This window comes from Burkholderia sp. Ax-1719, assembly GCF_011753055.1.
Taxonomy (GTDB): Bacteria; Pseudomonadota; Gammaproteobacteria; order Burkholderiales; family Burkholderiaceae; genus Paraburkholderia.
In genome coordinates this window covers 1,034,079-1,091,749 of record NZ_VWWJ01000001.1, presented here as the reverse complement: position 1 = coordinate 1,091,749, position 57,671 = coordinate 1,034,079, and the positions used below count along the sequence as shown (strand labels likewise).

General features: G+C 54.2%; 43 protein-coding genes. 20 read left to right on the top strand and 23 right to left on the bottom strand.

Features of this window, described 5'->3' with window-relative positions:
* Positions 1-357: 357 nt before the first annotated feature.
* Complete coding sequence (locus tag F3J17_RS36165; RefSeq protein ID WP_240160760.1) at positions 358-504, top strand: AsnC family transcriptional regulator; 147 nt, start codon at positions 358-360, stop codon at positions 502-504.
* Between the two features lie 429 nt (positions 505-933).
* Here the strand turns inward: F3J17_RS36165 and F3J17_RS04660 are convergent, their stop codons facing one another.
* Entirely contained in the window at positions 934-1,896 is a 963-nt protein-coding gene (locus F3J17_RS04660; protein ID WP_167054194.1) for a DMT family transporter, read from the bottom strand.
* Between the two features lie 114 nt (positions 1,897-2,010).
* On the opposite strand from F3J17_RS04660, the gene F3J17_RS04655 reads away from it, so the two are divergent.
* Positions 2,011-2,919, top strand: coding sequence for a LysR family transcriptional regulator (locus F3J17_RS04655; RefSeq protein ID WP_167054192.1), 909 nt, complete (start codon positions 2,011-2,013; stop codon positions 2,917-2,919).
* Between the two features lie 484 nt (positions 2,920-3,403).
* On the opposite strand, the gene F3J17_RS04650 is transcribed toward F3J17_RS04655, so the two are convergent.
* The gene (locus F3J17_RS04650; RefSeq protein WP_167054190.1) at positions 3,404-3,940 is read right to left on the bottom strand and encodes a hypothetical protein; all 537 of its coding nucleotides are present in this window, start codon (positions 3,938-3,940) and stop codon (positions 3,404-3,406) included.
* A 382-nt stretch (positions 3,941-4,322) separates the two neighbouring features.
* Here F3J17_RS04650 and F3J17_RS04645 point away from each other — a divergent pair, with 382 nt between their 5' ends.
* Entirely contained in the window at positions 4,323-5,102 is a 780-nt protein-coding gene (locus tag F3J17_RS04645; protein ID WP_167054188.1) for a hypothetical protein, read from the top strand.
* A gap of 11 nt (positions 5,103-5,113) precedes the next feature.
* Positions 5,114-5,779: a hypothetical protein gene (locus tag F3J17_RS04640; protein ID WP_167054187.1), complete on the top strand. Its 666-nt coding sequence runs from the start codon at positions 5,114-5,116 to the stop codon at positions 5,777-5,779.
* A 579-nt stretch (positions 5,780-6,358) separates the two neighbouring features.
* On the opposite strand, the gene F3J17_RS04635 is transcribed toward F3J17_RS04640, so the two are convergent.
* From F3J17_RS04635 to F3J17_RS04625, 3 genes are all read right to left on the bottom strand, one after another.
* Positions 6,359-6,994 carry a glycoside hydrolase family 75 protein gene (locus F3J17_RS04635; RefSeq protein ID WP_167054185.1) on the bottom strand — a complete coding sequence of 212 codons (636 nt, stop codon included), beginning with the start codon at positions 6,992-6,994 and terminating at the stop codon, positions 6,359-6,361.
* A gap of 194 nt (positions 6,995-7,188) precedes the next feature.
* Positions 7,189-7,461 carry a hypothetical protein gene (locus F3J17_RS04630; protein ID WP_167054183.1) on the bottom strand — a complete coding sequence of 91 codons (273 nt, stop codon included), beginning with the start codon at positions 7,459-7,461 and terminating at the stop codon, positions 7,189-7,191.
* 732 nt (positions 7,462-8,193) lie between these two features.
* Positions 8,194-9,105 (bottom strand): WYL domain-containing protein, encoded by a 912-nt coding sequence (locus F3J17_RS04625; RefSeq protein WP_167054181.1) that lies wholly within the window; start codon positions 9,103-9,105, stop codon positions 8,194-8,196.
* 125 nt (positions 9,106-9,230) lie between these two features.
* On the opposite strand from F3J17_RS04625, the gene F3J17_RS36545 reads away from it, so the two are divergent.
* The 8 genes from F3J17_RS36545 to F3J17_RS04585 all read left to right on the top strand — a co-directional run bounded on the left by F3J17_RS36545 (position 9,231) and on the right by F3J17_RS04585 (position 16,817).
* The gene (locus F3J17_RS36545; protein ID WP_205194609.1) at positions 9,231-9,341 is read left to right on the top strand and encodes a DUF2188 domain-containing protein; all 111 of its coding nucleotides are present in this window, start codon (positions 9,231-9,233) and stop codon (positions 9,339-9,341) included.
* Between the two features lie 84 nt (positions 9,342-9,425).
* Positions 9,426-10,391, top strand: a complete 966-nt coding sequence (locus tag F3J17_RS04615; RefSeq protein ID WP_167054179.1) for a CBASS oligonucleotide cyclase — start codon at positions 9,426-9,428, stop codon at positions 10,389-10,391.
* 5 nt (positions 10,392-10,396) lie between these two features.
* The gene (locus tag F3J17_RS04610) at positions 10,397-10,912 is read left to right on the top strand and encodes a hypothetical protein (RefSeq protein ID WP_167054177.1); all 516 of its coding nucleotides are present in this window, start codon (positions 10,397-10,399) and stop codon (positions 10,910-10,912) included.
* Positions 10,909-11,841: an AAA family ATPase gene (locus tag F3J17_RS04605; RefSeq protein ID WP_167054175.1), complete on the top strand. Its 933-nt coding sequence runs from the start codon at positions 10,909-10,911 to the stop codon at positions 11,839-11,841. The genes F3J17_RS04610 and F3J17_RS04605 overlap by 4 nt, the downstream gene beginning before the upstream one ends.
* A 53-nt stretch (positions 11,842-11,894) precedes the next feature.
* On the top strand, positions 11,895-13,409 hold the full coding sequence (locus F3J17_RS04600) for an SAVED domain-containing protein (protein ID WP_167054172.1): 1,515 nt from the start codon (positions 11,895-11,897) through the stop codon (positions 13,407-13,409).
* 113 nt (positions 13,410-13,522) lie between these two features.
* A complete protein-coding gene (locus F3J17_RS04595) occupies positions 13,523-14,200 on the top strand; it encodes a hypothetical protein (protein WP_167054170.1) in 678 nt (225 codons plus the stop codon).
* A gap of 168 nt (positions 14,201-14,368) precedes the next feature.
* Complete coding sequence (locus F3J17_RS04590; RefSeq protein ID WP_167054168.1) at positions 14,369-15,226, top strand: hypothetical protein; 858 nt, start codon at positions 14,369-14,371, stop codon at positions 15,224-15,226.
* A 583-nt stretch (positions 15,227-15,809) separates the two neighbouring features.
* Positions 15,810-16,817 carry a type II toxin-antitoxin system PemK/MazF family toxin gene (locus tag F3J17_RS04585; protein WP_167054166.1) on the top strand — a complete coding sequence of 336 codons (1,008 nt, stop codon included), beginning with the start codon at positions 15,810-15,812 and terminating at the stop codon, positions 16,815-16,817.
* Between the two features lie 1,043 nt (positions 16,818-17,860).
* Here the strand turns inward: F3J17_RS04585 and F3J17_RS04580 are convergent.
* Positions 17,861-18,655 carry a hypothetical protein gene (locus F3J17_RS04580; RefSeq protein WP_167054165.1) on the bottom strand — a complete coding sequence of 265 codons (795 nt, stop codon included), beginning with the start codon at positions 18,653-18,655 and terminating at the stop codon, positions 17,861-17,863.
* A gap of 232 nt (positions 18,656-18,887) precedes the next feature.
* On the opposite strand from F3J17_RS04580, the gene F3J17_RS04575 reads away from it, so the two are divergent.
* The 3 genes from F3J17_RS04575 (at position 18,888) to F3J17_RS04565 (ending at position 21,145) form a co-directional block, all read left to right on the top strand.
* Positions 18,888-19,904: a hypothetical protein gene (locus F3J17_RS04575; protein ID WP_167054163.1), complete on the top strand. Its 1,017-nt coding sequence runs from the start codon at positions 18,888-18,890 to the stop codon at positions 19,902-19,904.
* An 88-nt stretch (positions 19,905-19,992) separates the two neighbouring features.
* Positions 19,993-20,679, top strand: a complete 687-nt coding sequence (locus F3J17_RS04570) for a hypothetical protein (RefSeq protein ID WP_167054161.1) — start codon at positions 19,993-19,995, stop codon at positions 20,677-20,679.
* Between the two features lie 52 nt (positions 20,680-20,731).
* A complete protein-coding gene (locus tag F3J17_RS04565) occupies positions 20,732-21,145 on the top strand; it encodes a hypothetical protein (RefSeq protein ID WP_240160759.1) in 414 nt (137 codons plus the stop codon).
* 113 nt (positions 21,146-21,258) lie between these two features.
* Here F3J17_RS04565 and mcrC read toward each other — a convergent pair whose 3' ends face one another.
* From mcrC to F3J17_RS04535, 6 genes are all read right to left on the bottom strand, one after another.
* Positions 21,259-22,317, bottom strand: a complete 1,059-nt coding sequence (mcrC, locus tag F3J17_RS04560; RefSeq protein WP_167054159.1) for a 5-methylcytosine-specific restriction endonuclease system specificity protein McrC — start codon at positions 22,315-22,317, stop codon at positions 21,259-21,261.
* Between the two features lie 19 nt (positions 22,318-22,336).
* Positions 22,337-24,559 carry an AAA family ATPase gene (locus F3J17_RS04555; protein ID WP_167054156.1) on the bottom strand — a complete coding sequence of 741 codons (2,223 nt, stop codon included), beginning with the start codon at positions 24,557-24,559 and terminating at the stop codon, positions 22,337-22,339.
* A 205-nt stretch (positions 24,560-24,764) separates the two neighbouring features.
* Positions 24,765-27,119 carry a hypothetical protein gene (locus F3J17_RS04550; protein ID WP_240160758.1) on the bottom strand — a complete coding sequence of 785 codons (2,355 nt, stop codon included), beginning with the start codon at positions 27,117-27,119 and terminating at the stop codon, positions 24,765-24,767.
* A 1,216-nt stretch (positions 27,120-28,335) separates the two neighbouring features.
* A complete protein-coding gene (locus F3J17_RS04545; RefSeq protein WP_167054154.1) occupies positions 28,336-31,578 on the bottom strand; it encodes an AAA domain-containing protein in 3,243 nt (1,080 codons plus the stop codon).
* A gap of 299 nt (positions 31,579-31,877) precedes the next feature.
* Positions 31,878-32,069: a hypothetical protein gene (locus tag F3J17_RS36160; RefSeq protein ID WP_167054152.1), complete on the bottom strand. Its 192-nt coding sequence runs from the start codon at positions 32,067-32,069 to the stop codon at positions 31,878-31,880.
* 188 nt (positions 32,070-32,257) lie between these two features.
* Positions 32,258-33,457 (bottom strand): tyrosine-type recombinase/integrase, encoded by a 1,200-nt coding sequence (locus F3J17_RS04535; protein WP_167054150.1) that lies wholly within the window; start codon positions 33,455-33,457, stop codon positions 32,258-32,260.
* Positions 33,458-33,775: 318 nt separating this feature from the next.
* Here F3J17_RS04535 and F3J17_RS04530 point away from each other — a divergent pair, with 318 nt between their 5' ends.
* Positions 33,776-37,810 carry a hypothetical protein gene (locus F3J17_RS04530; RefSeq protein ID WP_167054149.1) on the top strand — a complete coding sequence of 1,345 codons (4,035 nt, stop codon included), beginning with the start codon at positions 33,776-33,778 and terminating at the stop codon, positions 37,808-37,810.
* Between the two features lie 728 nt (positions 37,811-38,538).
* Here the strand turns inward: F3J17_RS04530 and F3J17_RS04525 are convergent.
* The 4 genes from F3J17_RS04525 to F3J17_RS04510 all read right to left on the bottom strand — a co-directional run bounded on the left by F3J17_RS04525 (position 38,539) and on the right by F3J17_RS04510 (position 44,007).
* The gene (locus F3J17_RS04525) at positions 38,539-40,872 is read right to left on the bottom strand and encodes an AAA family ATPase (protein WP_167054147.1); all 2,334 of its coding nucleotides are present in this window, start codon (positions 40,870-40,872) and stop codon (positions 38,539-38,541) included.
* Positions 40,829-41,509 carry a hypothetical protein gene (locus F3J17_RS04520; RefSeq protein ID WP_167054145.1) on the bottom strand — a complete coding sequence of 227 codons (681 nt, stop codon included), beginning with the start codon at positions 41,507-41,509 and terminating at the stop codon, positions 40,829-40,831. Before F3J17_RS04520 ends, F3J17_RS04525 begins: the two co-directional genes overlap by 44 nt.
* Entirely contained in the window at positions 41,506-42,726 is a 1,221-nt protein-coding gene (locus F3J17_RS04515) for an ABC-three component system protein (RefSeq protein ID WP_167054143.1), read from the bottom strand. The genes F3J17_RS04520 and F3J17_RS04515 overlap by 4 nt, the downstream gene beginning before the upstream one ends.
* Positions 42,727-43,545: 819 nt before the next feature.
* Positions 43,546-44,007 carry a hypothetical protein gene (locus F3J17_RS04510; RefSeq protein WP_167054141.1) on the bottom strand — a complete coding sequence of 154 codons (462 nt, stop codon included), beginning with the start codon at positions 44,005-44,007 and terminating at the stop codon, positions 43,546-43,548.
* A 145-nt stretch (positions 44,008-44,152) separates the two neighbouring features.
* Between F3J17_RS04510 and F3J17_RS04505 the strand changes: the two genes are divergently transcribed.
* On the top strand, positions 44,153-44,488 hold the full coding sequence (locus F3J17_RS04505; protein ID WP_167054139.1) for a hypothetical protein: 336 nt from the start codon (positions 44,153-44,155) through the stop codon (positions 44,486-44,488).
* A gap of 260 nt (positions 44,489-44,748) precedes the next feature.
* Here F3J17_RS04505 and F3J17_RS04500 read toward each other — a convergent pair whose 3' ends face one another.
* The 4 genes from F3J17_RS04500 to F3J17_RS04485 form a co-directional block, all read right to left on the bottom strand.
* A complete protein-coding gene (locus F3J17_RS04500; RefSeq protein WP_167054137.1) occupies positions 44,749-45,525 on the bottom strand; it encodes a serine protease in 777 nt (258 codons plus the stop codon).
* 1,341 nt (positions 45,526-46,866) lie between these two features.
* Entirely contained in the window at positions 46,867-48,174 is a 1,308-nt protein-coding gene (locus F3J17_RS04495) for a cytochrome c (protein WP_240160757.1), read from the bottom strand.
* Positions 48,171-49,940 carry a GMC family oxidoreductase gene (locus F3J17_RS04490; protein ID WP_167054135.1) on the bottom strand — a complete coding sequence of 590 codons (1,770 nt, stop codon included), beginning with the start codon at positions 49,938-49,940 and terminating at the stop codon, positions 48,171-48,173. Before F3J17_RS04490 ends, F3J17_RS04495 begins: the two co-directional genes overlap by 4 nt.
* A 64-nt stretch (positions 49,941-50,004) precedes the next feature.
* Complete coding sequence (locus F3J17_RS04485) at positions 50,005-50,613, bottom strand: gluconate 2-dehydrogenase subunit 3 family protein (RefSeq protein ID WP_240160756.1); 609 nt, start codon at positions 50,611-50,613, stop codon at positions 50,005-50,007.
* A 757-nt stretch (positions 50,614-51,370) separates the two neighbouring features.
* On the opposite strand from F3J17_RS04485, the gene F3J17_RS04480 reads away from it, so the two are divergent.
* The 3 genes from F3J17_RS04480 to F3J17_RS04470 all read left to right on the top strand — a co-directional run bounded on the left by F3J17_RS04480 (position 51,371) and on the right by F3J17_RS04470 (position 54,918).
* The gene (locus F3J17_RS04480; RefSeq protein WP_167054131.1) at positions 51,371-51,967 is read left to right on the top strand and encodes an IS607 family transposase; all 597 of its coding nucleotides are present in this window, start codon (positions 51,371-51,373) and stop codon (positions 51,965-51,967) included.
* On the top strand, positions 51,967-53,580 hold the full coding sequence (locus F3J17_RS04475; protein ID WP_167054129.1) for a transposase: 1,614 nt from the start codon (positions 51,967-51,969) through the stop codon (positions 53,578-53,580). Before F3J17_RS04480 ends, F3J17_RS04475 begins: the two co-directional genes overlap by 1 nt.
* Before the next feature lie 249 nt (positions 53,581-53,829).
* Positions 53,830-54,918, top strand: a complete 1,089-nt coding sequence (locus tag F3J17_RS04470; protein WP_167054127.1) for a hypothetical protein — start codon at positions 53,830-53,832, stop codon at positions 54,916-54,918.
* Positions 54,919-55,014: 96 nt separating this feature from the next.
* Here the strand turns inward: F3J17_RS04470 and F3J17_RS04465 are convergent, their stop codons facing one another.
* The 3 genes from F3J17_RS04465 to F3J17_RS04455 form a co-directional block, all read right to left on the bottom strand.
* A complete protein-coding gene (locus tag F3J17_RS04465; protein ID WP_167054125.1) occupies positions 55,015-55,407 on the bottom strand; it encodes a zinc ribbon domain-containing protein in 393 nt (130 codons plus the stop codon).
* 748 nt (positions 55,408-56,155) lie between these two features.
* Complete coding sequence (locus F3J17_RS36155) at positions 56,156-56,437, bottom strand: hypothetical protein (protein ID WP_240160755.1); 282 nt, start codon at positions 56,435-56,437, stop codon at positions 56,156-56,158.
* A gap of 97 nt (positions 56,438-56,534) precedes the next feature.
* Positions 56,535-57,008, bottom strand: a complete 474-nt coding sequence (locus F3J17_RS04455) for a hypothetical protein (RefSeq protein WP_167054124.1) — start codon at positions 57,006-57,008, stop codon at positions 56,535-56,537.
* Positions 57,009-57,671 lie beyond the last annotated feature (663 nt).

Genomic DNA, 57,671 nt, shown 5'->3' with positions numbered 1-57,671 from the left:
CTAATACTGATGGGCAGTAGCGGTAGCATTTTCGTGATGCCGAGCGTAATGGCCGCGCTTCGTGACGCTGCGCTCGCTGTGGATGTTGCAATGACACGTACGTTGCAGCCTGCCCTTATCGAACTGCACAGTGCGTTGTTTGCCGAAGCGAATCCAACTCCGGTGAAGTAGCCGCTCGCGTGGATGAGCAAGGTGCACCTTGGCACCGGGCTTCCGCTGGCGCCGCACGACGCGCGCTTTTGCATAGCGTTGGCCGATGCTTATGACCGTGCAAAGCTGAATGTGCTGCGGTCTTGAAGCCGCGTGATAACGCTGAAGATAGAGGGTGCGGGGAATGAGGGGATACTCGATCTTTGGATGGCCTACGAACAAGCGACGATCGGTGCAATGAAAATCGATAGCATCGACCGGAGGATTATTGACGCTTTATGTGGCGATGCACAAATTCCGCTTGCAGAGCTGGCTGACCGGATTGGCTCGTCGCGGCAAGCCGTTCGCCACTGAGCTGATAGATTGGGGGCGCGGAAGATAGTTACAGGCTACACGATACGGCTTGCGTTGCCCGAAGTGGCAGCACCGGTGCGAGCCGTGATGCTGGTCCACCGCAAAGACCGGATGAGCGGTGCGGTTGTACTCTCTGCGCTTGAGCGATTCGCCGAGATACGCGACTGTGCGGTGCTGAGCGGGGAGGTCGACCTGCTAGTGCACATATAGGCCGCATCGCACGAGCGCATTAGCGAGATATGGGCGGCGCTCAGTGCAATGGATGTGGTGCAGAACATCACGACCTGCTTTGTCCTCGATTCGATGAGGTACAAACGGTGATCACTCGGACGCTAGTTCGAGGGATAGAGTACGCCCCCGAAGACATAAGGGACGCGCCGTATCGGTCCCTCAGTTTCAAAGCATCGTCTTTTTCAAGAAAACTTCCAGTTAGAGGCGTTTTCGGACTTTATTGGCAAGCGCAACGCCTATGCCGGTGATTGCGCCGCCAACGAGCATCGAAGCGAGAATAGGCTCGCGCAGGATCAGTGCCGCGAGCAGGACGCCGAATACCGCATTGAGATTTGTGAAAACGGCGGTACGAGAAGGTCCAATTACTTTGACACCCTCGTAATACCAAACCAACGGCACCACCGTACCGAAGGTTCCGAGATAGATGATGGCGGCCCACGCGGACATTGAGATCGCCGTCCAACGGATTGCGAGCACTTCAGCAAGCGTGCCCGGCAAGAGAAATACCAGGCCCCAAAGTGAAGCGCACATCGTCGCAGTCATAGGTGTAAGCGTCCGCACGGCTTTTCGGGAGATGAGCGTATAAGCAGCCCACGCGACGACGGCCAAACACATCATCAGTTCGCCAACGCCAAACGAGGTGGCGCCGTCGTGAGTGAGATTGAAGAGGCCGCCTCGGGTAATGACGACCATTGTTCCGATCAACGCAATCGCGATGCCAGTCCATCGAAGCAGGCCGAGTCGCTCCCTGAAGAAGACGCAGGCGAGAAGCGCTGTCACGATTGGACACAGCGATACAAAAAGGGCGGTACGACCGGCCGCCATGGTTGTGAGCGCGGCGAGGAAGAACATGTTGTACAGGTAGATTCCAGTGAAGCCCAACGCTGCAGTGATCGCCAGCTCGGACCGGCTCAACCTGGGTAGTGCTCCCTCCTTTTTTCTGACGTAGACGAGGAGGAGGATCGCGGCAATGAAAAACCGGACAAAGGCCGCTGTGGTATGGGGCATGGCAGTGGCAACAACCCGTCCCGCAATGAAAGTCCCTCCCCACAGAACCGCCGCAAAAACCAATTTCAGCGTCAGGCTGACATTCATCTCGGACGCGGACGCGCTATAACGGGGACTCGTGCCAAGTGGACTGCTCGGCGTGAGATCTGACATATATGAACTCCGTGAGGCATCGTGAAGCGGGCAGTTGTGCCCTGGAAGGGAATATGGTATTTGTAATTTGCCATCATAGACAAATGAGTGATTACTCATGCCAGGGCGGACCCAATGACTTTTACGCAACTACAGATTTTTGCATTGGTTGCAGAGGTGGGTAGTTTCACGGCAGCCTCGCAGAAACTTGGCATCACGCAGTCAGCGGTCTCCCACGCGATTAAGCAACTGGAAAGCGAGTGGGGACTCTCGTTATTGAATCGAGGGGCGCCGTTCGTTGAAGTCACCGCAGCAGGCAGGCATCTCCTTCTTAGAGTGCGCGAGCTTCTGGGTGTCGAGGAAGCAATAAAGCAGGAGCTATCGGCTATCAAAGGGCTAAACGAAGGTGCGCTGCGCATTGGCTCCTTTGGCGTGACGTCATCTCTAGTGCTTTTGCCAAAAGTCTTGGAACGATTTTCTGCCGCTTATCCGCGAATCGATCTGGTGATTGAGGAGGGGACGGACGACGAAGTTGCACAGTGGATACTTGAACGTCGGGTGGACATCGGCTTTTTGAACGTTCCTGACGAGCGCTTCGACACCACACTTCTCGCGGAGGACCAGTTTTATGCCCTGGTCCCAGCCAGTCATCCCATAGCGAAACAAAACACTGTTTCGTTAGCGGACCTCTGTACGATTCCATTCGTTATGTCCCTTGCAGGGAACAGGAATCTCTTTGAAGGTTTCTTCCGTGCGGCTGGACTTACGCCGCAAGTTAAGCATCGCTGTGGCCAGATGGTCACGATGATTCAGATGGTGGAGTATGGAGCATGTGCACTTGCCGCCGAGCTATCCGTACCTGATCAACTGATGGAGTTGTGTCCCGGTGCGGTCAAGCGGCCGCTTTCTCCCGCCATTCACCGATCGGTCGGTTTAGCTGTCCCCACCAACAAACACGTCAGCCCAGCGGTGCAGGCATTTATCGAAACGGCAATAGAAACACTCCGACCAACGCGCAAAGCACGCTCCCGACACTTTCCTTGAGCGCTCTGCCAGCGGGAGCCTGTGCTCCACTCAATCCATATTGTGCGGTCTTCGAACCAGCAGATGTTCTCCACAGTTCGGCGAGAGCAAGACTGCCTTTACGATGTAGCGCCGAAGCCGCGCTCGACGAACAACCGCTGCGCCGCCGCGAGGAGGTGCGCTCGAGTCTGCACTGGCACAAAACAGTTAATGGGATTTCCATTCGACGGATGCTGGTGAGCAGCCCGATAGCTGCCGCTCGCGAACGGGTATCTGCGGCTGATGTCGTGTAAAAGCGCGCAGGGCAGCGAGCTTGTGATGTCAAAATGTGCAAATGAATGGCACGCGACACTGGCTTACCTTTCTCTTTGGCGCATCAGCACGAGGAACTGGTCACAATCGCACATCGGGAGGCTTGAGCGCAGTGCATCTGCTCGGCATCCATCGACGATTGAGGCAGCAGCGCCATCTAGGAACTGCTGTGCGGGAGAAAGATTTTTAGATTTTAACCAAGTTGCTGCCTGGAACACGTCTTTCGAGCTTCAGGAGAAATTTTCCACTCGGTGCCATTTTTGGAAATAAACCAATGGCTAGCGACATCAGAAGGAATCGGTCGATTACTACGGTCGAACAGTGCGACTTGATGGGCCTGGATAGCCCACGCGACCTCCTTGAGAGTGTGGATTGTCTGTCTGCCTTCCAGGAAACCGTCGGCGTGAGAGCCGTTCGCGTCGTAGAGCGCGTACGCAAATGTGCAGGCAATCGGTCCTGTCGTCTGCGTGCCTACTTGTGATCGTGAATCCCGGATCGCGTCTTTAAACGCTTGCAGTTCGACTCTGCTTGGGTCGTGTGAATTGCCAATGCAGTACGTCGTCATTCCATTCGCGCCGTCCTTTGCATCAACGTCGTGATGCGCGATTGCATCCGACGCGCATTGATATGCACCGTGATATTCCGCAGAAGTTTTAACGTTGCTGGATGCGTAGCTGGATGCCGAAATTGTTGAGATAGCAGCTGCGAGCAAAACATATAGTTTTTTCATGATTGGAGTTAGGAGCGTGTTATGGATAACAGGAGGGTGTCAATTTAGCGTCTTTGAAATATGTGGCCACCATGCAAATAAATCGCACGGTGCCGACGCGTCGGCATCCTTTTAGATTGCGAGCGGGAAGTTCTCGTTGCGTAAATTCATGCGTTTTGAATTAAATGTGGGGCAAAAGAGTCAAGCGATGGTACATGTTTTCTCTAAAATCTATGCCGAATATGGCGTTGTGCGTTTCCTTCTATTTTGACTGTACGGAACTTCGGATTGGCAAACGTTTGTCATTGATTTTAGAGTTCTGCATACTCGCAACGAGTGTAAAGTGTTGTGCATTAAATGCCGTTAACCGCGTATCACCACTAACCTAGGGTAGGTGCTGGATATGCTGCTTCGTGCATTTAAGTTTGTCTTCTACGTCTGCATCTTCGCCTCGTTGCTCTTAGTCCGCGTTTGGGTGTGTCCCCACCCAGACAGCAATCCGCTCGGGTTCTTCTTCGTTGTTGGCGGAGTGGCAGCGTTGTATATGGCTTACTACATCATCTCGGAAGGTCATTGGGCGGAGGTTGTGGCATCTATCATCATTTCGCTACTGCTAGATACGATCGCTGCAATATTCCCAATCCTTGCTATATTGGTAATAATCTGGTTCGTATTCAACATTGCTGTTGCTATTAGTTCGATTCGCCAGCTTATACCTATGGCACTCGCAAGCGTGGTCCTGTACGTCCTCTTGTTCCCGGACGACGTTTTCAGGGCACTGGGGCTTCAAGGACTGATCGGCTTGCCGATTCTCGTTGCTTATGCGGTGGTTGGCCTCGTATGCGCGATGCGATTCAGTGGGGATCCGTTGAAATTCGGACTTTTCAGACTGTCCACGATGCTGATTTCGATTCCGTTGATTGCTCTTCTAGTTGCATCGATTCAATCTGGTTTGCGAAATCTCTTTGAGAGAACGTTCACGTCGACGGCGCGCACTGTGAAGGTGCCTCAATCCGTACGTGCTCATATAAGAGCTGGGAGTGAAGTTTCTGCATACACGCGGAACGTCTCCAAGACGATCTCAGAGATTTCTGTATCGACCAAGATAACTAGTGGTGGAGCAGGACTTGCCGGGGGTGTTTCGACTGGGAGAGTGATCTTAGGGGCCAATTCTGAGGAGTAGAGCGGAGGCTTTTGAGTAGTTCATTAAGACGGGAAAAATTGCTTCGTGAGGATGCAGATCCGCCTGATCTGGGCGCGGATCTGGCAGCTTCGAACAAGAACCTGCGTCACTCACAACTTCAAAAAAGGAGATGCGTTTTGCATTCGAGCAAAGAGGAAAAGATCGCGAAAAAGGCGAATAGGGGAGTCGTACCGAACCGCGCACATTTCAGTGTGATGGTGGCAGTATCCTTGTGTGCGGCATTCGCAAGCCTTGGCACGGTATCAGCGGCTCCAAAACTTAAAGTATTGCCTGCGGCTGTTGAATCTAGCTGGATCAAGACAGTCAAGCTTCACCGCACAAAAGATGGTTCTACGGTAGCAGATGTGCTTGCATATGCACAAAAAATGCGACCAACCAAGTTCAAGGCTGCTAGCTTCGATGTCGGCTACAACGGGGACACCGGCGTGGCGGATTCAGTCTCAATCGGTTACTGGATCGGCGCAAAGAGAGCACCAGACGACGTCTTTGTCGACTTGGGATATCACATGAGTCCGAGTGGTGCCGTTTTGCCTGTACCTCGTGATGAGGAAAGTGCCAGAGCTCTCGAGGGCGGCAGGGAAGCGTTTGTTCGTATGATCGACGAGACTTATCGAAACGCTTGCCACCCGGATCCGGACGAGGATCCGACCTGTTAAGGTCTGAAGTCAATCGCATAATGGTGCCGCTGTTACGTGTCGGTGCGACTAATCTGTGGCGAAGTACCCCGCCCCGAAGACCGGCGTGACATGGATCGGTCGTGGCTAGCGGGGGCCTGTAGCGATTTCTCCAAACCTCCCTCTGAGCACCGCCTTTCAATACCGCACGCGAGTTCGTTGCTTTATGTACGTTCAATCGGAGGCAGCAACTATCTTTGTTCGCCGGATGGCACGGAGAAGCTGACCGTGCGGGATCGTCAAGAGATGCCGTTTGCTCTGTGGCCGACAATCCAGCCTTCGCATTCGTGCGCAAGCGAGGGCACTGGCGCCTCGACGTTCGAGATCCGCAAACCCAGGCACAGCACTGATGCTGGCTTCTTAACTTTAGATTCTGAAACTCGCCACGGCTTGTCGCTCTCGACACGATGAGCAACGGAACTCCACATTGTGCTGCTTATCTTGATCACGACTTCAATGCGTAAGTCCATGTTTCCATTGCAGGATCTCGCCGTCTTGCAATGGAAACCCCGGCCTTCTCACGTCTCATTCCACAGCCTTAACGTGAGCTAAGAAAGGGCCTCAAGCTGGCTGCAATTCGTAGCCAGGCGCGGCGACTCCCGGCCATAGCTCATATAGGACATCCGGCTGGTTTCTGCCGCCATTTCTGGGGCTGCTCGGAATTCCGAGGGCGTCTGCAGCAGCAATACTTAACTCGCCAATCTTGTTCGTCGGGCCGAGGTCAGCGACTACACAGTCCACGACCTGCCCATTCCATGTAACGCGAGCAAGGCAGCCTCGTACAACACCCCGTGTCGATGTGACTATGAGCGGAGGGACGACGATATACGGAACCGTCTGCGCATCGACATATGAGTTGGGATCGGATGCGGAAAGCTCACGATTCCGATACCAGGTCGTCGATGCGATGATTCCGTCGGGGAAGATCTTTGGCTCGTTGTTCGTATCCAGTAAAACAATGCTTCGCGCCCACGAATGGACACATACAACTTTGCCGGCGACGATACTCATGCCACCATTTGCCAGAAACTCAGAGCCAGTATCTGTGTCATTGTATGCAGCTTTGCTACCCGCTTGACCATTCGCGCCGTCTGCATCAATGTCTGCATCTGCCAGGTAGTGAACGCGGCCGTCTTCTTCTTCGTAGATTGTGCTTGTAAATCCTTGACCAGTCATCGTTCCGATAATTCTAGGCATGTGAATCTCCATTCGATGTCGTCTTGGTGTTTGCGGACGGCCCGCCTGTGCCTATCTGATAGGCATGCACAATTGCAGTGCTTGATGTGGGTTTCTCCCTCAAAGTGAGGGGCGTCGAGTGCTTTCTCTGAATTCTGGCTCCGGCATAGTTACAGGCACGTTGCACATCAATGCCCCCGTCGTCTGCAATCGCGTCAACTTCCTTTCTTGCAGACCGCGTTCGATGCAGCGTTTCCGGCCGCAAGCACAATGCCGATGGCTACAGCCGCGAAGGCACTTACGCCGGGAATCACGCCCAGGATTCCTTTAAGCGCAGTTAGTCCTTCACTAGCGACGGGCCAGACCTCGCAGAATTTCTCGCTTGGTCCTCCGGCAAGTAAGTGCGTATCGCCAACACTTTTTTTGATTTGCTCAGTAAGAGCATCGATTTGATCTTCGGTTATCACGATAGAAAGATCGTCACTCATATAGCCCTCTCCATTTGGTTATGTAACGTTCCGGTTTGTGCTTATCGCCACGGATATGAGCGTTGAGCACCCGATAAGGCTAGGAGAGTTACGATTTTTCTCAATATAAATATAAATTCAGTATGTGTGGCAGGTAGCAGAAGTTGTCGTTTTTTATGAATCCAACGAAGTTTGCAAATTTATTTATGAATTATTTGATAACATTGATTTCAACTATTTTTGATATGGTATATATCGTCTATTTTAGGGTTTAATTAATTCTGGCTTTAAAGAAATCGAACATCACAGTTGGACCGGCCGGTGCTTGACGGCAAAGTTTGCGCAATTGAGTTGATGATGTCCGGCGCACCGGGCGGGCTCAGCAGGACCTGGAAACGTCGCGCCTCAGTGTAACCGCCCTTGAAGAGGCAATCAGCCGAGCTTGTTGTCCCCGATGGGCCGCCTACTGTGCACTCTGCGTATTCACAATGCAATTGCAGGAGTGGGCCGCTGCCGGGGATCAAGTGCCCAACTAGAAGCTATCGGCACGTCGCAGTACGTGATGAAGTGTTCTGACGGCGCTATTTGAAGAGTGCCGCTTCATTCTCATTAACGACTCGAATGCTTGCTTTCGCGATCACACGGACCGCGAAGCAGGCGCTCGATACAGTTCTACACAGAGTAGAGTCTATTTCGGACTATGCCATATGTCGCGGACGTGTCGTTCGATAAGGCTATCGATGTGTAATACGGCTATCTCTGCTTCTTCCTCGGCAACCAGGCAGATATTTCGGCTCGATTCTTAAGGATGACCTGTTGTGCTTCTGGAGTCTTGCTGGACACTTCATCAAGCAAATCTAGTTGCTGGAGGGCATAGAAGATGAGTGCTTGACGGCACTCGAGTTCACAGGTTCCGTCAATCATGCCGTAGTCCGACTCAATGACTGAGCGTTGCCCGGCGTCAAGATCCGGATGAGAGGTAAGAACCAAGCGGACTTGTTTGTGCCACGCCTCGTCGTTCTGACTTCTGTCCTTGTCGTCTCTCCCCGGTTGTATTTCGAGAATGCGGGAGAACAGAAAGTCTCTAAATTCGTTGCGTCGATGGCAGTACGCCCGGATGTGCCATCGGAAGCCATTGCTGACTAAGGCGTGCGGCGTTAGCTCACGAATCTGGGGCTCTGCTTCCGTGAAGGACTGATATCGCACCAGTACTGTACGTGTCTCCCGAATAGCTCCCAGCACAGCGATTACTGTGTCGGCGTTTAACTTTCGCCATGGACGAGGTACTACGGCTGCACAAGGGTGCCAACCAAGGAAACTGCCGTATGGGATTTCGTCGCTCACTGCAACGCGCACTAAATCGTCGAGGTAACGATCTAGGGTAGTTGTCGCACACAATGGTTCGAAAGCGGTAGCTGCTCGATAGAGCTTCGCCCTCGCATCATATTCAAGATTCCCGGGGGCCCGCCTTATGTATTCGGACAAGTCCAGCGACGCTTGCGGCACAGATATGCCGAAGAACGATGTCAGGTCGCTGCGATTGAGCTGCCCATCCCACCGCAGACGGTAGTCAATAAATTCGAGCCTGCGCTCCTGGCCCCAACGTGCCCCACCTTTCCCGCTCGGCAAAGGCGTTGCGTCCCCAATTTCTGGGTGCTGCGTCATGTGAAAATCCCGTGGTACGTATAAAAACTAGACGCGTATAAAAAGTATGCGTATAGTAAGGCTACGCGTTATCCGTGAAGAGTGCAATTGGCAAGCGAGTCTCCCTTGGCTCCGCGTAAGGATGGGTGGGCAATGAAAGGTCCGGTAACAGCCATGCTACGACGGCGCAACCTAAGCAGCAAAAGGCCATCGAGATTGCACGATCGATAGCTAAGAACGAGAGGCGGAGCTTGTAGTTTATGGCCGCAACGGTCCGGTTCGCGCGAAAGGCAGTTTCGGCAACGATCCGCTCCCTCCCAAAAGTTGAGATACGAAGGAATATGTCAAGAATTCATATCGATCATGGCGATCTCGTCCGGTTCGCTGAAGACAAAGTCAACTTGCCGAAGGAGAAGGCATCGGAATATCGCGCGCAAGCACGACGTCTGCGCGAAAAGCTTGAGGGCTATCTGACGGAGCATCCTGACTTTGCCCTAAAGCGCATCCAGCTATCGGGCAGTCTTGCCAAAGGTACTGCGCTGCGTTCGCTCAATGATATCGATATGGCCGTGTACGTCAGCGGGTCGGATGCGCCTCACGATATACAGGCGTTGCTCGACTACCTCGCCGAACGCCTGCGCAAGGCATTCCCGAACTTCAAGCCAGATCAAGTTCAGCCTCAGACCTACTCGGTAACGGTTTCGTTCCGTGGGACTGGGCTGGACGTGGATATTGTCCCGATCCTGTACGCGGGTCTGCCCGATTGGCGAGGCGACTTGATTAGCCAGGATGATGGCTCCTTTCTGGAGACCAGTATCCCGCTTCACCTTGAATTCGCAAAGAAACGCAAGGAGGCACAGCCAACTCATTTTGCGCAGGTCGTGCGCCTGCTGAAATTCTGGGCTCGCAGAATGAAGCAGGAGGATGAAGAGTTTCGCTTCAAGTCGTTCATGATCGAGATGGTCATGGCGAAGCTTTGCGACGACGGTGTCGACATGTCCGACTACCCAGAGGCATTGCAGGCGTTTTTCACCTATATCGCGCGGTCCGGGTTGCGCGAACGCATCGTCTTCGAAGATCACTACAAAGCGAAAAGCGTCGCCAAGCTTGATGACCCCGTCCAGATCATCGACCCCATCAATGCCGAGAACAACGTGGCTCGGCTCTACACGAACGAAAACGCGGATGCGATCGTCGAAGCTGCTCTCGAAGCAGGGGATGCTATTGACGCCGCTCTGACCGCGCCTACCAAAGAGCTGACGCTGCGGTACTGGCAGAAGGTTTTTGGTCCAACTTTTCAAGGTTGAGCGCCATGAGCTCCAGCTTTACAACGACCGAATCAAAGACCTTCACGGTAACTCATGCCAGGCATCTTGCAGCGAAGGTAGCAGCGGACCTCAAGCGTTTGCAGCGCCTGTACGGGCAGATCACCGATGAGCGCATTGCGCAATTCGAGGGTGAAGTGGTCGAGCTTTTGCGACAAGGTTATTTGCAAACCGTCATCTATGGTTTTAAGCGTGATGGTAAATGGATTGAGCCGACGCTTCGGTACACCGCAAGCGAACTTGCTGGCGGGAGCGCGGATGATGATCCGGGGCGCATCTTGCCGGGCAGGGATATCAGCGGAGCAAAGTTCGGCAGCTTTCTGACGTACAGCGATAGTTGGTGGGCTTTGTCGTCGGACCAGCGTACGACTGTTGAAGGGCAACTGCCTTTGCAGCGAGCTTCTGGCGAAGAACCGCAGGTCAATGGCTACTTTGCCGACGATAAGTCGTATTCGTCGGGTGGCCGCATGCTGGGTCGCGCCAGCGTAAGGAGTCTGTCATGAGTCAAAACGATGGCGCACAAAACGTGTTCGAGCGCTCTATCACACTGCCCGACGCTGATTCGCAGGCGAGGCTCGCGCGCCTTGTTGGGATGGACGACAAAATCAAGCGTCTGGCCAATATGCTCGGCGTATTGATCAATCCGGACGGATTGCGCAAATGGCAGGATAAGCATCATTCGGACGCGGCGGGTCTGATTGACTCCGTTATCCGTAGGCCACCGCTGGTTGTTCTGGCGGGCGACGTGGGATCGGGCAAAACAGAACTTGCCGAAACCATCGGTGATATGGTCGCTCGCAAGCAGGAGATTGACATCACTCTGCTGCCTTTGAGCCTGTCTTCGCGTGGTCAGGGGCGAGTCGGTGAAATGACACAGCTGGTGTCTGGCGCGTTCGAGTTTGCCTTTAACGAGGCAAACAGGCTCAAGTCGAGCAAGGGGCGGGCTCGAGGCGGCGTCATTCTTTTGGTTGACGAGGCCGACGCGCTTGCGCAATCACGCGAATCCGAGCAGATGCATCATGAGGATCGCGCTGGCGTCAATGCTTTCATCAGGGGCATTGACCGGTTTGCGAACGGAGGCGTTCCCGCTGCGGTTCTAATGTGTACCAACCGCCTGAACGCTCTCGACCCCGCAGTCCGACGACGTGCCGCCGATATTCTCGTATTCGAGCGTCCAGATGAGGCTCAGAGGTTCGAGGTGTTGAGTCGTTGTCTGGAAAGTACGGGATTTAACAAGGCAAATCTGCAAGAGTTGGTTCAGGCGACCGGCCCTCAAGGCGAGCGGCCATACGGATTTACGTATTCGGACATCACGCAGCGTCTGCTTCCGACTATCGTGCTGGATGCTTATCCGGACGCCCCTGTTGTTCCTTCGAGGGCGCTTGAGCTTGCCCGTGCGATTGCCCCAACGCCGCCGTTCAGAGATGCATAAGGTATAGGCGCGTTGCTCGAAACATTCCTACTCTTTCTTTACGGAGACGGTAAATGACTCAAGCGATTGCCGTCCGGCGCGACGGCGACGCCTTTCAGGCAAGAGTATTCTGGCGGAAGGCGGCGTGCCTTCTTGACCCACTGAGCCCGGTCGTTCGAGTTGGGTTTGAGTCTGGACCGAAGGGCTTTGACGATGTATGGGTCGAATACCATGGCGACCGTGCGCCAGGAGATCAGGAAGGTCATCCGATTCTACGGGAGCATATCCAGTGCAAATGGCACGTCTCGATGAGTGATTTCGGCTATGCCGATCTGGTGAACCCTGAGTGGATTAACGCAAACAACGTCTCGCTGCTCCAGCGGGCGCGTGCGGCGCAGTTGGAACATGCTCCGATTGGCGTGGGCGTACGATTCAAGTTGCTCACGAACTGGCGAATCGGCCAGACTGATCCGCTACGCCCTTATATCCACCAGAAATCCAAAACTCTCCGGCTTAAGGGGTTGTTCGATGGTTCGACGGACCGTTCCGCAGCGGGGAAAATTCGAAAGTTATGGCGTGAGCATCTCGGCATAGAAGAGCAGGAGCTCATACACCTCGTACGTACTCTGTCGCTAGATACAGATTCTTCATCGCTGGATGATCATCGCGATAATCTGGATCTGCTATTCGAGAATCGCGGATTGCGCCGCATCCCATCAAATGAGAGCAGCTTCATCTACGACGACATCGTGTTCCAGTGGCTCTCACAGGGCCGGCTCGCCTTTGACCGAAAGAGCTTTCACGAAGCCTGCAAGCGCGAAGGATTGTTGGCTGGAGCTGTTCAGGTACCGAAGGTCTTTGGGGTGAAATCGTTCGAGCACCCCTTTGACCGACTTGAAGACCGCTGCGAGATCGTGCTGGACCTCATTTCACATTTCGACGACCGGGCGATACGCGCACAATCGGAGTGGACGGACATACTGTACCCACGACTGAGGAGCTTTCTACAGACTGCGGCCAAAGATCATCAGCAATTGCGACTGGTACTTGATGCACACATCACGCTGGCATTTGCGGCTGGCTCAGTCCTCGACATCAAATCCGGCCGTCAGGTCGAGATTGAGCAAAGGACGATTAATCGCCGGGTATGGCATGCCAGTGACATGCCGAGGGATTCGTCATGGTGCGATTGGACGTTCGAGACGCTTACGATCAACGAGGCAGGGCAAGAGATGGCCGTTGCTGTCTGCCTGACTCATGACGTTGCCGCAGAGGTGAAAACGCATCTGGTCTCACAAGCACCAAATGTCGGAACACTACTGATCGCACGACCCAATGGTGGCTCGAGCACAAAGTCGGTTGTGTGTGGGCAGCACGCGTTCGAGTTGGCTGAATCGCTGGCGGCTCACGTTAAGTCGATGCGGACCAATCTCCGACCTGGATGTCATGTTTTCATTGCTGCGCCGAACGCATTTACGTTTTTTCTCGGGCAGCGCCGGCCCAGCTTAGGTGCCGTTACGTTATATGAATATGACTTTGAAGGTATGCGATCGGGTGGCTACGAGGCGTCGCTTACGTTACCGATCTGATAGAAGAACGAGTCTGTCACTACTAGATACTGAGGCACGTCGCGGATGTTGCGTGCCCGGATCTGACAAGGACCATGTGTGGCATTTTCCGTGAATTGTGACCTACAAAGAACATGAACAAGTCCGATCGCAGATCGAATAGATCCGCTCTATCTGTTATCCGTGAACAGTACGAGAAAGACCGACTGCTACTTGAGAGACGCAGCCAGCTCGAAGAGCAGAGTGCTAGTGCACGTCGCAATCACGAGCGGTGGACACTACTGGTCGATAGAGGGCTACTGGCGCTGGTAGTAGGGCTGTCACTTGGAGTCGCGACGCTATGCGGCAACATTCTCGTTGAAAGATACAAGAGTTCGGCTGCCTCAGAGCAGACGCGTGCCCAGACGATAAAGACTGCGAGCAATGAAGTTTGGAAGAAGTTAGAGGTATTCCAGGAGAGCGTAGCGAAACTCGACACGGCTCTTCAGCGGCAGTCTTTTGAAAAGAGCATTAACGCGTTTGTGGCAGAACGTCCGAAGGCCGCCAGAGCGGTCGATGAATCGGTGGCAACGACCAGGCTTGCTCTTTCTGACGTATGGAAAGCATTGCAGAACGAGGAGCTTAACCTCGGCCCTTACATGTACTTGGCTTTCTACAACGCGATAGTAGAAGAGGCCGCGATCCGATACATCTATGAGTCCGAGGCGCAGAAAGGCTCGCCGAGAGAGGCAGACGAAGCCGTCGTCAATGATACTGAGTCTAAGTTCGAGAGCCAACGGAGCGCGCTATTGAATGCCGTGAACCAACTCTAACGATCCATTGCGCGTAGATCGTCGGCCCGTATTAGGGCTGCCTTTGAAAGCTGTATCGGTTAGATTGAAAAAAGCAGCAGTTTTTACGTCAGTTGTCGTGACGAGAAGCCTGAAATCCAGATATCGTTGCTTTCAGCACACGCGATATCTTGGTGATGGAAAATGATAATGTTAAAAAAATTGGCTGGTTTCACCAGCATTTTGCTTTGCATTCCCGCAGTAACTCTGGCTGCAACAGAAATTTGTCCTCCGATGCCAGCCGCAATCACCGACGTTACGCATGATGCCCATCTGGACATTGAAGCGAATATCGGTGCCTTGGGAAAAATCAAGGCCGGTGAGCTTGTCGCGAAGGGAAATATTGTTGCTCGTAACGTCTACGAAAAATATCCAGACATCTCAAAAGTCTTTTTGACTCAGACCATGGCAGCGACCTATTGCTCCATGTTGAATGATGGCGGCTTTACCGCCAAGCAACGGGCTGACCGCTGGGACACGTTCCAGGAAAAAGTGCTGGGATTGTCGGCGTCCCAGTCATCTATCGCATCTGATACAACAGGAAGCGTACCGGCAGTATCTCAAGATCAGGTCCGCAATGGGAACTATGGTGGTGCTGCTATCGATCGAGGTAGCCCTAAACCGACAGTTCTTGGCAAATTAGTTGAGCGCCTTAGCGATGGTGCACTTAAGTTTCAGGTCGGAACCGACTTGTTGGATGTGAAATCCGCGACTTACCTCCGGATAGTTGCAGCCCGTTTACGAAAATTCGACAGCATCGTGATCAGATTGGAGCCGATACAGTCAAAGGGCGTTGATGGGGATAGCTTTACGGTGGATGCTAGAGCGTTATACAAAAGTCGACAACAGCAGGCCCGGTTGGTTCTCATGGGTAGCGGTTTTGAATCAGACCACATTGTTTTCGTCAATGACATGGCCCTTGGTAGAGCGTACAACGACGTATATGACGCAGCGGGTAACCCCATCGAAGCGGGATTGGTCGTTCAGATAGTGAACATTGCTCAATAGTTGCCTGCCCAGAAGGTCGAATTATCAACTTAGCTAGGGTGTATTTTCCGCGCGCCGGCGTTCCGCAGGGAGTGTAGTATTTCCTCGCGTATCTAACGCTATCGCGTTGCGAGGCAACATCGATAGGTTGCGGGGGCTACTCGACGAAGCACTCACGACGGCGCCAGAGATTGAATCTGAGGACGGCGGCATGATCGCTGCAGCGAGCGGTAGATGGTACGTACGCGCTGAAGATCGACCTACCGAATCGACAGTCACGTGCTGGCAAAGCGAGGTATCTCGTGACCGAGAATGCCACGCACGATTGAGACCGCGAAGTCCGGTATGCCGCTCTGCGTTGGGTGCGATATCCGGCGCCATGGGCATGCATCTAATTGCTGATCGCCGCTCGGTGACACGGGCTAATGCGGTGGTCAACCTACTCTGGATGGCGAGCCGGCCGCCGCTGCGGGGATGCGTCCTCGTACACCGTCCCGCAGCGGGAATGACCGAAACTGCGTGCGCAGATTTGAATGCCTTCGAACAAACGGTAAAATAGCCGCCATACCGAGCGCTTCTGCCAAGTTCCCCGCATCGAATACCGATGATTGTCGTCAAATACCTAGAACAGACCACCCCTGAGGCCGATACGTCCACGATGCCCTTGAAGGGCAAAGAAATTTACGAGGATATCGAGGAAGTCCTGCTGCCAAAGCCTCCTGACGGTGACGTGCCAATTTTTACAACGAAGAAGTTTGCAGGCGATGACAGTTATCGCTGGCAGGTGATCGGCGTGACAGGACTGGCCGCGACAGAAGCCGCACCCCAAACGTTTGAAGTTATTCTGAAACGACGGGCACAACTGTCTAAGGGCGAATATCTGACACAAATCCTCAAGGCACCGAAGAAGACACCCAAAAACGTACTGCAGAGATTTACGATCGTTGAAGTCGAATACGGGCAGCATAGCGTTGTCGGTAAAGTCAACGGCAATGTGCGCAGCAACAAGCGCTATGCCGATACTGTTCAGCGAGGAAGTATGCCAAAGCGCCGCCTGGCAGTCGTAAATCAGGTAATCGTTAAGGGGAGAGCTACGTTGGTACAGTTAATGCCAATTTCTTCGGTTCAACCTAGAGCGGGCGATCAAACCTGCGTGGATGTCACGGACTCTCTCTCCATGATGGTTCACTACCACAAGCAGAGTTGGGTTGTGTGCAGCATGATTGAAACGGTATCGCCGACACGCATCATGGCTCCGCTGGTCCGTTGGGGGCCCCGTGCAGAAGGTCGTGACACAGGCTTTAAACACAAATTGAACGTGCCGACACGTCGTGCGGTGGAAGATGCGCTGATGTATGGAGTTGAGTCCGCAGTCCGGGTAGCCGAGTCCACCGAGTTGCTAGCGGTCCAGGCCGCGAAGTTGGCGCTAGAGCAGGAAGTTGCACGTCTAAGTGCGCAGGTAAGCAGTTTGGAGGAGCGAGTTGAGTTCGCTGAAGCACATAAGGAGATGGCTCGGGACTACGCGAATGGAATAGGGCAGCCATTTGAGTTGTGCCGCGAGGAGTATCACGAGATATTTGGTGCGGGGCGAGAGCAAGTCATCGCTCGGTGATCACGGCCGCATTCAACCTGTCTGCATGAGCAGTTGGATTCCTCTCTGCTCTTGCATGTGACTGGTCGGGAAGCTACAGGAGGCAGGATTTGAGTAGGGCTGATTGCTGAGATGCTATCCCCGGCCAATTGATGATGTTTGAGTGAGAGCAAGCGCCGAGTTCCAATGGAGACGTAACTTCTCCTTCTCCACCAACAACAGCTTCCCCAATAGGTATCCTCCTATTGTTGCTCCTCTCCAGTGATGTTGCTATACTATTCGTACATTGGTGATGGAGAACCGGACAGTAACGGCCATCGCGACGGTGTAAAAACCTACTGTTTAGCTTTAGATTCAAGCAAAGACCGCCTCTGGGCGGTCTTTGTGTTTGTATCGTATAGATTAGGTTGCAGGAGATGTGGTGGAGACTCCTCCACCTCTTATCTGTCTCCTTGAGGAGGCTTGAATCTGCTCTCAACTACCCCCAATATGAGGGTTAGGTAGAGGAGTTTATCCTCATCTTCAAGTTATTGATTTTGCATAACTTCCTGCTCTGAGCTCTGGAGAGCTACTCTCCAGTAGAGAAAAATAGGGCTCGAGCTAAAGCCCCCCCAACCGGTGGTGGGGAGGTGCTTGACGAATAGTGCCTTTGTTGCTATACAGGGACACAGTTAAGGAGTCGGCTATGTCTTCCGCAATCCACGATGGAATCCTCTCTCGCGTCACAAAGGACGGAGTGGGCTACCTCGTCGACCAAGGCTCTCAGAAAGTCTTCACTTTCACATTTGACAAGATCGCTAACTATAGAGGGGAGTCTGCCTCCGAACTAGGTCTAGCAGCGGGTGTCATTGTTACTTACGACCTTGATAAGTTTGGTCGTGTAGGAGAAGTGAAGCTGAAGAGATTTGGACGGAAGTAGGGTTCCTCACTACAACTCTAGGTACCAGATCTAGGTGCCAGAAATAGCCCGCCAGGAGCGGGCTTTTTTGTCTCTCGAAATCCTGAGCGCACATCAGGCGGTCAACCATGACTGCTCGATCTTCACATCTATCAATAGTTGTTACTTAGTGAAGGGCGTCGGTCAATCTTAGCCAGCGAACCACGTCGTGAAGAACCTGCTCGCGACATGTCTTTCTCTCTTCAGCGTCTGGAATCATCTCTTCTGACGGCCCCTCGATCGCACTTATCAGGTAGTTCCTTACTTGTCGGGGCAACGTGCGGCCAAACTGGCGAAAAACGGCGGCATATTCGCCCCGAATGATATCTACACTGGATCCATCTCCTTCTATGCCGTCCAAAGCGGGAACGCCTTGGTCGTTGAGTAGGCGCACGCCGGCCGGGCCATCCTCCGTTCGGTAACGATCTGCGCTTGGAACTGGAGCGGTAAGGTCGGTGGCGAAGCCATGCCGCAAGTACGCGTTGTATAAATCATTGGCTGGAATCCCACGAACCTGTGCTCTGAGGGTAATGCTCTCCTTTAGGTTCGCGGAAAGTCGTACCGAAACGGCAGCTCCAGTTGACGGCGGCTGTTCAACGACGCGCAGGCTCATCCGCAGGCTCTCTGCTGACTCCGGGCAATGTACTGCGAGCCAGGACTGTGCCTGATCCCTGCTAAATGGGGTCAGATTTACAGGTCCAGCGGCGGATGCTTTGTCAATATCTCGGGACGCCGTCCACGTCGCAAGAAAGTAACGATTGCCGCGTGTGACAAATAAAACTTGAAGCCGTTGTGTCAACGCGCCGCTCGACGAGTCATCGGGAGCGTTAATCAACGTTTCTCCCAACGCAGTCGCCGTGCGCGTGTTGTAAGCAACGCCGTCAATGACTCGCTTCAGTGCATCGAATGATTCGTAAAGCATCGGATCCTCCTTAAGTTACTGTATCACAGTAACTAGCGTTAAAGCCCAGTGAGAATCCGTATCTGAGCACCAATGATGGCTAGCTATCGAAGCACGAAATACTCTTAAGTATATGATTTTTCGTAGAAACATAACGAATCCATCAGATTGATCGCTGGGCACGTCGGATCTTGAAGAATCTGGATGAATCATTTAATATGACCCTCACGAGATTCTTATCAAGGAAGTGACGATGGGGCTCCGGCTTTCGCTGCAGCAGGTTCTCTACCGCATCCTTGCAGCCGCGAATCAAGATGCACGAGAGATCTTGGAAGTAGAGCCAGATAGACCGGGCCGCTTCCCAGTAACTGTCAGGCCTGAGACTCGGGCATTTCTCGATGCTCATGCCCAGCGATGGGGTGGTTCGGTGGCAAGCGTGGCTGGGGCAATCCTCGATGGCGTGGCGATGAGCGAATTGCGCGGCGGGGAATCGTCGATGCAAGGCACCGCCGAGCGATTGTCATTGCTGCTCGACGAGCATGATCTGTCATACCCAGCAGCGGCAGAAGCATTCGAGGAAATCGGACTGACGTTGAGTGATCTTTCGTCGACTGAAGCGCTGCGCGGAAAATTGACATCGTTGCGATTAAGGGCAATTGCAGAGATGTTTCACGTGCGCTACGACTGGCTCGCAGGTAAGTCGGAGGCCATGATCGATGGTGAGGTTCACCGATGGTACAAATCGGTTTATGGAGCAGCCGCAGATCTTTGGGATGCGAAGTGCCGTGGCGGCACGGTGAAGCTGATTGTTGTGACTAGTGCCAACGCTAACCTCGAGATCAAGGATGAAGAGGGTGTCTCTTATCGCGATGCGCCGCATTTCATGCCCGTGATTTACCGTGCGCGCACCCTCCCTGGCGGCGAAACACTTGGCACATATGAGGTCTGGGAAGAGGGGCGTTGGTCTTATTGGCGCTCGCGACACCATTTGAAGATGGTGGTGTATTTTGCGACGCTAGCCCGCATTGATGTAATCGGGAAGCAGTTGAGTGAGGCAGAGTACGGGGCGCTGAGAAATGGAAGTGTGCTGCCAGCAAGCGTTCTTGATCGGCTTCATTCCTTCTGGCATGTTGACGACTATGTTCCGCACCATGGGAGTGCCCCGTCGCTGGACAAGGGCGAGTGGTTGTCGATTGCCGCTGGCGACGACTTCAAATGGGCCGAGAAGCAGTTCAAGGAACTAGTGGCAAAAACAGCATCGACAATTTGAGCAATGCCGGACGGCGACGACACATTTTGTGCGCGGCAGATTCATGACGCGTTAGGCACAACGGACAGTGGTTTGTAACTAACTCATCATGGTGCAACACATTTTGGCGGCCAACGCACTACCTAAGCGTGTCGCGACCATATCAGGCCCACTCTCGCGACAGGAAATCGCCGCGCGCAAAGTGATTGATGTTGATGCACTCCTGCCCGGGGATCTTGTGTTGACTAGTGAAGTCACTCCTGGCTTTGTGGCCAGCAGCATCAGGCGGGTCCAGGGGCATGGCGGCTATGGGCACGAGCACGCACGCTGGGAGCACGCTGCAATCTATCTTGGCGACGGCATCGTTTGTGAAGCCACAAGGCGCGGCGTAAACCGTCAACCTCTTTCGCATTATGTGGGCAGCCATGATCTTCGCTTTCGCAGGGACCTCGGATTGACGAGCGATGAGCGCTACAGAGTGGCGATCGCGGCCTTATCCTTCTCAGACTACTCCTACAACCTCTGGGAGATTTTTCGCCTCATCGGCGTCGCTCATCGTGGCTTTGGAAACAAGTCAAATTCCGTCGGGCGATCAGTTGGATTCCCCAAGCGGGCGGTGATTTGCTCGGAACTTTTTGCTGACAGTTACGCGAAGGTGACCAAGAGGATTGTCGGCAACATCGCGGGAGGAGAGGTGACGCCGGCAAGTCTTAGTGCTGACGACACGCTGAGCGACGTAAGCGTTAGCTGGCTCGCCATCCCCGGCCGGCAGGAAGGCGATGTCGTCGCGCAATAGAATCGCACGGGCTGTGCGATTTCCCCTGTTCAAGTAGAAGGAGTGCAAAAGCATGACCGGACCGCTGAAAACTGACTGGGCTCTGATCCGCGCCGTGATCAACACAGCAATCGACAGTTGCGAAGCGCTTGAGGATGTCGGCTATAGCGAGACCGACCGAGAAAAAGTCATCGACGTCGGCGGCCGTTCAATCAGCGTTCAAGACTTTCTCGTGAGCGGCTGGACAATCGCAGAGGACGTCCGTTACCAGGTGATTCGCGAACGCCATGAAAGAGGTGAAGACCGGCGCTATATCCCAGAAACCTCGAGAATTCTGGTTGCGGTTACCGAAGCTTGCGCCGAACTTGTCTCTGGTGGTCAAGATCCGGCTGGCGGAGATGCGGCACGAAGAATGGCGGAATGGTTCCGCGAACACTTCGACCCCAACATCAAGAGCGCTATCAAGGTAAGTGATCAAAGCGCCTGAAACGCATTTCGCGAGTAACTACTTGTTCCACACGCCATTGCCTTCCATCGAAACCGCAATGGACGAAGCACCAGTGTCGTGTGAAGCAAGGCTGGGCACGACTTATTGCTCACTTAAGTGAGCAGAGATCTCAGTGTTGCACCAATAGTCGCGGGTTCGCCTCCGAGATCAACAGTCGTGAATCGTAAGCGGTGTCCCTGCACGGAGCAGGCCTCATCGACGTGTTCACCCAGTGACGGATGAAGCAATATGCCTTCGGCCTCGTCTGCATATTTGTCGCCGGCGCCGGTTTGCGTCCTTAGGTAGGTATACAGCTGATACAGGTCTGCGCTTCGAAATTTTTCGCTTCCAAATTGGTTTCGACGCAAAATCGCCTTGAATTTTGTGTCGATGACAATACGCCTGTCGCTGATACCACTATCCAATATCAGATCGGCCTGCATACCCGGAAGGAGGTTATGCAAGCCCGGCGTCGGGGTATCGACCTGCCAGCTCAAACGTTTCTGCGGACGAACACGCCACTCCCGGGCAGGGAGTTGGTGAAGGTAGAAGCCGGCGACAGCTTTCTCAAATATGTAAGGGAGCAGGCGATCATCCCGGCGCAGTCGAGCCAGATGCGAGTTGCCAGCCTCTTCGGTAGGCAGGCGAGGATCTAGAACAAGGCCCGCGACAACTAGCAAAGCACGGTCTTCGGCGTCGTTTCTCCCAAACTGCTCGCGTGCCAGTTCAGACCTTGAAGGCCGACGATAGGAGACACCGAGTCGCGCCAGTTCATGTGCCATCTGGCGGCACCGCTGGGAAAGCTTCGACTCTCCGATACTCGATGCGGCATGGGTCAATGCGTATCGAACCAGCTGGTTACGTGGTGTGTCAGCAGTGGGCTCTTCGAAACGACAGACAATGCGCCCCTGACGGAGCTCATCTGAGCACAAGGTTTGGACTAGATCTATACGACCTCGCACTCTTGTTAGACGTGCCTCTCGGGCCTGATAGGCCCGAGTCAGGTTACGCCGAATCCGACGCTCCACAAGCCATGCCAGCAACCGACCCAGCAATTCCGGGAGGTCGTCTTCGTCAGCAACTTCTACCGGAAGCTCGCTTGAGAACTCGGCGAGATTATGTGCGTAGGAGAGCAGGAACCAGAGATTTTTGACAGGGATCGATTTCGACATGGCCATACCTTCGATCCAGTTAAAGCTGAGCGGTCAGTTCTTCGGTCGCCTCCTTGACCTTCGACGGATTGTCGTACCAGTACTCACGCAGGAGGGGCTCAAGCTCGCTCCTCACAATTTCGCTAAACCACGCTTTGACATCGCCAGGCAGTTCGCCCTGAGGAGGAGTAACAAAGCTATGTCCAATACAGAACTGGTCCCCCAGGGATTGGTCGTCGGCAATACGCTGATTCAGACGCTCCATGCGCTTCGCGATGTCGGCCACTGCCGACTCTGAGAAGCGCGCGCTGGTCATACACCACTTGCGCCACGATTCACCAAATGAGGGCTTCAGAGTCGCAAATGCAAAGCGACGGCGCAGCGCGAGATCAATTAGCGCTAAAGACCTGTCAGCGACGTTCATCGTGCCGATGACATACAGGTTCGGGGGAACGTAAATCCGCTCGTCAGGCGAACGCGCATAGGCGGGCCGCAGAGCCTCATCCTCCCGTCGCTTGTCATGTTCGAGCAGTGTCAGCATCTCGCCAAACACTTGTGCTGGATTGCCTCGATTGATCTCCTCAATCACGACAACAAGCGGTAGGGGGTTCGATAGTGCTTCGTTGATCGCCTCGAGAAACACACCGTCGACAAGATCCAGTCGACCGTCGGCGCCCGGACGCCAACCCCGTACAAAGTCCTCATAGGAAAGGGACGGTTGGAACTGCAGGGAAATCAGCCGCGAGGTGTCCCTCGTCCCAAGTAATGCATAGCCGAGCCGCCTGGCGAGCCATGTCTTGCCAGTCCCTGGAGGGCCTTGAAGGATAAGATTATGCTTACGCTTGATCAGCGCAAGCATCGCCTCGAGCTGATCTTCAGAAACGAAGCAACCCTCGTCAATGATATTTTGAAGACTATAGCCTAGAGCCCCGGTCGGATTTTCGTCATCCGCAACAAGTCTAACGCTGGAAGACTCTGGCTCTGTCTCTACCTTCTTCGTATTGATTTGCCAACGAGATTCAAAGTCTTGGGGCAATGCTGCAGCATAGTCCTCGCCGTCATCGGTCAATACGAGCCGGGCGCTTCCTGACGAATTATCCGAGCGAACAAGGCCGACCATACGGGCCCATGCAATTACGTACGAGCCGGGCTGCAACGAGGTCCAGGTAGGTACAAGTCCCTTGAGCCTGGTTGAAAGCTCTTGTTGCGAGATTCCCTCTGGCGCACGGGAAAGCCAGAACAATAGATGCCCCATGCCGAATACGCGGCCGATCAAAGGTCCGCGCAACGCATCAGCGGGATCGTGAGCTGCGAGCAGATCAAGGCCGCGAGAGGTTGGTCGATACGCTCCGTCAGTCAACGTGATCAGTCCGAGACCGCCTTGCGCCTGTGAAATGACGTTGACTGCGCTTGTGCTCTTTTGCAGCTGCGGTGCTTCCTGCATGATGACCGAGATAAGGTCATCGCGGCTCAGGCCTTGCTCCGTCTCGCGTACTACCGCGACAAGCAGCCTGACGTTGTCACTCACGCAAGTCAGACTCCGTCGTTGTGCCTCCGCAGGCAACAACGAAATGTCAGGAATATCAATCGCTTCGCGCGTCACCGCAGGGAGGTCGACCGCACCTTCGTCCGGATTGTCTATATAAGACTGCCAGAGATACCACGTCAGGACCGACTGATCGACAGATTCTTCCACCGTACCAGGCACGCCCAGGACACGGCGCAGGTGCTCCCGAATGACCGCATGTTGCGCGATGAAATCGCCTTGGACGGGGCGTATGCCAAGAAGCCTTTGGACTTGCCAGACACGGCGTGCGTCCATCAGACACACCATATCATTTGGAAATATGGCCGCAAGCAGACGGATTAGCCGTGCCTTCGGTCGGCGTTTCGCATAGTTTTTCGACTTGATCCACGCGAGGACTTGGTGATAAAGCGCCTCAATATGCCGCCCACTCGATTCGGCGTCGGTAAGTGGCAAATTCTCCCGCGAGTCAAGCAACGTCGCAGCAAGCTCTCTATCGGCGAGCGCGCCAGGTACCGTGACGGAATTGCCAGATCCGATGTTGGCTATCGGATTGTCATTCCAGAGCTTTGCCTGAAAGCTCGGCTCCATCCACATATCGCGCGAGGCACTCTTGACTGTGCGGATCTGTTCGGCGTAATGGTGACGCCACTGTGTCGCCCATTGCTCAGCCTTGTAGGCCTTGAATCCGGTTTGCCAGATTTCGCGCAATTTGTCATCAGTCAGAACGGTGGTCATGTGGAGCTATCGAGTTGTTGCGGATACAGGTTAACGCAGGCCGAAGAAACTCCGGGTTGCTGGGCTCTTTGCGACCACGTCTACGGGCGCAGGATGAGCGGGGCTCTGTCGGCAATGGGTGACACCCCGCAGTATAAAGGTCTGTGCGTTGTCGATCCGGTGCCGGCCTATGCGCTACAGCCGCTTTCCTGTCGGTGGGACAATCTCATTCGTCCACGTCGCTGAAAACGGACCGCCCAGATTGCAGTTCTTGTTGCATCGCGCGAGGAATGCTTTTGAAGAAGCTTTCATCGTCGTCTTCTGTAGACTTGCTTGCTTCGACTGCGTCCCGGGCTTGCTCCAGCACGCCCGTTAGATACTTGACTTTTTCGTCAAAAGTGCCGTCGTTCTCTACCAACATACTGATGTCAAACAGCAGTTCACTCACATCTTCAAATTGGAGGTCAATACTACTATCCGGGTCAGCCCGCTCTCGGCGACGCTCAATGTCCTCTTCGATCTCTGAATCCAGTTTGGCCAACAGACCTACGGTCAAGCGCATGAGTTCTGACGGTTCGAACATTTTGAGGATAGAGTCATCCCTAATGAATGAGGTGTCGAGAGAGTAAAGCGCACCTTCCTGCAGGGTAAGTACTGTGGATGCCCGCATCTCTTTAGTGAGTAGCCCCATCGCGTGTGCGGTGGCCCTAAGCCGGATTTCTTCGCTAGCTCTCAAACGGAACCAGACCGCCGGATCCCCAGTCCGACCAGCAATCTCCGGTTTGCGCGTCAGTACTTTGTTGACAACCCCTTTGGGGAGCCGTCGGTTCAGGAAGCGGAAAAGCGCCTCATTTTCGCTCGGGTGGTCGGGTATCTCGAGCAGCCTCTCGATTAGCGCGTCACTGCTGCCAAGCGGAACCACTACGGCGTCGGGAACTGGCGCGGCACCTTCACATACCACCTCAGTAAGAAGTGTACCGATCCGCGCCCCTCGAACGTAGACATCAATAAGATCTGGCCGTTTGCTGAGTATTTCACTTATTGCGTCAGCAAACGTGGGGTGCCAGAAACTCCAATACTCTTTGTGCTCATCCCGACGACGGACGATCAGTGAGCCTGCGAGTTGCAGAAGTGCCTCGGTCATGCCAGACGTCGTCACGCCATAGCTTCGTGCGACGAGTGCTGCATCATGTTCGGGGAGCACATGGACGGGCAGCTTCGACTGGCTCAGGAACACCAACGTCAATGCCGCCCGTTGTTCGGCCGACAACTCTTCAACCGTCTGCACCAGAAACTTCTGAGGTTGCGAGACAAAGCGGAACAAGTCCTCGGGTATCTTCGCAATGTGCCCGGTAAACATTGGGTCTGCGAGACGGCGTGCGAGTTCTGGCAGCAGTCGGCGTTCCTTCGACAGCTCAGGTAAGTGAGCTTTTATCAAGGCTTTCCAACGCACAGGCTGAGTTCCTGCCTTCTGGTGGTTGTAGAGGATTTGCTCCCGCTCAGCTTGTGTCAGAACACCAACATTGACGACAGCGGTATCGTTGGCCAAAAGGGGATGGTTTCTCGAACCAATCCGAGGCTTTGCCTCGTTCCATATGTGTGTTCGAGATGTGAGGATGAAATGGCACCCAAGGTCGATGGCTGTCTTCATCTTTGGCATGAATTCGACCCATGCATTGATGTACTCAGACATCAGCAAATTTGAGCCAAAGGCATCGTCAATCCAGAATAAACGTTTGTTATCGTCTGGATTCCAATGCTGACGAAGCTCTATTGGGCCCTCGCACTTGAATACCTGCACCTCACTTTTGTCAATGGCCATTGTGGCGAGAATTGCCGCCAGCGTGGACTTTCCTGTGGCCGGGGCGCCTAGTAACAGCACGAGCCTGTGTTTCGCCAAAACATCCACTGCCGAACGATGAGGAGCAGTCGGCACATAAACATTGAGGGCCTTTTTGTGGTCCCCCAGCAGTGCACGTGTCTGCGTGGCGCATCGCTCATCAAGGATTGTAGAGAGGTCTCCGAGACCATAGACGCGGGGTACCAGTGCTCGCAGGCGCGGACTTCCTTTGATCTTCCCAAGCAGCCACTCCTTGCCTTCGACATGAGGTTCAGCAACACCCATCTCCGCGAGTTTTTCGCGGATTTCTCGGGCAACGTCTGCATCCACGCTCATGCTGGTGAGGAAGTAGTAGACCGATGCCATTCCTTTGGCAACGAGCTGGCGGACGTGCTCCAGCTCATCGGTTATATCTGAACGCCGCAAACGTTGTTCTCGTTTGCTGGAAAACTTGCATTGCACTGTTCCCACAGCTACAGGGGCGTTCTCTCGCTTCACAAGAAACACCGCATCCTGGCCACCGTCCTGAGCCTCACGGTACACCGAGATCGTACTCAGCAGCTCCTCTTCCATAACCTGTGCACAGAGGTCCTGGAATGCCTTCCATCCTAGAGTGTGAAGGGCGAAGTCGGAGTGATAGGCTTGAGCCTGGCCGGAAACCGGCTGTGTCAGTTGGTGGCTGTCTTGTGTCTCCATGTCTATATTGTATTCGTTGCGCTGTCTGCAGCCGATATCGGTCAAGCCTATCTGGTTGACACGGCTGTTCGATGGGCTCAGCGAGACATGTGCGATACCAGACGATGGTCAATGTCGGCTGCGGCACCGTATCTAACGGTAGTCAACAATCGTCATCTTGTACGGAAACCACCGAGTTGCTTCGCGCAACTTCGGTGGATTTTTTGTATGCGATATAGCACATTCACGTAACAAACTTTATACGCTGGAATGCCGATAAGGCCTATTCCTGCGCGAACTAAATACAACCGTTCGCACTGGTCACAAACCCCTCGTCACACTGCCAAGCGCGCCCGGTCACGTCGAGATGGGCGTGCGCTGGCACCTCTAATTTGAGGCAACGCGTTCCAGCCTCGAGATAGCCCGCATCGCACGCCCAATCAAGGCCTGTCGGTTCTAAGTGTGCATGGGAGGGTATATCCACTTTCTCACAGCGCGCCCCTGAGACTCGAAAGCCCGTGGGGCAGCTGTTTCGGCTGGCAGAGGCACGCGGAGCTGGACATCCTAAGCGGTCGACGCCAGGTGGGCAGGTACCCGGAGATGTTTGTATCGAACCAGAATTTGAATCTACCGGGGGCACCGCAATACTGGAGAGCGAACTACGCTGAACCTGTGGCAGGCGCGCGTGCCACGTTGCCTTCGCCGCCGTAGTATCAACATGACTCGCATGATCAGCGGAAGGAGTGCTAGCGGAATGTGCTGAATGGCTAAGGTCCTCGCGGCGCACATCTGGCTCAACGATTGGGAGCTCGGCTGCATGAGGTTTCCCAGCGTCTGGCAGCCTACTTTGGGATTCAACTGTTGGTTGATTTGCGCCGTTGCTCCTCGCGAGGAAATGCTTGAGAGCTAGAACTGCGGCGGTCATGGCGACAACGGCTATCGCGCATAAGCACCATCTTGGAATTCCGGGCCTACGGGGCTGTACGCCTGAGTTCGCCGATTCCATGCGTGATGCATGCGCATGATCCTGCAAACCTGCGTCGTTTGTCGGTTTCCACGCGCGCTTGCTCAAACCTTTGAAATAGGCTTCGATTCCAGCTGCAATCGCGTCAGCATCGGTTTGAGGCACGCCCGAGGTAGAGAGCACAAACTTGACGTCTGCGCCTGATTCGTGGGCTTGCGTAGCTGTTGCAAGCCATCGAAAATAGAGAGTTGTATCACTCGGACCGCCAGCCTCGCGCACGTCCTTATCTTGATTCGCAGCAGAAGGGAGCATCGTCTATCAGACCTCAGCCGTAACGCCGTCGACGATTGGCTTCGCGAGTCCAGGCCACACTGGATGGTGTTTCAGAATTATCGAGCATTTGCTGAAGTACTCGTAGGTTTTCCAGGCCTCTCGGTTTCCAATGACGTACAGGCGGCGCTTAGCCCGACTCACTGCAACATTGAGAAGATTGGGCTTTTCGGATGCCCACTGTTTTGCCCCTGGACGGTTGGGGTTGCCACCGAGAACGAGCAAAACGACATCTGACTCTTTTCCCTGGACGGTATGAATTGTGCCAACCCGGACATTTGGATATCGGCCTTTGAGGTGCTTTCTCAGATTGCGGGTCACGTCGCGGAACGGGGAAATCACGTAGATCGGCTTGCCTGCGTGCTCGTGGTCGTGGACGTCGGCCAGGATCGCGTCAACCACTAGTCCTTCCTCCTTGATCCAGTGGTCGTCAGCGTCGCTCCCGTTGACGTGGATCCATCCAGTATCCGGCAGCTCAATCTCCTTGCGGCCAACGACACCGAACACCATCAGGCCGTGATAGGCGATCTTGTTTGACACATTGAACATGTCAAAGTCGCATCGACGATGCACGCGCAGGGGCGAACTAACCCAAAGAGGGTTCCCCTCATGGTCGGGCAAGTACGTTCCGACCTTTGATACCCGGTCGGCCAGACGCTGGATCGACTGCTGCCCCGGGAGCCAGGTTTCTGCGACATTGAATCGCGAGCGCAGCGATTGTTGGGCGGTGAAGGGGAGCGGCAAGATGGGCTCAAGCTGCAAAGGGTCCCCGACAATGACGGCGCGTTGCGCGCGCCAAAGGGCGCCAACCGCCGCTTGTGGGATGCCTTGGCCTGCTTCATCAATCAGCAGCCATCCGATATCCTCGCTTCCGAGGTGTGCAAAAAGTCGATCATAGGAAGCAAACGTGCTTGAGACGACCGGCACTACTGTAAATAGTGTTTGCCACGCTGCCTTCGTCGCATCTCGTGGAATAGTCGGGGGAACTTTGCCGTTCAGAATGTCCACCGCTGCAAAGAGGTTCTTCTCAACTATGGCTGCATTCGCGGCTACAAAGGCCTTGTGCAGTTTGAGGGCCTCAAGAAAAACCTCGGCTCGGGCGTCATTCCAGGCGCGGTCAGCCCAAGGTGATGAGCACTCGCGAACCTCGTCGCTCTGACTCAATGTTGACTCTTCAACGAAATGCTCTCGTAATGCAGCGCGTGCTTGAGCAATCTGGCCGTCGAGGACGGAAACATGCTGCTTGGTCTCTGTGCAGGCTTTCATCGCTTCGGCTTCGAACCGGAGTGCGGCTTGCTTGATTTCTACGAGTTGTGCCTCCGTTTGGGCAGCCTGTTCCATGGCAAAGGCTGCGTCCTGTTCGGCATTGACCAGTTGCAGATAGGATAGTCGCCAGTTTTTGTGGGCGCGACCGAAGGTCAGAAGTGTTTCAAAGAAACCTGGTTTGGCAAGCGCAAAATCGGATTTTTTGTCTTTTGCTTGCGTGTGGCGTATGGATGCCAACGCACGGGCGCTCTCAGCCTTCGCAAGGGAGCTCGAAGCTTTCGTGCTGGCCTGCTGACGTTCAAGCAGTGCGGCGGCCAAGGATAGGTATTCGGACTGGGCGCTCGTCAGTCGATCGCGCAAGCGCGACCACGCTTCGCGCTCTGTACGCAAGCGCTTTTCCTTTGCGACAGCTCCTCGGAATGCATTCTTCGCGCTCGACCAGTCGACGAACTTCCCTTGAGCCTCGATTAGCCAGCTTTTCAGCCCGGGAAGGGGCTTGTCGTCTTCTGATTGGTCGGCTCGCGGGGTATTACGATTCGGATCCTTGTCCCACCAGACATTACGGATAAAACTGGCACGATTACCCATGTTTCCCAGTCGCGCAGCGACTAGGCCCCATACTGGTTTGTCATCTTCGATAGCTCGAGCTGCGAGGTCGGGGAAGTAATCGATCTGAGCCTTCCAGTCGTCGTCAATCGCATCTGCACCGGGCAACTCGAGAGTGATATTCTCAACTGCGCCGTTGTTCGCTGAGGCCACGACAATCTCGAATCCTGCAAACTCCGGTTTCCAGTGGCGTACGGTCCGCCTGTAGCCATCTGCCGACTTCCAGATTGTCGCTGTCCCAAAGGCATCTTCCGGCTGAGCCAGCCGAGAAAGACACATCGCGCGCTCGACTACTACATGTGCGACGAGATCACGTAAAAGAGTCGTTTTACCGGTTCCCGGCGGACCGTTGACACTAAACAACCCTCCTGATTGGCCCAGTACTTCTGTGATACTGTTAATCGCGAACTGCTGTCCGAAAACTAGCGGATGATGTCCCTTGCTGGGCCAGCGCCCAACCGGAAAGCGTGAGGGTTTAAGCGATTCGTAGATTGCGGACGTTGCTTCGCGCACGTCGAGGCGATTCGCTTCGTCGATGTGTTCTTCAGGCGTCAGATAGGCTGCCAGAGGGCGACTAATTTCGTTCCCTTCGATCGCGTTGGCGACCCGAGAAAGGTCTTTCGCCAGAAAGCTGTTCAAGAAGTCAGAGCCACTATCCTCATGCTGATACTTCTCATTGACCAGAGTCGAGGTCACTCGCGCCACCTCTTGAGGTGTCTCGGAGGCGAGTCCGACCTCAGTGAGAATCAACTCAGTCAGCGCCGAAATGTCGGATAGCGTCAGTTTTCGACCGACGTCAATCTCATTCTCGATGAGTTTTCGACCGACTTCGTCATCTTCACAGATCGCAAGCAACTGTCTTACGCGAACGAGGAGTGCATCCGCGAATAGCTCAAACCCCGCCAGCCACTCGGTTGAATCTGGGCCCGGTGACATGGTACGCCCCCAAGCCCAGACGCAAGATGAGATCACAAAGGTATTGAAAAGAGGGCGGCCATCGGCGTCTACACGCAGATAGAAGCATGCGGAAACCGCGTCGAGCCGTGAGTCAAACGATTGCGGATCCGAGCCAAACTTTGCTTCCAGCAGGTCACGGACACGTTTGACGGCATAAATGCCCCCATATACCTCATGCCTCCATACACGGTTCTCCGACGGCGCTCTGAGCCTTTTGTACTCTCGTTGCCACGGCGCGGCGTCCGACGGCAGCGCAAAGCTATCCGTCTGCTCCTCTTTTCTCTTCTTGTCTTTCTTCTTGTCTTCGAAGCCCAGATCAATCTTAGGGGCAGTTTGCGGGTTGAAAATCTCGATTGCCCGCCAGTATTGAAGAATCTGTGCCTTCCGAAAAGCTTCTTGCATCTGCATATCCTTGGCCGTACTCATGCGTATACGACTGTTATCGGATATTCATGCGAATACTTAAATCTTTTGTAGGTGTGGTAGTTGTGTTGCCAAAGCGATAAATGTGCGAGCGCCGGCTTGCCGCTTGCCGTGCAGAAGTGAGGAGGGCACCTGTGGCCCGTGTGGAGATACCGTTCAACCAGCGGGATACTCGTTCGTCCCGTAGAAGCGAACTGCAAGCAGGGTGTGCGTCAGCACAAACGTGCCGTCGCTCAATCTAAACACATCGCACCGACACACAGCCTGCTTGCCAGCGCTCAAAGAACCTTAAGGTTGCGAATTTTTCCTATCGCAGGCGAGCGCTGGCTAATCAGATTTGCGAGGTACTCTGGAAGCAGAGCCCTGGCAATGTTCGCAGGCACGTCGCATATTACCTGTGACGGAACATTTACAATGAAGTCATCAGGGGATGAGGCGAGACTATGCTCATAGCTGACTCGTATATCCATGCACTCCTCAACCAAAATTCTAGTGATCGTGGACCGCAGTCCACGCAAATTAGTGTGACCAGATCAAAATCGTAACGACGGCACACATTTCAAGAGCAGTAACTCACGGGATTGCCAAAGGGCGCTAACTGAAGGTTGCGCGCTGTAGCCGAAGGCAAACCGCCTAACACGCACAACACCTCTGCAGTTTAGTTCGTCTTCGTTTCGTCCCAGTTCATGCGATGTCGGTCTGTCGTCTCGCGATAACGTTCATCGTCTTCCGTGTGCAAATACAAGCTCGTTGTATTCAGAGAAACGTGGCCGAGATTGTCACGGATGGTCCGAAGATCAACGCCACCATCTGCCTGATGAGAGCCAGCTGTATGTCTAAGCCAGTGCGCCGAAGCCCGTTCAAGCTCGTCGGCACGGTCGGAAAATTCCGGGCCTTGCGCGCGTAGCCACATCGCCGCGCCCGCGAAGACGCTTTTGATCGCATCGTGGATCGCTGAGCGTGAAAGGCAGCGCGCTTTGCCTTTGAACGGCAGTATGAGCGGGGTTTCCTCGGAGCGTGTCGGCAGGGCGGCCAAGCCCATCGTCTCACGATAGCGCTTCAGCTCCTGGATCAGCTCAGGCGATGCAGGCACAATCCGCTCCTTGTCACCCTTGCCGAGTGTTTCCAGCCACCACTGGTCTCGGCCGTCCGCCCCCAGCCGTCGGAAAAAACTTCCCATCTGGCCACCAGCGACTTCCGAAATTCGCATGCCCTGCAGGTAAAACAAGGTTGTGAGCCAACGGCAACGCGCATAGTAGGCTCGCTCAGCGACAGTTTCCTGCGGAAGCTGCTCAACGAACGCTTTGACTTCGTCCCACAGCGATATGGACAGATAGCGAGTAATGCGAGGTGCGGATCGTCTGGCTCTTTGCCGCAGCAACGCCATCGGATTGCCTCGCAGGTATCCAGCGTTCACAAGCCAGGTGAACATGGCGTTAAGGATGACGAGCGCCTGACGCTGGCTGGCCGATGACAGCGGACCATTGAACGGACGCCAGCGGGCGTCGCCGCGCGGGTATTTGCCTCCAGTGGCCGAAATCCAGCGTTCTGCCGGCTGCGGATCAGCTAGAAACGCCTTGAACACGAGGAGATCCTCGTGCGTCAGCGACGACAGCGGCTTTCCCAGTTGAACGACACCCCAGAGCAACAGACGCTCGGCTTCCTTGCGGTAGTTGTCGAACGTGGTCTTCGTGTCGACGTAGTTCGCGAGCCACGCCCGAACGGCATCAAGATCGTTGTCGGCGGTGAGTTGTGATTTGCCGGCGTCTGCGCGATTCGAGCCGAGACGTCCGTCGAGCGCCGTGGGCACGACCAGCGACTCAACAGGTTGGATAGCGACAATTTCGGCGTTTTTCACAGAAGAAAGGCTCCAGATGGGCTCGCGTAATCGGGTTTGAGCCAGATTATACCATACACGACATTATAGCAGTAATGTCGTGTATGGTATGAAAAAAGGTAGAAAATTAACGTATTACGTTAAGTTATTGATGATTCCATTTTGCGAGCTGGCAAGAAGATTCGTGTTGACCAATTTGAGCGTCGTCGCCGTCGACGACCGCTTGCTTGGTGTGGCTTGGTCTCAGTCCCCGTTTCGGTATGTGTCGGCGCGTAAGAATCCAACGCGCTCAAGGCCGCCTTACAATCTTGCGAACACAACGCCGTTTAAATAATTCGTATGATCGATCGCCAGGTTTTTAGAACGCCAACGCGTGCAAGTCGAGATGTTTCTCCAGAGTTCGTCGAATTCAATTCGCTGGATTCGGTTCGCAACGTTGTTCTCCTTGGCGACCCAGGCTCCGGCAAGACCCATCTGTTCAAGATTGCGGCGCAAGCTTGTAATGGGCGGTACATGACCGTTCGGACATTTCTGAATTCGCCGGCGAGCTGGGGCGACCAGGCGCTGTTCCTTGATGCGCTTGATGAGCGGCGTTCGGGCCGGAGTGACGACTCCGTTGTGGATCAGGTAGTCCAAAAGCTTTTTACCTGCCCGCCGGCAAAAGTAAGGATTTCCAGCCGCACACAGGATTGGCTCAGCGAGTCTGACCTTGAAGCGTTCAACGCGTATTTTGATCAGAATGGCGGTGTGACGCTTGTCAATCTTGCTGTTCTGTCGCAAAGCGCACAGCTAGCCGTCTTGCAAAATCAGGGCATAGCCAACGGTCAAGAGTTCGTTCAGGAGGCCAAAGATCGCGGCTTGGGTGAGTTTCTTGGAAATCCGCAAAACCTCATCATGCTTGCTGCGGTCGTTAAGGGTGGCGACTGGCCGACTACGCGTCTTGACCTGTTCCACGAGGCGACTCAGCGGTGGCTCACGGAACATAACCAGTCACGCTCCGAGCACTCAGATTTTTCAAACGCAGAACTGCGCAGCGCTGCAGGCGCACTTTGCGCCTTGCGGTTGATCGGCGACGTGGACGGATTTTCACTTGCTGGCGACGCGATCGACGAAACCCATCCAAGTGTTAGCGACATTCCATTTTTGAACAAGCAACTTGCGCTAACTGCCCTGCACCGCCGCATTTTCTCTGCGATACCCGGAAGCGATACGGTCGACTATACGCACCGCACGACTGCCGAGTACCTGGCTGCGGAGTGGATCGCAAACCAACTGGAAACGGGATTGTCCTTTCGCCGAGTCATGGCATTGTTGGGACCCGACGGCCATCCAGCGACAGAGTTGCGTGGGTTGCACGCTTGGCTTGCGGTGCTGGCTCCCCGATTTGCTGAGGAGTTGATCAACGCCGATCCATACGGCTTTCTCTCCTATGGCGATGCGGCTTCGATTTCACCGACACTGCGCGTCTCGTTGCTCACGGCACTTTCGCATCTTTCCGGTATCGATCCATGGTTTCGGTATCGGCGGGACGGCCAACATGGCGAGCTCTTGGCGGGTATGTGTGGACCCGAGATGACGTCGTCCTACCACAGCATTTTGACGACCTTCCCAGCCAATCATGCTATGCGTCAATTAGTTCTTGCTGCGCTTGCTGAAGGCTCGCCAGACCCAAATCTTCTGAATGTCCTAGTCAGTATCTTTGCCTCTAGCGATGCCGAGCAGGTTGAGCGTGAAGGAGCCCTCCTTGCGCTTCTAAAGCTTGGCCCCGCCGGTGCGGCCGCCATTCTTAAGGAGTATCCGACACTCGGTTGGGATGCGAACTCACTGCAAACTCGCGTGGATACTGTAGCTGCTGGTTACGGACAGTTGTTCGGGGCGAACGATGTTACCAAGCTTGTAGATTCAATCGACGAGCTCACTGAGAAAATGAGCGGACGAGTTTATTTGTGGGCAATTTCCAGTGCAATGCCAGTAAAGGACCTAATGTTCGTCCTCGATTCGGCTAGGAAGACGATCACCGATCCCGGGCTTGATGAGATTCTGACCGGTAACGAATCGAAAACGTCTCATTTGCTCAGTATCATGCTTGTCAAAGTATTGGGTAGCGATGAAGAAATCGCCCCTGCCAGTCTTTGGGGGTGGCTAGCAAAAGTGACCGATGCGAGATCATCGACTACGTCGTACTCGATGATCCAAAAGGCTATCCAAGATCGAAGAGCGATTGTTTTGAAGGCTCTCGCGGTCGGAATCTGTACGATTGAGGCAGAGACTGACATTTATCCACTGTTCATGCGACTGCAGCGAATGACTGCTGGAGCAGTGCCGCTTGTTGAATTGCTTGATTTGCTGATCGAACGCCTTCAGGCTTGTACTCATGAAAGCGCGAATGTTCGAGTTGTATATCAAAGCGCCCTTGCGCTGCTGTTAAGCGTGGCCTCAGAACGCCCTGCTGCAGTCGAGTACCTCTGTGCTATAGGAGAAAATGAGAGTCTAGGTGGCATCCGAGACAAGATGCTCCTCTGCGAAATTTCCGATTGGAGGGTAAAGCAAGCGCAGCGGGCAAACGAACAACGAGCTAAGAGTCTCGAAATCTTGCAACGTAGGCGAGCCGATTTCGCCGCGAGTGAATCGGAAATCCGTGCCGGGACGGCGTTACGGTGGATTGGATGGCTTGCTCAAGTCTACCTCGGAATTTTCAATGACGTCGATACCAGCCTTCCCCCAGAATCAAGGCTAGTCCCTTATATCGGTAACGAATTCACAGAATCGGCACTGACTGGGCTGATCGCTTCAATGAACACTTGTGACGTGCCTGACGTCCGCGCCATCACCCAAATGTCGCGTGATGGCGGCTTTAAGGCGCAATGGTTTGGCGTGGTGGCCGGACTTACAGAGGCATATTCGGGCAACAATAAGGTGCTCGGGCAAATTCCTGAGGGCGTCTTGGCCGCAGCACTAGCTATCGATCTTTTGCATCCAACTTCCGTTCGAGTCGGAAACTCGGAGCGAAAAGTTACATTCGAGTGGAAGACGTCACTCATGTCCGGACGGCCGGCATTGGTGGTAGATACCTATAAAAAGGTAATCAAATGTGACCTTGAAGCACAGCGCGAACACGTTAGCGGGCTGTACGAACTGCTTACGTCAGAAGAATTTGCACCGTACCGCACTTCCATTGCGATGGAGTTTTTGACTGAGTACGAGAACATCCGCGAGCAGAACCTACGTCTGCTACTCAAGATCGCCTCCACGGATCTCTCCGTACGCAACGAATTTATTGCCCTTTCGAAATTGCGAGTTGCTAGTGATGCGCAGGGGCGTGGCATCGTATCTAGCTGGCTCGCGAGCGCGTTTTTGGTGGAATCGAGCGATTTTGTGAGCGTCTTCTTTGACAAGCTTGCGGTGGATGTGACTTTTGCCTGGTCGCTCGCGGACGCTCTCATGGACGCAACAAGTCCGTTTGCAGCAATCCATGCACTTTCGCCTTCTATCCTTCAACGTCTCATTCTGCTCACTGCCGCACATTTCCCGAATACGCCCCATCCTTCAGGAAGTTGGTGGGGAAATCGGAACCCGTGGGACGGAGCAGAACTTGTGCGCAAACTTCTAAACCTGCTAGCCTCGCATTCCACTCGAGGCGCGAGCGTCGCGTTGAAACATCTAGCGGATGATTCGGCGCTTGAAAGTTATCGGGAAAATATTCTGCACGCTGCTGCCGAACAAGCCGTACGCCGACGCGACGCAGAATATCAGCAGCCTGATTGGATGCACACCATCACAGCCCTGAAAAATGGCGCACCGGCTACCGCATCGGATTTTTACGCTTTGCTTCTGGATACTTTGCTTGATGTTGGCGATAGAATTTCAAACTCAAACAGCAACATCTACAAACGCTTCTGGAACGAGACCGGTTCAGGGACGTTGATAGATCCAAAATCCGAAGAAAGTGGCCGTGATGTCCTGCTGGATCTTCTCCGGGAGCGTCTTGGTTTGAAAGGGATCCACATCGAACCCGAGGGCCGAATGGTCGACAACAAACGTGCGGACATCGTTGCACTATTCCGGAAACTCAAAATACCGATTGAGATCAAGCGCAACTACCACGCCGATGTCTGGACGGCCCCCGAAGCGCAGCTTGTTCGTCAGTACACAAGAGATCCAGATTCGGCTGGTCATGGAATCTATGTTGTATTCTGGTTTGGCTCCGTCGGCGTCAGGAAAATGCCATTACCGCCTGGGGGGCGCTCCCGACCTGAGAGTGCATGTGAGATGGCAACCTTACTTGCTGATTCGTTACCGGATTCGCTTCGCTCCCATATTGGCATCGTATTGATTGACGTGGCTGGCCAGCCAGGGTCGCATGTAGCTGAATAAGACTCTGAATTCACTCGACTTTCGACACGCCGAGGACGCAACTACCCTTACCTCTTACACCTGCCGCCTCAGGGGAGGGAACACTGGGTTGTTGCGCACTCTTCCCTCCTCAAATAATTTCCAGACAATCCCAATATTAAAAAAGCTAACACACTCTCGTAAGAGAGCGTAGCCATCGAATGTTGTCTATCTATTCACAAGATTTTTTAAAATCTCACCCCAACGCGTGTTGCGTCGCCTGCTTGACATCACTCCTCCAGAAAAACGAGAGAGAAATCGTGATGTTGTGCGACAGCCCGACAGATGTATTTCAAAGACGACACCGCGCCGGCGATGGACCACGCAGTGCTCCTACGCATCATATACATGACGCAGCGAATTCTGAGCAATGGCCGTCAGAGCACGCGGCAACGCGCCCCGAGCGACGAGACCTTCCACATAACCAATGCCAAAACGCCGCCACCGACAGCGACCGCAAAAATCAAAGTGCGTAAGAACGGCACTAGCCAAGATCAGCGAGTGTATGAAAAACGCTAGCAGGGCCGCCACGGAGGCATTCGCGCCAGCGAGCGCGGCTACCTCGCAGGGACATTGTGTGGCGCCGAAATTTTTCGCTCAAAGACACGAACTTTGCGTTACGTGTTTGGAACTCAGGCCAGCCGGCGTGAAACTGCGTCGCAGCCTCACGCGAGCGGCCTCGCGATCAATTGCACAGAGAAACTTGCTGACTACCCGTTGAGGTGGGTCTGCATGTGAAACGCCTTCTGGCTCAAGTTCGCCCGTGAGAACCGATAGCGCATGTACGCTGCAATATCGTCCTCGTGAGAGGACAGCAACAACTGCCGGTCACGAAGCTCACAACGCAAAAGATCAGTCAATGAGGCGACGTTGATATCGTCCAGGGACTGGGCCGGATCATCGATCAGAACGAAAGGGGTCTTCGAATACACCCGGTTGAGCGCCAGGAAGAAGGCCAAGCTCAATGCCGAAATCTGCCCAGAGCTCATAGACAGAGTTGCATCATGCTCGGACCGATCCGCCGTTGAGAACTGCAGTTTGGTGCCCTCACCTCGTTCAATAAACAGCCCGAGTCCTCGCTGGTAGTTCTGGATCAGTCGGCCACTATATATGTGGAAAGTAAGTTCGATATCCGCAATAGTCTTCCCCGAGTAGCGACGCTCCGTTTCGCTCAGCACGCTCTTCAATGTTCGAATGCGAGTTCGCGCGGCGGTCCTCGCTTCTTTTAAAGCGCCTTTCTCCGAAAGTTGTCGCTTTGCGACCTGCAGAGCGGCGTTTTGACTAACCCGGTAAGCGTAAGCTAGAAATTCGAGCTTCGAGACCAAGCGTTGAGTCTCAATCGCATAGAACCCGTCGAAAGGGGCAAATGCCTCTGAGATCGTGGCTTCCCAGTTCAGCGGTGGATTGTCTCCTTCGATGGCTTTTTGTGCCCTCACTTGTTGAATGAGGGAGGCCTTTCTGGCCGACAGTACATCTTCGTCGGTGACAAAATCTGCTTCATAGCTGACATTGAGCTCCTCTAGACGGCCGTTAAGCCTGCGAACGTTGTCGAACGACTCCTTTGAGGCCTCGAGCTCTTCCAGTAGCCTCTTGTCGAAGCCCTTCTCTAGCCCCTGCTGCTCTTCCGTCAGGCGATTGCGAATCGGAATCACGTGTTCTTCAAGCGTCGCGATTGCTTCTGCCAACTGCTTCGCTAGCACCTCGAGCTCCTTACCAAAAGCTGAGCCTGCGACTTCAAAGGCGTTGCGAAGCTGCTCTGCTGTCTCCCAGTCATGCCCGCACATCGGACAGGTCGCGCTGTGCTCGTCCGTTACCTTCGCATGAGCGTCAGCCAAGCTTTGTCGTGCTGTGACTAAAGCTGCGAGCGCGGTATTCAACTCTTTCGCTCTTGAGGTGACCGCATCGCGGGTTGCGATCGTTACGCCAACTGCAGCATCAAGTGTCACACCTTTTGACGTAACGAAAGCTACATCCTCGGCGCTGAAGCTCTTTGCTTCCTTCCTCAACCGCGCCAGAATCAAGCCTAGACTAGCGATGCGTCCGCTTTTTTCCTTCAGCGCATCGTACTGGTCAATATGCTTGCCTATGCTTACTGCCAGCGAGAACAGCCCGCCCTCTCTCTCTATATATTGCTCGATCTTACGATTCTTGACCCGCTTGCGAATTTCCTCGCGTGCCTGCGGCTCAGAACACGCCAGCAAGATATTTACCTTCTCGGTCAAGTCGAGAAAACGCTGCTTGTCTACCGCCGGAAAAGGCGTCTTCGAGTCCCAGTCAGGTGGCGGACTTCTGCTTGCGAGAGACGCGTGTTCTATCGTCTCCATACCCTCGGGTAGCGCCTCAAATTCATTGACAGTCTTCTTCAATCGCTCGACCTCAGCCTCCTCAGTCGGTGAGTTAATCAAGGTTGAGAGCTTACGCTCGATTCTGTTGCAATACTCGATTCTATCGTTAATGTCGCCACAATCGATGAGTGACTCCAGAACGCCTTTTCGATCGACCGTTGAACTGCCAAAAATAAATTGATTTTCGCCTTGATGCAAGTAATTTAGCATCGAGTAATTTTTGGAGAAATTTTCACCAAAAATCTCATCGAAATAATTTCCCGGCAGTTCTGTCGAGAAATCGATAGAGTCAAAGGTTTCCAGTGAACACAACTTGAAAATATCGAATTTATCAGCGCGATTATTTGAAGGCAGGCTAAGCTTCTCAGGTAATGCAAATCTTGCAAATACAGGTCGGAAACCTGTATCCAAATCGACGAATTCAACCTTGATAAACAAGGTTTCTTTTCCCTTCTTGGTGTTCCAATACAGATTATCGTCGTACTTGACCTGCTTCTTCAGCATCACGGTGCTAAACAATCGACTCAGGCGTTCGATTCGCCCCGTGAGCAACAGCTCAATAGCGTCAAAAACGGAAGTCTTGCCGTAACCATTCGGCCCCTCAAGCGTTATGAGAGAGTTTGCTTCGAAATCAAGGTCGCTGAATGAGAACGCCTTAAACCCCTGAATTTGAATTCTTGATATTTTCCAGTTCTTCATTGACCATTCTCTCTACGAATGCTTCTAATCCATCGTCCATTGGCGCCTCTGACAGTGACCTCCAAAGTCCAGTCAGGTTTGCTTTTTGAACCGCCTCATCCAACTGCACGGAAATGGGAACGAACTCTCGTTCCGCCCTTGGCAGAGCCAGAAATGGCATTTTTATGAAAATACGAGAAACCAGACCATAGAGCGACGGAGAATTAGGACTTTCTTTATACTTTGAAAATTCTTCCTGATCTTCGAGAATTGATGGAAGATCGATAGATTCTTTCTTCTCGATAAGCTCTTTTTCTTGTTTTGAAATGCAAAGAAAATATTTTTTGAAATGATAGGGATCTTCTTCATACGAAAGAATGATCGACTCCAGCTCGTCATATCCGGATAAGTCAGCGAGCGAGTGAATCACAACCAAGTCGCAATTTTTTCGAAATGCAAGGTGAGAACTAAATCTCTCGGGGATTTTTTCAAATATTTTCTTGTGCAAATCATCGATGGATGGAAGTGATTCCAGACGAGCTAGAATCAAAAATCGATGCCCCTCCTTCTCCTTCTCGTAGAACGAGTAAGATTCGTCATCAAGAATATGCGAAAAATCAGCGTTAACGATTGCGTCGTGAAGCAGTTCTTCGATCATTTCAACTCCTCTTGAGCGACATCCGAAGATACGATACGCATTCCGATTGTTTTCACAATGTTAAAGCGCTCCATGTCTTCGATGTCCATCTGGGTAACTCGCTCTCTCGACTCCTCGACAACCATATCGGGAACATTGCCGATCGCAATGAAATTTTCAAATTCGAACAAAAGATTTACTAGTTGTGAATTTTTTTGAATTTGCTTTACGAGGTTCGTTTTAAATGAACTTGCTCGCTGCTTTTCAAGACGAATTCCTGTAGGAAGGTATCTTGACGACGCCTTGCTGTAGTGAGGTATATCGTCAAAAATCATCTTGCAGAGAATATGCATCACGACGTCGGCGTAGTTCTGGTAATGATCTGATGACGTTGCCTCTTCAGGGACATGCGGATTAAGCGAGATCAGGACTTTCTTGAGCGCCTTGTTCTCGAGGGAGTAGATGAAGTCAAAAGCAGCTTGCACGCGCTCGATCCCTTCCTCAGAAAAGGAATCTTCAACAAGAACATACTGCTCTAGTGTCTTCGCAAAATCAGCCTTTAGCTTCAGCAGAATGTACTCTTCGTCCTCGCTATCCCGGAATTCCCTTTCAACAAGGGACTTGATTTGCTCGCTGGAAATCCTGTGGGTATAGGCAGCGACAGCTTCGCGCTGTCCTGCATGAACCCTGGAATGAATCTTGATCACCTGAGATGAGATCATCTCAGAGAGTGCACAATACTTCTTTTCGAGCAAGATATTGGTCTCTGGCAGCCCATGCTTTTTAAGGTAGTCAGCTATCTTCTTCTTGGTCAATTCCTCGATATCCTCGAGGGGGCAATGTTTTAGTGTTCCATACGTGTAGAACGTCACGAGACCGCCACCCGTGACCTGGTGGTCGGAATCGTTATCAATCGGTCGAGCGATGTGGAAAAATCTTTTTGTTTCCGCCGTGCAATCAGTGTCGACAAGGCTGGATTTGTTCAGCGCTTTGACAAAGGCCGAACGATAGATGTCGTTTTTCGCCTTAACCTGATGGGCTGAGATTACTTTGTTGTCAACGTAGATCGCAAAATCATCGGTACTGTCAAGCTGTAGTTCAAAGCTTGAGACCGTTTTGTTGTTGAAACAACCGTCCAACAACAACGTGATCGAATGCAAAAGTGCTACTTTCCCCTGATATACGAAACCGCCCCAGGAAGATATCGCGCTCGCGGGGATAATGCTTGCGTTGGTCATGTTTTTATGATTGCGGTTACACCGACTCGGATTTCGGTCGCACCATCTGAGTATACAAGTTCCTAACAATCGCTGGGAGCATCTAACGCTCCAGCTATCAGGGACTAGGCAATGCCGTAGGTCGACAAATGCTGCAGGCTCGGGAATCAGGCGATGTATCGCTCGTGGTTCTATGCGTTGCGCATCAGAACTATGCGGCGTCGCCCTTCGCCCGAGAACGGCCCACAAGTCTATGTAGAGTTGAAAGTCTCTCACAACTCTTCATGCAGCTACCAATACCGATCGAATTTCCCATAAACGGCTACCTGTGTTGCACCTAGCAGAGAATCTCGTTAGTGGCTCTCCATCAAGCTCGCGCAGCAGTTGCAGTCAGGTTGTCGTCGTTGATCTCAATAGACGACAAAAGCAACGCGCGATCGGCGTCGAATGACGGCATGTGCCGACAATGACATCGGCGTTCAGGATAGCGCGATTAACACGGCACACGAGCGAATTCAGGATCAAGCTGGCACGGTCCTCGCGAGTCAGATGCCAAGAATATCTACAAACGTAGATTTGCGTCGGCGCCCACGTTCTGACGCAAATCTACGATATCCCATGGTTGACCACCTTCGCTAGCCGGAGTCGGTACGACTTTATTCCACCGCGAGCCGAACGACCGTAACGCTGAATCTGCGGGGTAAGCCGCTCCATCGGAACCGGTGCGCTACGGGGGGTATGCAGACACACATTGTTCCGGTGGCGGTACGGCGCACCTGCACTGTGACTCTCGTCTGTTCCCCACAGCGTGGCTGAACGATTAAAGCCCCCCCTTCCTGATCACTTCACAACTGGCAAGCTGCAACGGAGGTCGACCATCATTTTTTGGACAATTTCTCGAAAGTGGCCGTGAGACCTTTGGCCGGGCCCAAAGCCTAAGAGAGTTACGCTACCGTTCAAGCGGATAATGTTCCGATCAGAAAACACCAATGACCAGAATTGACGTGCGACCGCTTTGCCATCTACCGATTCGTTCACGAGAAAAAACGTCAGCCGTCCGACAAGATCGCCGTTTTCAAGGTTGACAAAATCCAGTGGTGCTACGACATCACCAAATGGTGTTCCGAACTTGACCGGGCAATCTTCCGTCTCATGCCACGAGACTAACGAATCCTGGAAGTCTTCGTGCGAAACAAAATGCTTCAGGATCCGCCGCAACTCCGCAGCGGCGTTTACTAGCGAATTCGCATCATTAACGAGTTGTTGATAGTTTAACTCTTCTTCAAACGAAATGACTGCCATTTTGCCCTCCTTGTCAGGCAAGCAATTGTGACTAAATTAGTTGTTGACGACAAGTGCATTGATCGATGTTAAGTTTCCTGTCTTGGGCTGAGAAAAAAACCCTCGTCGTCGTATACAATCCGCTCACGATACAAGAGGATCCACTATGACAGCCGGCATTACTATTTACGCCCGAAATGAAAAAGACCTTGAACTATTCTCCTTTCGGGAGTCGGATTTGGTCGAGGGAATTATGAGTACCAAGCGCACTGTTGCAGGGACACTTTACGTGCCAGGCGAATTGGGAAAGGATTTCTTTCTGATGCCGCTTACAGGCGAGCAGCCAATCGATGCAACGAGCAGCCCTCCGCTGCAGCTCTCGTGGACTGAAGGCGACGCTGGAGGCATATCTACGTGGACTGCTGACGAAGCAATGGAAAAGACTCGCGCCACGAATCAAGCCGATAAACCGGTCTTCATTTTCGTAGCCGCTAGTTTGTGAGTCTAGCCCATTAGACTTGACGAGGCGTGCACGGAACCCCAGTGAGAGGAACATCGCTCCTTCCGCTGAACGGTTTACGTGCATACTGCTGGAGTTCTCTCAGAATCGAAGTACTCTGCTGCACTTGCTACATCTGGTTTGCGCCGACTGACCATGTGAACAGCGGCGCCGACCTTATCTGCCAACTGCCTTAGCCGTCACACCGCCACGCTCGCTATCTGCTGAGTCTCAAGCTGCACGAGAGACCATCCGCGAACGTATCAGTATGCGCCGGTTGCTGCTGCGGACAATAGTTTGAGCAGCTCAGAACTCTTCACGCCGTAGCCCAAACCGATGTTGGTATCCGTCTGATCTCTTTTCTTTCTAGAGCTGTGGATTACTCCGATGAGAGAGAAAGATACCGGCGCGTCGTCAGCTTTCACGAAAACCGGACTTCCGCTGGAACCATTCCAAATTTGCGCATCAAGGAGAAAATCTGGTTTGCCATCGAAATCAACATAAGGCAGACTTGCCAGAACTCCGGTCCGAAGTACTGGCAGGTTATGCATCCTATCATGGACGCTGTCAGGATATCCAACAAAAAGGACCTGCTGACCAGGGTGTAACTTGGAAGCTTTCCAATCCAACATTGCTCGCTGCGTTAAAGGAGCCAATACAATATCATCGCGCTCGAGCAAATTTGTGCAACGAATACAAGCGAGATCAATCTCCGGGTCTTTGGGGGCAAAGTAATTACCTATCCAATCCAAATTAACCGATACAGGATTATTGAAATCAATCCAAACACTTGACTTTGTATTTTTTAACTCAAAACCTTGCCCTTCCGGGGCTTTTCTGTGCAGCAAAACACCATACTGGAATGTTTGATTATTTTCCAGAACGTGGCGATTCGAAACCAGAAAGAGTTCGTTGTCGCCATTTTCTCCCATCCAGTACACAAAGAACCCAGTCCCCGTCCATCGCCTACCCTGCGCTTGCGAATGAGCTCTGATCATCGTCGTGTTAAAAAGCGCACCTTCCTGCCACGATTGAGGCATGATCTGCTTTCCTTTAGTTTGTCGAAGTTTGACTACTGAGAAATTTCCATGCCTTCAAGTGTGACATGGTCGCCCTAAGAGAAAAATCGGCCCCCCCCCGCCACTTTATACCACTTACCCCTGCTTTTTTAACAAATGCTACAAAGAAGCAGAGCGAAAAAGTGGTAAGCAAAAATCGATGAATGACCTCGTATGCGATTAACATAATTGCATACGACGTCGCACCAAGTTTTTATGCAAAATGAATAAGTCATGCTTTTAAATTTCGCGAAGTTACCAAGCAACTTCCACTATTTATTCATTTCTCATTAAATTCGTAGCTGAACGAGAAAACTGCAGGAATTATGCGATTTCGCTCAGCCATCCGTGATGCACACGAAGCAGATCGCATTGAATGCGGCTCTCCTCGGCGATAGGCGCCTCTATCGCTGTTTTCGGGAGCGCAGTCTGAATTCTCGGCAGCGACGACCACGGCTCCACCGGGGGCAATTTCAATACGACGCGTTTCAACCCGAATCGTCATGTACTCGGCATGTCACAAAACGAGTCGCAGGTCCGGCAAGAGGCGTAGCTCGGCACCGCTCGATGCCAACAAACACTTGCGTAAAAAATGGAATGCCCGCCGAATTTAGCGGGCCCACTTTACTCGACGGCTTACTCAGCGAAACAAAGAAGAATCGGAGAAAACGTCATAGGTGGAAACGGAGTTGGGTTGCCGGGCCATCTGCATGAGATTCCAGCAGCGCTGATATCGGTGACTTCCATGACCGGGCCTCCCGACTTCAAAACAACGGTGCTCCCTCGCTTGGCCCCCTCGATAGGCAACCGCGAAATCGACTCCGCTCCCGGATAGAGCTCTAAAACATCCCAATCGGACTGAAAAGGAAGGAAATTTCCGACCGCATCGAAATAGCAGCAATGTACAGTTGGAAAACTTCGTGCTTTCTGAACTACGCGCCCAGCCGTCAACGCCCAAGTTGGATCTTGAGGAAATCTGCCATGTCGGATTCGATCCGGCCTTATTCTTACTACGCCACCGATCAATTCTTTGTTTAAGTCTTTGACGACTTCCTCTAAACGTCGCATAGGTCGTTCCTTATCAAAACGCTGTCAGATGCGCCAGATTTGCGGCGCGATTGACAAATTACAAATCGGCACGAACTGCGCAAGCGAGGCTCTCTGTCGTAGCAACGTGCTTCCTGATTATGACGTACAAGCTAGTTGTCTGCTCAACTGATGTCGTTTACCTTTTGATTCGTAAGCGTTGCAAGGATGCCTCCGAGCTTGCAGTCTGGTCTGTAACGAAGGCGTCAATCAATCGTCCATTTCAGGCGCATAAGCTTAGTTGGGACGCAACGAATTTCTCGCCTTCGCAACTTGGCTTGTTTCTACCGGATCCGCATGATTCGACCAGCCGCTACGAACAAAGGTCGCAAGGGCTGCGATTTCCTCATCACTGAGACGGCTCGCAAACCCGGGCATAGGAAGGACGGAAGGCGCTTTTTCTGTAGAGGGTGTCTGCGCACCCTTGAGGATGACGTTGAGCAAACCATCGGGATCCGTTGCGTTTACGACCGTGGCTCCATCGAGATGCGGAAACACACGCGGCGCGCCTTTGCCGTTGACGAAGTGACACGCACTGCAATTGTCCACATAAAGGCGCTCGCCGAGAGTCAGGTTTTGAGCCGCAGTGAGCTTTGCCGTTGTCGTAATCGCGCCCTTCGGTAGCTGGGCAGACGCCGCGCCTTGAGCGTCTGCATTCGGCAGCGTCTTCAGAAAAGCGGCAATCGCGTTGAGATCAACTTCGCTCAAGTGGGAAGTACTGTTGTAGACGACAGACGTCATCTCGCCCGCCACCGCAGACCGGGAAGTGCGCCCTGTCTGGAGGTAGTCAACAATATCCTGCTGACTCCATCCAGGCATTCCACGCAGCGCTGGGGTATCCCAGCCGTTCAGATTGCCGCCAGCAAGGAAGTGCGCATTACTGGTGTCAAGCGCCTTCTCGTTCATGCCAAAACCTCGAGGCGTATGGCAGCTACCACAATGGCCCAGACTCTCGACAAGATATGCGCCCCGACGTACCTGCTCACTCGCCCCGTCCGGCCCCTGGAAAGGGGTATCCGATGTGAACATCCAGTTCCAGAGCGCCATGCCCCAACGCAGGTTGAACGGGAAACTCAGATCAGTCACAGGCGCAGGATTATCGACCGGCGTCACACCCTGCATGAAGTAGGTATAGAGCGCGTGGATATCCGCGTCCGTAATCTTCGAGTAGGACGGGTAAGGCATAGCCGGGTACAGATGCGAGCCATCTGCACGGATACCCCGACGCACTGCTGCAGCGAACTGCTGCTCGGTATAGCTGCCAATGCCGTCCTTCTTGCTCGGCGTGATGTTGGTGGAGTAGATCGTCCCAATGTTGCTCATCAATGGCAACCCACCCGTATAGGGCTTACGTCCTGTCGCGCTGTGACACGCCATGCAGTCGCCCACGTGAGCGAGATACGCGCCCTGTTTGATGAGCTCGTTCGTTGCCCCCTGCGAAAGCAACGCGTTGCCATCCCGCGCCTTTGCAAGGGAAGCGCCAAGCGCCACCGTCGTCATGAGCGCAGCGGCCGTCAATGTCTTGTTGAAGTTCATGGCGATCATGCGTGCACGAGAGGGCCGGGGTTTTTGAGATACTGATCCTTGATAGCGCGAGCAGCGAATAGCGTGATCGCACCAATGGTCGCGGTCGGATTGGCCTGAAAGTTCTGCGGAAAGGCATTGCCACCGGGAACGAACACGTTGTGCACATCCCAACTCTGCAGATAACGGTTCAGCGCGCTCGTTTGCGGCGAATCGCCCATCACCGCGCCGCCGACGTTGTGCGTCGAGACGTATTTGGTGATGTCCCAGTGCGAATCCATCGAGAGGAAGCTTTCCGAGTAGCTGTCCGGATTCAGTTCCTTCGTGACATCGAGCACAATCTTGCGCAGATGCTGCTGCAGCTTGAGTTCGTTTTGCTTCCAGTCGAAGGTGATGCGCAACAGCGGTTGGCCCCACGGATCCTTGTAGGTTGGGTCGAGATCGAGGAAGTGATCGCGATACGACATACAGCTCGTCGTAACTCCGATTTTCATGGAGTGGCCGTACCAGTCCTGCATACCTTCCTTCCAACCCTTACCCCACGCTGGGGTGCCATGCGGCAACGCGGTACCAATCGGTGCGCCGGTAGATTGAGCGCTCTGGATCTTCGCGCCGCCAATAATGCCCAACGACGGGCCGTCGTAGTTGCCCGGTGAAATGTCGTTGAACAGTTGGCCAGTCGCGCCAGCCGTGGCGAACGGATTGAAGTGCTTGTCCTTGAAAAAAAGCGTAGCACCGCCATTGCTCAAGAACGCATAGTTGCGGCCCACCACCCCTTTACCGCTCACAGGGTCATAAGGCTTGCCAATGCCGGAGAGCAGCATCAGCCGGACGTTGACGAACTGGAAGCCCGCCAGCACGACGATTTTTGCAGGCTGGAATACCTCGTTGCCATGCCCATCAGCGTATGTCACGCCCTTCGCGGTCTTGCCGTCGGCATGCATATCTACACGGAGCACATTCGCATTTACGCGGTACGAGAAGTTGTCCATGCGCTTTAGCGCATCAAGCACCGCTGTCTGCGGCGACGCCTTCGAAAAATTCAGACACGGATATTTACTGCAGTAACCACAGTAGTTACACGGTGCAATCTGGTTTCCGTACGGATTCGTCCAGGCGCGCGAGACATTCGCGGACGGATTCGGGAACGGGTGATAACCGAGCTTGCGCGCTGCGTCGGCGAACATCGTGTTGTTCAGCGTGTCCTCAAGCGGCGGCAAAGGGACCGGGTTCGATCGCGGTCCCTCGAAAGGGTCACCGCCCTCGATGATCTTGCCGCGCAGATTGCCGGTATTGGCCGAGAGACCGCAGACCTTGTCGAAGAAGTCGTAGTACGGTTCGATCTCGTCCCAAGTGAACGGAAAGTCCTGCACCTGCATTCCCGCTTCGAGCTGGCCTTTCTTGTAAGCCCGATCGGCGTAGGTCTTGAGCTTGAGGTCGGTCGGTGTCGGGCGCATCAATACACCGGTCCAGTGCAGGCCAGAACCACCGACGCCGGTGCCAGGCACGAAAGCGCCCCACTTGCGCGTGGGCAGCGCCGTGTCCTGTGCCGAATGTCGCACGGTGAGTGCGCCGTCTCGCGGTGTCACCATGATCTTGTTGCGCACGCCATAGGCGTATTGATCGGCCGGCTTCGGATACGCGAAGTCGGCATTGCTGCGGTCCTCCCCGCGCTCGAGCGCGCGCACTTTGAGCCCCGCCTGCGCGAGTTCAATGCTCATGAGCGAGCCGGCCCAGCCCAGTCCGACGACGACGACGTCGACTGCGTCATTGGTTATTTTTGCCACGGTGTGCCTCGTTGATTCTGAATACGCGGTGTGTTGCGCATCTATTGGCGCAACAGGTCGGCGCCTAAGCGCGAAGCCCTTTCAGGCTCACGGGCCCGAGCGGATACTTCACGTTGTGCTGCGCGACCCATTCGAGGAAGCTCGCCCGGGCTCCGGGAAAACCAATGGCAATCCAGGCCTTCATGCCTTTATTGCCGCCATACATCGGATCTGAGAGATAGCCGTTCTTAGAGTCGGACATCATTTCGCCGAAGAACTGGCCGGCCTTGAGCGCGTTTTCGCCGCCGTCGGCAAAGTGGATATCGTTGTCCTGCAGCGCCTTCAGAACGACGTCCTGGGTGGCAGCGTCGAGTTCGCTGAACCGCTTGTGATACTTCTGGCGGCAATACGCGTCGGTCAGCTTGATGCCGCGCTGATAGATCTGCTGCGGCGTGTAGGGCAGTTGATAGCCCAGTTCCTTCGGCGCCTGCGTATTGAACGGCCCTTGCAGATAGATCTCGTGGCCGAAATCACCATGCATCTGCTGGTCGATGAAGACCGGCACGTTGGTCTCCAACGCACCTGGACCTCGCCCGCCAGCGGGTATCAGGCGATCGCAAGCTGCGAGCATGAACGACCACTCGTCCCCAGTGAAGAAGACTGGGCGGTACGTCCTCAAATCAGGTGCGGCCATCTCTGCGGCGTCAGCGGCGCTTAGGGAGCTGTCGAACACCCTCAAAGCTGGGAGTGCAAGAACGGCTGACAGTAGAAATTTACGTCTGGAGAGGGAGATGTCTGACGACATGTATCGAATTTATTCAGCTAGCGCGAGAGGACGAAAATGCCCTAGAAGGCTTGCTATCGCGCGAAACTGGGCTTAGCCACAAGGCGACAGTCATCCATCTAGTGGATTTGGAGCGCGACGATATCATAAAGTTGTCGGACATGAGTGACACCAAAAAGAACGTTGGACGCCACCCGCTGGATCCGGCGCGCATCGGCAAATCAAGCCAAAAATCTGGGAATCCACGATAAACAGGCGCCTCCAGCGCAAACCGAACGCACGAAATTTCTCTGATTTCTTCGGATTTGAGCGCCAAAGGACGAACTGGAGTGCCTCCTGTTCCAATATGGAGGCACTGGAGACTCAAACAACGTGGTGGAAGGCGACGCATCCGCCGGCAGGTGCGCAAACACCCCCTGCACTTTACGGGCGTCGTCGCGGCTTACCGCACTCAACGGCAAGTTGCCGCCGACGATCTCGCGTAGCAGCCTGCCCGGCTGCCGCGAGGAGGTCGCGCGCTTGATGTACATACTCGCCGCACGTCACTTCGCTAGGAGGTGTCAAACGAGCGAGATCGGGTTTGCAGCAGCAAACACTAAAGCCGCACAAATCTGACCACGGCGTTTAAAAAGAGGTTCTACACCCGATATCGGACTGGAGATATCGGATGCAACTCTTATCAATTGGTAAAGCCGCCGCGCAGCTGGGCGTGGCCGTCGGGACACTGCGTCGCTGGCATCGGCAGGGGCGGCTTGCGCCTGCAGGGCGCACGCCTGGCGGACATCGGCGCTATGAGCGCGAGTCGATCCTCTCCAGTATTGGGCATACACTGGAGTCGACCGGCAAGACCGTCTGCTATGCCAGGGTCTCCTCCCATGACCAGGCCGAGCAGCTGAAGACGCAGGCTGCCCGCCTGGAGAAGCATTGTGCCGATGCTAGCTTCACCAATATTGAAGTTATTACCGACCTGGGCAGTGGCCTGAATTACCGGAAGAAGGGGCTGCAGCGACTTTTATTTGAGATCCTGCGGGGCCGCGTAGCCCGTCTGGTGGTCGTAACGAAAGACCGGTTGCTACGTTTCGGTAGTGAACTGCTCTTTCGCATCTGCGAATTCTTCCACGTCGAAGTAGTTGTCCTGGACGCGGCACCGGATGCGAGCCGTGAGCAGCAGCTCACCGAAGATCTGGTTGAGATCCTGACCGTTTTCTCTTCGCGCCTGTACGGCTCGCGAAGCCGCAAGAACCTGCGGGCGCTGGCCAGTTGATGCAGTCGACCACGCAGACCCGGCTGACGCTGGCCAAGGCTGATGCGGAGTTACTTGACCAGGTAGCGGCGCTGTACGGCACGATGAAGCGCAAGCTCTACGCGCGCATGGCTGCGCACGGCGGTAACGCAAAGTCCCACAAGACAGCCTTCTGTCGGGAGCACGGCATTTCCGCGCGCATGTTCAATGCGATGGCCATCGAGCTTCAGGGACTCATCGATGGCACGCGTGAACTCCTCAAGGAGGAACGTCGAAGTCTGCAGGGTGGCATCGGGCGGCTCGAGCGGCAATATCGCACGCGCAAAACCCAGCTTGACGAGATAGCCGCCGACCGCCTGCGCCTGAAGCCGCTGCGTGAAGCGAAGCTGCGCCGCACGGTCCATCAGAATACCTGCCGGCTCGAACGGTTGAACGCGCGGCTTACAAAGGTCGAGCAGCGGCTCGAGGCCAACGTGCCCGGGATCTGCTTCGGCACCCGCAAGCTGTTCGGGCAGCAGCACCATCTCAAACTCGCGGGCTTCAGCAATCGTGAAGCGTGGCTGCGCGAATGGCAGTCGAGCCGCTCGCATCAGGTGTTCTTCGTTGGCTCAAAGGACGAGACGGCCGGCAACCAGCTCTGCCAGCTCCAGAAAGCGACCGATGGCACGTACACGTTGAAGATTCGTTTGCCGGACCGGCTGCTTGCCGCCGGCGAGGCAAAGTCCCTCATCATTGCCGATGTCACGTTCGGCTACGACCGGGAGGCGCTGGATGCGGCACTTGAAGCCGGTATCGCCCTGAGCTGGCGCCTGCACCGCGATGAGCGTGGCTGGCGTGCATTCGTGTCGTTCAACTACCTGCCAGCGCAAACCGTCTCGCTGGATGCGAAGTACGGCGCCGTTGGCCTCGACTTCAATGTCGACCATCTGGCGGTGACGGAAACCGATGCATTCGGCAACCTGTTGTATACGAAGCGGCTGCCGCTGCTGCGCGAGGATGCCAGCTCGGGACAACGCAACGCGGTGCTCTCCGATGCATTGAGTATCGCGGTGGCGTGGGCGAAGGACGCCCGCAAACCCGTCGTCGCGGAAGATCTGGACTTCACCGCAAAGAAGAAGGCGATGGCCCAGCTCAGTCCGAAAGGCGCGCGGATGCTCTCCGGGCTGCTCTACGCAAAATACCGGCAACTGCTCGAGGCAAAATGCTTCCGGGCAGGTGTCGAACTGATCAAAATTAATCCAGCCTACACGTCGACCATCGGTGCAGTGAAGTACGCATCGCGACGGGGCTGGAGTGTGCATGCTGCTGCGGCGGGCGTCATTGCCCGTCGCGGGCAGAAGTTGACTGAACGTGCGCCGCGCGTCGGCACGGTGATCCGTGTTCCGGTGCGAGGTGGTCATCACGCCCTCGAGCTACCTGCAAGGAAAGGCCAGGAATCGCGTGAGGCTGTCTGGCGCAAGGTTCACACAGCGTACAGAGGTGTGGTGCGTGAGCGTTGGCTCGCCACCCGGGGCGGCCTGCCGCGCCGGAGTGCGAAAGGCACCCATGGTAGCGGCGCACGCGCCGCGCCCCTCAGCAGGGACAACCGTTTGCCCTGCGAAATCAAACTGCGTGAGCAGATTTGTGCACGTTAAAACAAACGGTCGGCTTCCAGAGGGCTTCGCCCGTGGCGCGTCAACGCGGCTCGAACCAGGTGCGGGCAATCTGCTGAAGCACGCCGCGCACAACCTCCTCGACAGGCGACGCAACGGCGTCAGCGACTTTGGTCGCGGCAGCAAACCGATGAGGGCTTTTTTCGCTACTGCCAACGACCACTCTGCGAACATTCGCTATGATTCTTGGTCACCACAAACGCTATTTAGCACTTTCGAAATAGAGGAACGATGGCAAACGCCCTTGACATGGCCGCGTTACCAAATCTCCCGGATCTGTCTGGCACGCTGAAGAACACCCTGGAATTTCAGAGATTGCACCTTGATTCGGTACAGCGGATAAACAGCGCGCGTAAGCAGTTTGAGGAGCTACTCCGACCGTCCATCGCCATTCAACGCCAGTTCGAGGCGGTGACTGCGGCGTCTGTTCAGGCGCAGAAGAACTTTGAAAAGTTGATCGCCCCGATGAATCAGTTGCGGTTGCAGATCGACCAAATTGGCGGTCCTATTGCCGAGATACAAAAGCGCATGGAGGAGACCAAGCGTTTGTACGTGGGCTACGATGTGTCAGCCCGATATGTGAAGCAAATTCGCGAAATGGCGGATTTTGTGAACAGGCACCACCTGGATGCTGCGTTGACGTCTGGGCTCTCCGACAATATTCGCAAGATGGGGCAGTTGCCGACTACCCTTGCGAGCCTTAGAGTGTTTGGTGAAGAGCACACGCGCTATATCGAGCGATTGCGTGTGCAGATTAACAATCTGGCCGTCAGTCCCGAGCTTGCCCGTACCTGGAGTAACGCCACAGCAGATTTAGCCACTGCGAGCGGGGAAGATAGCAACTCCGAGATCAACGAGTTTTCATCCTCACTTGGGCGCACCAAGACGCTAGCCGAAGCGGCAGAGGTCTTGCTCCACTATGCGGCAGGACCAGCGACCAAAGTCGCCCACATCGCGTGGCAACTGCTGTGGACAATATTAATCGGTTGGTTCATAAACCAGTTGCCAGGTGTAGCCGAGCTTGAAGAGAAATTCGGGCTAACCCATAGGGAAGCGGTAAAGGCCGTGCGCGCGTCGCCGCCCTTGGACCTTACGGAGGATCAACGGGAGTCACTCCGTTTTGTATGCGCGCCCATATTGAGCGCGCATATCTCCCCCAAACAAAGGTCCAAAATTCGCGCGCGCTTGTCTTTCGGAACTCACGTGGTCGTTGACCAACGTATCGGGGACTGGGTCCACGCGATATATCGAGACCCATTGACTGGCGATGAAGACGAGGGGTGGCTTCTTGCCCGTTACGTTAGCAAATTTAACAGGTAATGATTCTGTGAGGGCGGGACTATCAGTGGTGAGGGGACCGTTTTGGACTCTACCGGCCAAAGGACGTACGCCGGCACGCCCCAATAAGTCTTGGACTCAGGTCACCTTCCCTGACGTTGTGCCCGATTCCGCCGGATCAAGCGCCGAGCCGCAATGCTTGCATTTGACGGCTTCGCTCCGCACCGGCTCGGCACAAAACGGGCACTTCCGGTAGTCGCCAAACTGCCCAGTCTCGGCCGCGATCTGCTGACCATCCTTGGCAAGCAACACCACGACGAGCGCGACAACAGGCACCAAGAATGCGAGCGTCGCAGCAAGTACACCGCTCGCATTCCCCTGTGTCATGACCGATATACCCATCACGGTAACCGGTCCGAGAATGATGATGGCGAGGAAATACACCCATCCGCGCAGCCCCTTCTTCTTCGCGATGGCTGCCACGAGCAGAGCAAAGACTGCGTACAAGATGAAGCCGGTCAGTGGTTCCATGACTTACGTCTCCGTAGTTTGAGATGTTGCGGTGGTAGTGAACTGTCGCTGGCAGGTCTGGCGCTAGTGACGTGATGTCGTGGTGAGGGTCCCCGCTGTTCCGCGTCGCTTCAGCGACCGTCGAATTGGTCTTCGGGCACAATGACCCATCCAGGATGCGGCGCTGGTTCGAGCAGGTGTTGAGCAAAACAGTCAGTCGCCTCCCGGCGGCGCGCCACAAGCTATACGCATGAAGTGCGCTGCCATCTCCCTTGCTCTCAAACGAGATACGGTCCGCGACTCCAAACTCGCTGCCAGCGCAAGACTGGCACCGAAATTCATGTCCTCGCGACCGAACGCTGCGCAAACTGCTGCTGCTTCATGAAGTCTTGCGATACTTCGGTGGTTCTCCCACGCCCCCCAGAAGATTGCCGCGCCGAAGGCAATGAGTGCTGCGGAGATCCCAACCGCAAACCCAGTCAACGTCTTCTTGGTCACTTTCAAACATCCCCCGTTATTAGTTTAATGGCGCGGTCAGCGGCAAGCGAATTCGTTCTCGGGCACGGCAACCCATGCAGGATGTGGTGAATGTTCGAGCAAGTGTCCGATGCTGCAATCTCGGGCAACGGTCGCCACGCCGCCAGCAGATGAGAGGGTCTTGGCCCTTGTGCGGGTAATGCTTCGTTGGTGAGAAAGGAGCCCAGGCTGTCGGAAAGCGCGCGCGGGTATGAATTAGGGTGTGCGCGCGCTTAGAGACAGGGTAAGCAGTCTACGGCCGCGAATAGCCCTCTTTGTGCAAGCCCACGCGGCCAGCCGCTCCCGTGACCGAACACACGTCGTCGTAGCGAAGCCAGCCGTTCCGTTGATCGAAGCGGAACACCGTCTGCGGCTTTTCGAAGGCACGCGTGACGAACTGGAAGCGATGCACGACGGATTCAATGTCACCACGCCCTCCCCGGCGACAAGTACTGCCCGTCGCGCCTTCGTGAGTTTCATCAGTGGCAGCGCATGTCTGCGGCACGCGGGTAAACGAGGTCACGTCGGTGCCCATTTTGTCAGCTTCGTGCAACCGGTTTCAGAGTCCGGCTTAACCGCAATCGGTGTGACATCGGTGTCGTTCGTGTGATCGTTGGAGGCTCAAAACAAGTTCAGCGCAGGATTGCCCGAATCACGTCACGTACTACTGTCCAGACAGTCGCGCGTACCGCTGTGCGTACGGCCATCTCACCGATGCCCATGCGGTTGTTCTGCCGCACTGGTACGCCGGCAGTCTCCCTGACTGGAACACCTAGCCTGCGCTTTAGCCCGTCCGGATCGCGCTCATATTCATCCGCAACGCGATTGCGGGCTTCCTCGATGTGCTGAACCATTTTTCTAAAGTTTTCCGGGCTGTCTTTAGGACCGCCTTCGCCACGGATGACTTTCGCTTTGTTTTCTTCGCAATCGCGCGCGAATCCAAGCACAAGCTTGCGTGCACCATCCTCATCACCGCGACTGGCAGCACTAAGGAAGAGCTGCCAATGTAGCTCAACCAAATCATCGGCAAATTTGCGTACTTCGGCGTCGCGATCGGTTGTTGTGTTGTCGCCAACCATCTCTCTCGGAGTCAAACCTTCACTCATTTTTTTCTTTCTTGTTAGTGGCTGCGGGTACACCTTCGAATAACGCAACAATACCCGGCCCGACACATTTTGCCCAATACTTTGTGAAAACGCGCCCGTGACGCCTGCTTAACGTCGAGCGTCTTGGATTTTGAGGGCGCGGCGTTCGAGCTGGAACAAGCAGTAGGTGAGGTGTTACGGGCGTTGCTACGGCGGAAAGGCTTATCGCAGGAAGCGCTCGCCCCTGCCGCCGAGATGGAACGGAACTACGTCTCGCTGATTGAGAGGTCGTCACAGCCCGAGCATTCGCGTCATCTGGAAGCTATGCGCGGCGCTCGACGTGACTCCATCCGCATTTTTGGTCGCAGCGGAAGCCCGCCCTGGCGAGCACGCGAAACGAACCTCTGCCAGCGACTAGCGACTAGCGACTAGCGACTAGCGACTAGCGAAGCATCTATTATCCTTCGCTGGTCAGAGAGTCCGAAAGACAGTTCGAACAACGTCTGATACTGGGCAGCGAAGCCAGCCGCGTCACGTGCAGGATGTTCAGGTCGCGGCTCGACATCAATGACGTGCTCGATCCCGGGGAACCGCTTCGGCCAAGAAAGCGTCAGCATAAGCTTTCTTTATGTTTTCACTGGTAACGAGGCCTGGATTGGCACGGCATTGCGTGGGAGATGCCAG

Coding starts and splice junctions, on each gene's coding strand:
- F3J17_RS36165 (WP_240160760.1), top strand. CDS start 358: ATGGCCTACGAACAAGCGACGATCGGTGCAATGAAAATCGATAGCATC.
- F3J17_RS04660 (WP_167054194.1), bottom strand. CDS start 1,896: ATGTCAGATCTCACGCCGAGCAGTCCACTTGGCACGAGTCCCCGTTAT.
- F3J17_RS04655 (WP_167054192.1), top strand. CDS start 2,011: ATGACTTTTACGCAACTACAGATTTTTGCATTGGTTGCAGAGGTGGGT.
- F3J17_RS04650 (WP_167054190.1), bottom strand. CDS start 3,940: ATGAAAAAACTATATGTTTTGCTCGCAGCTGCTATCTCAACAATTTCG.
- F3J17_RS04645 (WP_167054188.1), top strand. CDS start 4,323: ATGCTGCTTCGTGCATTTAAGTTTGTCTTCTACGTCTGCATCTTCGCC.
- F3J17_RS04635 (WP_167054185.1), bottom strand. CDS start 6,994: ATGCCTAGAATTATCGGAACGATGACTGGTCAAGGATTTACAAGCACA.
- F3J17_RS04630 (WP_167054183.1), bottom strand. CDS start 7,461: ATGAGTGACGATCTTTCTATCGTGATAACCGAAGATCAAATCGATGCT.
- F3J17_RS04625 (WP_167054181.1), bottom strand. CDS start 9,105: ATGACGCAGCACCCAGAAATTGGGGACGCAACGCCTTTGCCGAGCGGG.
- F3J17_RS04615 (WP_167054179.1), top strand. CDS start 9,426: ATGTCAAGAATTCATATCGATCATGGCGATCTCGTCCGGTTCGCTGAA.
- F3J17_RS04610 (WP_167054177.1), top strand. CDS start 10,397: ATGAGCTCCAGCTTTACAACGACCGAATCAAAGACCTTCACGGTAACT.
- F3J17_RS04605 (WP_167054175.1), top strand. CDS start 10,909: ATGAGTCAAAACGATGGCGCACAAAACGTGTTCGAGCGCTCTATCACA.
- F3J17_RS04600 (WP_167054172.1), top strand. CDS start 11,895: ATGACTCAAGCGATTGCCGTCCGGCGCGACGGCGACGCCTTTCAGGCA.
- F3J17_RS04595 (WP_167054170.1), top strand. CDS start 13,523: ATGAACAAGTCCGATCGCAGATCGAATAGATCCGCTCTATCTGTTATC.
- F3J17_RS04590 (WP_167054168.1), top strand. CDS start 14,369: ATGTTAAAAAAATTGGCTGGTTTCACCAGCATTTTGCTTTGCATTCCC.
- F3J17_RS04585 (WP_167054166.1), top strand. CDS start 15,810: ATGATTGTCGTCAAATACCTAGAACAGACCACCCCTGAGGCCGATACG.
- F3J17_RS04580 (WP_167054165.1), bottom strand. CDS start 18,655: ATGCTTTACGAATCATTCGATGCACTGAAGCGAGTCATTGACGGCGTT.
- F3J17_RS04575 (WP_167054163.1), top strand. CDS start 18,888: ATGGGGCTCCGGCTTTCGCTGCAGCAGGTTCTCTACCGCATCCTTGCA.
- F3J17_RS04570 (WP_167054161.1), top strand. CDS start 19,993: ATGGTGCAACACATTTTGGCGGCCAACGCACTACCTAAGCGTGTCGCG.
- F3J17_RS04565 (WP_240160759.1), top strand. CDS start 20,732: ATGACCGGACCGCTGAAAACTGACTGGGCTCTGATCCGCGCCGTGATC.
- mcrC (WP_167054159.1), bottom strand. CDS start 22,317: ATGTCGAAATCGATCCCTGTCAAAAATCTCTGGTTCCTGCTCTCCTAC.
- F3J17_RS04555 (WP_167054156.1), bottom strand. CDS start 24,559: ATGACCACCGTTCTGACTGATGACAAATTGCGCGAAATCTGGCAAACC.
- F3J17_RS04545 (WP_167054154.1), bottom strand. CDS start 31,578: ATGCAAGAAGCTTTTCGGAAGGCACAGATTCTTCAATACTGGCGGGCA.
- F3J17_RS36160 (WP_167054152.1), bottom strand. CDS start 32,069: ATGGATATACGAGTCAGCTATGAGCATAGTCTCGCCTCATCCCCTGAT.
- F3J17_RS04530 (WP_167054149.1), top strand. CDS start 33,776: ATGATCGATCGCCAGGTTTTTAGAACGCCAACGCGTGCAAGTCGAGAT.
- F3J17_RS04525 (WP_167054147.1), bottom strand. CDS start 40,872: ATGAAGAACTGGAAAATATCAAGAATTCAAATTCAGGGGTTTAAGGCG.
- F3J17_RS04520 (WP_167054145.1), bottom strand. CDS start 41,509: ATGATCGAAGAACTGCTTCACGACGCAATCGTTAACGCTGATTTTTCG.
- F3J17_RS04515 (WP_167054143.1), bottom strand. CDS start 42,726: ATGACCAACGCAAGCATTATCCCCGCGAGCGCGATATCTTCCTGGGGC.
- F3J17_RS04510 (WP_167054141.1), bottom strand. CDS start 44,007: ATGGCAGTCATTTCGTTTGAAGAAGAGTTAAACTATCAACAACTCGTT.
- F3J17_RS04505 (WP_167054139.1), top strand. CDS start 44,153: ATGACAGCCGGCATTACTATTTACGCCCGAAATGAAAAAGACCTTGAA.
- F3J17_RS04500 (WP_167054137.1), bottom strand. CDS start 45,525: ATGCCTCAATCGTGGCAGGAAGGTGCGCTTTTTAACACGACGATGATC.
- F3J17_RS04495 (WP_240160757.1), bottom strand. CDS start 48,174: ATGATCGCCATGAACTTCAACAAGACATTGACGGCCGCTGCGCTCATG.
- F3J17_RS04485 (WP_240160756.1), bottom strand. CDS start 50,613: ATGGCCGCACCTGATTTGAGGACGTACCGCCCAGTCTTCTTCACTGGG.
- F3J17_RS04480 (WP_167054131.1), top strand. CDS start 51,371: ATGCAACTCTTATCAATTGGTAAAGCCGCCGCGCAGCTGGGCGTGGCC.
- F3J17_RS04475 (WP_167054129.1), top strand. CDS start 51,967: ATGCAGTCGACCACGCAGACCCGGCTGACGCTGGCCAAGGCTGATGCG.
- F3J17_RS04470 (WP_167054127.1), top strand. CDS start 53,830: ATGGCAAACGCCCTTGACATGGCCGCGTTACCAAATCTCCCGGATCTG.
- F3J17_RS04465 (WP_167054125.1), bottom strand. CDS start 55,407: ATGGAACCACTGACCGGCTTCATCTTGTACGCAGTCTTTGCTCTGCTC.
- F3J17_RS36155 (WP_240160755.1), bottom strand. CDS start 56,437: ATGGGCACCGACGTGACCTCGTTTACCCGCGTGCCGCAGACATGCGCT.
- F3J17_RS04455 (WP_167054124.1), bottom strand. CDS start 57,008: ATGAGTGAAGGTTTGACTCCGAGAGAGATGGTTGGCGACAACACAACA.